This is a genomic window from Roseibium sp. (assembly GCF_048261595.1).
In the GTDB taxonomy this organism is placed as follows: Bacteria; Pseudomonadota; Alphaproteobacteria; order Rhizobiales; family Stappiaceae; genus Roseibium.
Map to the genome: position 1 here is coordinate 121,520 of NZ_JBLXFW010000002.1, position 57,671 is coordinate 179,190.

Consider the following 57,671-nt stretch of genomic DNA (forward strand, 5'->3'; position numbering starts at 1 on the left):
CCAGCACAAATAGCGCCGCGAGGCTTGCCTCCGGCGTTCCGGCAGTGTGTCTCCGCTCGATCCGAACGGGATGGCAGGCACCCGGCGCTTGCCGGGCGAATTGGGTTGGTTGGGTGAGTGGCAAGGCGTCCCGCCTGCCCGAAGGCCTGTCCCAGGCATCTCGCCGAGCGCTAAGGTTTCCATCCGCGTGCCACTGCGGACTGCGGGGAGGGCTGTCAATTCTCCCCGACCCGTCGCCTCTCTGACCGGGCTGCCCCACGTCTGTCACCCGTGGCGCCTTCGGCTTGAGCGATCCGCCGGAGCGCGCTACCGGTCCGTTATCCCGGATAGGTGCTCCTGACCTCCGGCTCCCGCCGCCCCGAACGGTCGGTCCACTCAGGGCCCCGTGACGGCGAGAACAGCACCAAGTGTAAGTCAGGTCGGAGGGGTGGGGGATAAAGGAATTCGGAGGCAATGATTTCAGAGGGTTGCAGCCGAAACAGCGGGGATAGCAGCGTTGCCGTCAACCTCACCGCTTCCTCGTCCGTCACCCCGGACGCAGGCGCAGCCGGAGATCCGGAAACCCCTACGCCGCAACCTTTCGTTTTGCGTGCCCCGCCGAATTTCCTGGTCCCGGATCAGGTCCGGGACGGCACCTAGCGTGTGGCCGGGCTGTGCTCCGCAGTATCACCGTCACCCCGGACGAAGGCCCAGCCGGAGATCCGGGGCCTACTCGTTCGCAGAGCGGTTCAGCTGAGGAATTGTCGTGCGGCAGGCCGTGTCACAACACGCCAGCGCTTCAGCAAGCGGAGCTGCGAGTGGGTCCCGGATCTTCGCGTCGCTCAGTCCGGGATGACGGCAGAGGAAGCGGCGTTGCCTTTGCCACACCCTTTGCCGTCATCACCGGATTTGATGGAGCCAGCCCCGACCTGGTCGGGGGATCCATGCCGTGACGCTTCCAGGTCTTCCGCAGGTCGCCGGGTATCGGATGGGATCCCATAGCCGCTCTATGGGATGATCCCAGCGCTCGCGTCAGCCTCGCCCGAATGAAGCGGCAAAAGCAAAAGGGCCGCCCGAGTGGGCGGCCCTGATGACTATTGTGGCGGAATTGACCAGGAAAGATCAGTCCTCGATGCGAACCGGAACGAAGCGCAGCTCGCCGGTCGGGTTGGAAAGCAGAAGCAGCGCCGAACGCCGGCCGTCCTCTTTCAGCTTTTCCACCTGCTCGATGACATCGTCCGGCGTCGCCACCGGCTCCTGCGCCACTTCCTTGATCACGTCACCAGCCTGCACCCGCTTTTCTTCAGCGGAGCTGCCCGGTGCGACCTGCTTGACGACAACGCCTGTCACGTCTTCGGAGATTCCGAATTCCTGACGGGCCGCATCATCGAGCTCGGCGAGGATCATGCCCAGCACCTCCGTATCAGACGGCGTATCGGTCGTCTGGTCGTCGCCCTTGTCCTTGTCGCCGTCTTCCGCTGCGGCTTCTTCAAGACGCCCGAGCGTGACCTTCAGAGTGACCTTCTCGCCCTTGCGCAGGACGACAACGTCGACAGCGGTGCCGATGGCGGTTTCGGCCACCATGCGCGGCAGTTCGCGCATGGTCTCGACTGGACGGCCGTCGAATTCGAGGATCACATCACCCGGCTCGATCTTGGCTTCCGCTGCCGGACCATCGTCGTTGACGCCGGCGATAAGCGCCCCCATGGCCTCGTCCATGCCGAGGCTTTCGGCAATCTCGTCGGTGACTTCCTGGATCCGCACGCCGAGCCAGCCGCGGCGGGTCTCGCCGAATTCGCGCAGCTGCGAGATGACGCGGGTCGCGGTCTTTGCCGGAATGGCGAAGCCGATGCCGATGGAACCGCCAGAGGGCGAGATGATCGCGGTGTTGATGCCGATCACGTTGCCGTCCATGTCGAACAGCGGACCGCCCGAGTTGCCCCGGTTGATGGACGCATCGGTCTGGATGAAGTTGTCATAGGGACCGGAGTTGATGTCGCGGTTGCGCGCGGACACGATCCCGACCGTAACGGTGCCGCCGAGGCCGAAGGGGTTGCCGATGGCCATGACCCAGTCGCCGACGCGGATGGCGTCGCTGTCACCAAAGCTGACGGCCTTCAGCGGCTTGTCCGGGGTGACCTTGAGGACCGCGATATCGGTCTTCTCGTCGGTGCCGATCAGTTCGGCCTTCAGCTTTGTGCCGTCGTTGAAGTTGGCGGTGATCTCGTCGGCGCCTTCGATCACGTGGTTGTTCGTGATGATGATGCCTTCGACCCCGTCAACGACGAAGCCGGAGCCGAGCGACTGCACACGGCGCGGACGATCCTCGCCCCGGTTCTGACGGTTGAAGAACTCCTCGAAGAATTCCTGGAACGGAGACCCGTCCGGAACCTGCGGCATCGGTACGGAGCGTTCGCCCTTGACCGTCTGCGAGGTGGAAATGTTGACCACCGCGTCCGCCAGCTGTTCGGCGAGATCGGCCACCGAGACGGGCCCCTGCGCATGGGATACGGACACCGGCTGCACGGCGACGAACGCCCCGACCATGGCGGCAAACGCCACGGATTTTGCACCGCTCAAGTGTTGGCGAAGAAACTGCAAAGCCATCGGGCCTTAACCTCCATCCCTGACGGATCGGTACCGGCGGCAAGAGCCTGCCGGCATCCTCGTGATACCCTAGATCACGAGATTATACGGATTTGTGGCGCTGGCGAGCACAAGAAGCTCACGTAGCGCCACTTTTGCGTTGTCTGGTTCGGGTTATCCCCGAACGAACCATACGAGCAAAACGCCCAGCGCCAGAGCGACCAGACCGGCGGTGCGCATGGTCTGGTCGGAGGTCTCAAGGGCTGCGCGCATCATTGCCTTCATGCCCCCTGGTGCGAGCGCATAGAGGGTTCCCTCCAGCGCCAGCACCAGGCCAAGGGCAACGATCAGGTCGCTCACTGCGCAGCAGGTGCCTGCAGGCGCTGACCGGAACTGCCTTCCGTGCTTTCGGACGCACCCATCGGGTCGTTGAAATACCGGAAGAAGCTGGAATCCGGCGACAGGACCAGGCTGGTATCACCCTGGCGCAGGCTGGCTTCATAGGCTTGCATCGAGCGATAGAAGGCGAAGAAGTCCGGGTCCGCGCTATAGGCTTCAGCGAAGATCTTGTTTCGCTCGGCATCGCCGACGCCTCGCATGATTTCCGCGTCACGCTTGGCTTCTGCAACCAGAACCGTCGCATCGCGATCCGCACGCGAACGAATGCGGCGGGCCTGTTCTTCACCCTGCGCGCGCAGCTCGGTCGCCTCACGCTGACGTTCGGTCTGCATCCGGGCGAAAATCGCCTGGGAGTTTGCATCCGGCAGGTCGGCGCGGCGGATCTTCACATCGATGATGTCGATGCCAAGCTCTGCAGCCGATCCGCTGACCGCGTTTCTGATGTTTGCCATCACGCCATCACGGTCGTCACGGACGAGCCGGTCAAATGAGGTCCGGCCAAGCTCGTTACGCAGCGCGGCGTCCAACAGCGTGGACAGCCTGCTGTTGGCAGCACGGATTGTCTGGAGACGCTGATAGAACAGGACCGGGTCCGAGATCTTGTAACGGGCAAACGCATCCACGACGACACGCTTCTTGTCGGCCAGGTTTGGCTCGATAGGCGGCATGTTCAGGTCAAGGATCCGCTTGTCCAGATAGATCACATTCTGGAACGGTGCCGGCATCTTGAAGTTGAGACCCGGCTCCTGGATGACCTTGTCGATACGACCGAAGGTCAGAACCAGCGCCTGCTGGGTCGGATTGACGACGAACAGGCAGGCATAGGCCACGAAAGCGGCGATCGCCAGAAGAACGATAAGGATTCCGCTACGCATTACTGGGCACCTCCGGATCGGCCTGCCTGAGAGGCACCACGGGACGTCAGCTCACCAAGCGGCAGATAGGGCAGAACCCCCTGCTGACCCGACGACTGGCTGTCGATGATGATCTTGTTGTTGGAACCGAGAACCTTTTCGAGGGTCTCAAGATAGAGACGCTCGCGGGTCACGTCCGGCGCGTTCTTGTACTGCTCGTAGACCTGCATGAAACGCTGCGACTGACCGGTTGCCTCGGCGACGGTCTGGTCGCGATACGCGCTGGCCGCTTCCGTCACCCGCGCGGCTTCACCCCGGGCTTCCGGCACGATCCGGTTTGCATAGGCCTGGGCTTCGTTCTGGATACGCTCCTGGTCGGCACGGGCCGCCTGAACGTCACGGAACGCATCGATGACCTGCTGGGGCGGGTCGACCTTCTGCATCTGGACCAGCGTGATCTCAATACCTGCCTGATAGGAATCAAGCGTTGTCTGCATCAGGTTACGGACGTTGTTCTGCGTTGCCGCACGATCTTCGGTCAGAATTGAGTCGATCCTGGAGGCCCCGACGATCTCGCGCATCGCACTTTCGGCAACAGCTTTCACCGTGCCTTCCGGGTTCTGGATGTTGAACAGGAAGTTGGAGATACCGTCACGCGTGTTCTGGATACGCCACTGAACCTTGAAGCCCACATCGACGATGTTCTCGTCGCCGGTCAGCATCAGGCTTTCCTGCGGAACGTCGCGGGACGACACGGAGTTGCCGCGGATGATCTCCTCGACACCAACTGTCAATTCGCGCTGCAGCTGAACCTGAGGCTTGTAGACTTCGCCGACCGGATAGGGCCAGTTGTAGTTGAGGCCCGTGCCGGTCTGGTCGGTGACCTTGCCAAGCACCAGCTCGACGCCGACTTCGCCTTCCTCGACCCGGTAGAGACCGGACGCCATCCACACGACGGCAACGACGCCAACCACGAGCAGGATGCCCAGAGCACCGAGACCGCCACCGCCGCCACCGGGCAGAACAGTCTTCATGCGGTCCTGGGTGCGCTTCAGCAGTTCCTCCAGATCGGGCGGCTGATTGCCTCCGCCCCGGTTGGGACCACCGCCCCACGGACCGCCGTTGTTTCCGCCACCGCCCCATGGGCCGCCGTTATTGCCGCCGCCCTTCCAGGGGCCACCGCCGCCTGACTGATTGCTCCAAGGCATCAAGAGTTCCTTCGTTACGCTTCCGGCGCTCTCATCGGGTCAATCGGCCGATTGCCCGACGCGCGCCGGAGTTAAGGTTTGCCTGTTCTGACTCACCGCAGGTTATAGGGAGGTTACCAAGGGCTTTCAACGCAAGGCCAGCCCCTTGCCTCCCGAAAAACCGCAAGAATGGCTCATGTCGCAATTGGGTCTGCACGATCAAGGTTTCAAGGGCCGAACCTGAGCAATTCCGCTGCATGCGACCCTGACGGCCATGATGAGGCGTCAGACGACGCGGATCATGTCCACATGTGGAATACCGTCTTCCAGATAGTCCTGCGAAACCCGTTCGAAACCGAAGTCCTTGTAGAAGTTCTCCAGATGGGCTTGGGCGGACAGATGGATCGGCGTACCCGGCGCGGTTTCAAGGCATTTTGCAACACCTGCCGCCATGAGGCGCCGGCCAAGCCCGGTGCCGCGATAACCCGGCGCCGTTACAACCCGTCCGATACGGGATTCCGTCGCCCCGGACGGGCCACCCACGCTTTCCGGCAAGAAGATGCGCAGGGCCCCGGCGATTGCGCCTGTCGACTTGCTCACAAGCAGATAGTGCAAGGCCTGCGGATCCTTGCCGTCGATCTCGGGAAAGGCGCAGTCCTGCTCGACGACAAAGACGTCCTGACGCAGCCTCAGAAGGTCGTGCAGCCGGCGCGTCCCAAGCTCATCGAAACCCAGCCACTCGCCGTCAAGATTCATCGCTGCTGCGGCCGCGCTCGCGTCAGTCATCTGGTCGAGGTCCGTTCGTGTCAGTGAGCAAGGAACAGCGGAAGCTTCGAATTTTCCAGCATTTCACTCGTTGTTCCGCCGAGAATGGTCTCCCGAACACGCGAATGGCCATAAGCGCCCATGACGACCAGATCTGCGTCGAGAGCCTTTGCCTCGTCCAAAATCACCTCTGACACAAGTCGGCCATCCGATTGTGCGGTTCTCGCCTCGACATTGATACCGTGTCGGGCAAGCACCAGCGCCATGTCCGCTCCCGGTTGTTCGCCGTGATCTTCGGGACCACTCACCGGATCGACAGTCAAGAGTGTCACCTTTTCCGCAGCTGTCAGGAAAGGCATGGCATCCGAAACGGCTTCTGCTGCCTCCGCCCGTGAATTCCAGGCCACCAGAACACGACGTCCAATTTCCCTGCCAGCAAAGGGCCGGGGCATGTAGAGAACAGGGCGGCCGCTATCAAACACGGCCCCGTCGATGGCCTGTTGCTCGACCGATGTCAGGTCGCCTTCGCCGGAGCGCAGGATCACGGTCAGGTCGGCGTAGATCGCATGTCGGGCAACGAGGTTGTCCTCCCGAGCAACGATCGCCTGATGAGCCCGCACATCAAAGGAAACACCTTCGGCGGAAAGCATTGCCTCGACGTCGTCGCGCGCGGCCTTCAGACCTTCGGCCCGTTCCTCGCTCTCTTCAATCCAGACGCGGGTGTAGCCCGCACCGCCATAACCGTAGAACGGCAGGCTTGGAGCCTCACCGACGAGAAGGACGGAAAGATGCGCGTCGGCGGCACGTGCCAAGCCTGAGACGGCCTTGATCGCCGCTTTGACATCTTTCGAATATTCGGCAACGGCCAAAATGGTCTTGAACGCCATGGAAACTCCCAAAGACACCCGCGCGGCTCTCGGCCGCACAACACTCAGTCTATCAATATCGCGGCCGCTGCGGCTTGTTCTACCTCAAGCCGACTTGCGCCGGTAAGTGACAAAGTCGAAGTCAGCGCTGTCGCGCTCGCCGCGCTCCCCCTTGCGTCTTTCGACTTCCTGCCAGATCTCCGGATCGATCCGAGGGAAGGACGTGTCTCCCTCCGGATCGGCTTGAACCTCCGTGATTTCCAGCCGGTCGGCCAACGCCATTCCCGCCCGGTAGATCTGCCCGCCGCCGATGATCGCGACTGCATCTTCGCCCTGCTCCTCGGCAATTTCAGCTGCGCGCTTCAGCGCCGCCTCAAGTGACCCCGCCGTCTCGGCACCTACCGCCTCAAAGCTTTCGTCCCGCGTGATGACGATATGAGGCCGCCCCGGCAGGAGCCCGGGAAGCGACTGGAAGGTCCGGCGCCCCATGACCATCGGCTTACCCTTGGTCATGGCCTTGAAGTGCTTCAGATCCGACGAGATATGCCAGGGCATGTCGTTGTCCGCGCCGATGATGCCGTTGCGCGCAACAGCTGCGATCATCATGATCTCGGTCATCGTCAGTCCTTTTCTCGCAGGTCTATCGCTCGGTTTCACTTCGGATGGAGAGCGCCCGGGTCGTTGGTTACGGGTCTACCCGATTCACAACACCCTCGGAAGCCAGGTGACGAGCTGCGGAAAGGCGAAAAGGATCCCGATCGCAAGAAGCTGCAGGAGAACGAAGGGGACGACACCCCTGTAGATGTCCGCAGAGGCAACTTCGTCGGGCGCGACACCACGCAGATAGAACAGCGCAAAACCGAAGGGCGGTGTCAGGAACGAGGTCTGCAGATTGACGCCAACTGCAACCCCTAGCCAGATCGGGTCCACCCCGAGAGCCAGAAGCACCGGAGCGGTGATCGGGATCACGATGAAGATGATCTCGAACGTGTCTAGAATGAAGCCCAGCAGGAACATGATCGCCATGACGAGGGCGACGGCCGCGAGTTGGCCGCCCGGCAGATCGGCAAGGAACCCGTGGACGAGATCTTCCCCGCCCATGAGCCGGAAGACGACTGCAAAGACCGACGCGCCGAAGAGGATGACGAACACCATGGACGTGATGGTCGCCGTGGCGGTCGCCGTCTCCTTCAGGACGGCAGGGGACAGCCTGCCACGCAAAGCTGCCAGCACCATAGCCCCGACCGCCCCGACTGACGACGCTTCCGTCGGTGTCGCGATGCCCCCGAGGATGGAACCCAGAACCGCCAGGATCAGCGCCAGCGGTGGAACCAGTGCCAGCAGCACGTCGCGGCCAAGCCGGTCTTTCTCGTGTGGGGTCACAGGGGTTGCCGGGCAAGATTTCGGGTCGGTCACGGCCTTGAAGGCGACATAGGCGGCGTAGAGCCCCGCCAGCAGCAATCCGGGAAGCATGGCCCCGGCAAAGAGATCCCCTATGGAGACGGGTGCAGGAGCAAAATTGCCCCTGGCCATCTGTACCTGGGCATTGATGCCCGACAGCATGTCGCCCATGAAGATCAGCACCGTGGACGGCGGAATGATCTGACCGAGGGTTCCGGACGCGCAGATGACCCCGCTGGCGAGCCTTGGGGAATAGCCTGCCCGCAGCATCGCCGGCAGGGAAATCAGGCCCATGGTCACCACCGTCGCACCGACGACGCCGGTGGAGGCGGCCAGCATGGCCCCGACCAGGATCACGGACAGTCCGAGCCCGCCGCGCAGGTTGCCGAACAGCTTGCCCATGGTGAGAAGCAGTTGTTCGGCAATCTTCGAGCGCTCCAGCATGACACCCATAAAGATGAACAGCGGTACGGCGACCAGAACCTCGCTGGTCATGTAGCCGAGATAGCGGCTCGGCAGGCTGCCAAGGCTGGAAGGATCGAAGACCCCGAACCCCATGCCTACGAGACCGAACAGCAGTGACACACCGGCCAATGTGAAGGCCACGGGGAAGCCCAACAGCAGGAAGCCGATGATGCCGAAGAACATCAGCCCGGACAGGATTTCGCCGATCAGAACCGGATCCATCAGCCCTCCGCCTCCCCGTAGGCGAAGTCCGCAGGCACCAGTTCGGACCGGCCTGCGAGCACCAGCACTGAGCGCAACAGGACGGCAAGCCCCTGAAGCCCGAGCAGCGCGGCAAATGCCAGGAGGAAGGCCTTCAGAATGAACAGGCCCGGAAGTCCGCCCATATTCGATGAGGCCTCGAGGATGCCCCAGGACTGACCGACGTAAGGTTGCGCATAAAGCGTGACGACGATCGCGAAGGGCAACAGGAACAAGCAGGCGCCGAACAGATCCGCCAGCGCTTTCCGCCGCTTGCTCCAATTCCGGTAAAAGACGTCGACCCGCACATGCTTGTCGCGCAGCAGTGCAAAGCCAGCAACAGACGTGAACATGGCCCCGTTCAGCCAGACATAGAGATCCTGCATCCAGACGTAGCTCAGTCCGAAGGCATAGCGCAGCACCACAACGGCAAAGCAGACCAGCACGATTGCCAGCGCGAACCATGAAAAAACGCGCCCCGCAATAGCGTTCAGTGCACAAATGAGCCGGACGATTGCGGCGATCACGGTCATTCCAGAACTACCCTTTTGCCCCCGCGCTCCCAGCGGCCCGGCGACGCGCGAGCGCTTCCTGCACATGGCACGCTTGGCCCTGCCACGGCAAGTCGCAACGTCCAATCAGACGGCTCTTCCGCAACAGATGCGCGTCATTGTGCCCCTCAACTTTGAAAATCGCTTGATCCAAAGCGCTTTGAAGCCTATGCCCTTGGCGCGAATAATTTGCCGTTGTGCGCGCAAACCCGTCTCGAACGGCAAACAGCGGGCAAAAAGGCCGGCGGGGCGACAAGGGGGAATGCAGATGGTTTCGGCACGGAATCTGGCGACGAATTTTCCGAACGATTTTCTTTTCGGAGTTGCGACGGCCGCCTACCAGATCGAGGGTGGCGCTCAGGAAGATGGTCGCGGTCCGAGCATCTGGGACGCCTTCTCGAAGATGCCGGGTCGGGTCTATCGCGGACATTCAGGCGATGTCGCCTGCGACCACTATCACCTGTGGGAAGCCGACCTCGACATGATCAAGGCGCTCGGCGCCGACGCCTACCGCTTTTCCATCGCCTGGCCGCGTATCCTTCCGCTTGGCCGGGGACAGGTGAACGACAAGGGCATCGCGTTCTATGATCGACTCATCGACGGAATGCTCGAACGCGGACTGAAGGTCTTCCCGACGCTGTATCACTGGGACCTGCCGCTTGCGCTTGCAGGCGACGGCGGCTGGACGGCCCGCTCGACCACCGACGCCTTTGCCGACTATGCCGAGATTGTCGTCAAGAACTTTGGCGACCGGATAGATGCGCTGGCAACGATCAATGAACCCTGGTGCGTCTGTCACCTGAGCCACCTCTACGGCATCCATGCCCCTGGCGAGAAGAGTTTTGACGCCTTTGCCGCCTCGGTTCACATGGTCAACCTGGCCCATGGCAAGGCGGTCGAGGCGGCACGGTCCGTGCGCGCCGACATTCCCATGGGTGTGGTGCTGAACCTGCATTCGGTCTATCCGGCCACGGACAATGCAGAGGACACCGCGGCCGCCGAACGCGCCTTCAAGTTCCACAACGGCGTCTTTCTCGATCCGGTCTTCAAGGGCTCCTATGACGGCGAGATCCTGGAAGCATTCGGCGATAAGCTGAAGATCGAGGACGGCGACCTGAAGACCATCAGCCAACCGCTCGACTGGTGGGGCCTCAACTACTACACGCCCATGCGGGTGAAGCATGATCCGGCGCCTGACGCGCAGTACCCGATGACCCTTGGCGCCCAGCCGGATGCAAAGGCCATTCGCACCGACATCGGCTGGGAAGTGCAGGAAAACGCCCTCGCCGACCTGATGAGCACCTGCTACGAGCTCTATTCGCTGCCGGCCTGCTACATCACTGAGAACGGTGCCTGCTACAACGACGAGCCGGTGGACGGCGTCGTCAACGACACGTCCCGCATTTCCTATCTCGAAAAGCACCTGTCCGTCGTCGCGAATGCTGCCTCCGGAACGATCCCGCTGAAAGGCTATTTTCTCTGGAGCCTGATGGACAATTTCGAGTGGGCCGAGGGCTACAGGATGCGCTTCGGGATCGTCCATGTCGACTATGACACCCAGGTCCGCACGCTGAAGAACAGCGCTCACTGGTACACGGACCTGATCGGCGCCCACAAGGAAATCCGGCGCGGCCGCAACAGCGAATAACGCTGGATCAGGCAGCCTTGCGCTGCCGTCCGCGAATGAGGATGAACAGCCCGGCTGCGACGATGAGACCGCAGCCGATCAGCATGGCCGCGTCGATGTCCTCGCCGAAGAACGCAATACCCATGCCGGCTCCGAACAGCAGCCGGGAATAGCGGAAGGGCGTCACGCTGGCGACCTCTCCTGTGCGCATGGCCTTCATCAGCGCCGAATAGGCGCAGACACCGGCAATGACGGCAGCGGCTATGGCCATCAGGCTGGCGGTCGAGGGCACGACGAGTTCTTCGCCTTCCCAGGCCCCGAAGACCGCGCCCGCGATCACGATGGTCAGAAAGCCGTAAAATCCGAGCAGGTTGGTGCCAAGCGATCGCGGTGCGGCGCGGCTGGCCAGGTCCCGACCGGCAAAGCCGACCATGCCGATGACCGCAAGGATCGAAAGGGGCGAAAAGGCGTCGGTGCCCGGCTGCAGGACGATCAGCACGCCGACGAGGCCGATGAAGATTGCCGTCCAGCGCCTCCAGCCGACCCTTTCTCCGAAGACCAGCGCCGCGCCCATCACCACAACGATTGGAGTTGCCTGCAAAATTGCGGTTGCCGAAGACAGCGGCGTCAGGGCCAGCGCCAGCACATAGAAAAGCCGTCCGGTGAACTCGAAGAGGAAGCGGACCAGCATCACCTTCGAAAAGACCTCTGCCACCAGCAGACGCTCGCCCCGCAAGATGGCCAGCATGGCAAAGGCAGCCGCGCCCCCTGCCCCGAACAGCATCAGGATCTCACCGACCGGCAGCTCGCCGGCCGCACCCTTGATGAACGTGTCCTCGAGCGCAAACAGGCCCATTGCCAGGACCATGAAGAGGCTGCCGAGGAGATTGGCCTTCGGACCGGAGGTGATTGCGGAATTGGGAGCCACGGGAGACAACCGTTGCTGAAGGAAGGGTCTCTAGCGATAGAGCCACAGAGACCCCAGCGCAATCGGAGACTTCAGGGTGCGACAGATAGGAACGCGAAAGTGAACCGCCCCAGACCGTCATCCCGGCCAAGCGCAGCGCGAGCCGGGACCCACTCGCAGGCCCGCTTGCCGAAATGCTCGCGGACCGATTTCTAACGTGGCCGCGCTGTGAATACCCCACACAACTCTCTGCAAATGAATAGGCCCCGGATCTTCGGCTTCGCCTGCGTCCGGGGTGACGGAAGATGACATGGCAATTCCCTCCCTCGCTTCCAGCGCCGTCCCGGCCTCGAGCCGGGATCGAAACAAGATGACAGGGAAGGCCTCGGATTAGATCCGGGGCGGCGCTGGGGCACTGACCGCCCCTCAGTTCACACCGCGATAGGCGCCGCGATATGCGGGTGCGGGTCGTAGCCGACGAGTTCGAAGTCCTCGTACTTGAAGGCGAAGAGGTCTGTAACCTGCGGGTTGAGCACCATGGCCGGCAGCGGCCGCGGCTCGCGGGTCAGCTGCTCGCGGGCCTGATCCAGGTGATTGTGATAGAGATGGGCATCGCCGAGCGTGTGCACGAAGTCACCCGGCTTGAGGCCGGTGACCTGCGCGATCATCATCGTCAGCAGCGCGTAGGACGCAATATTGAACGGCACTCCGAGGAACACATCCGCCGAGCGCTGGTAGAGCTGACAGGACAGCTTTCCGTCCGCCACGTAGAACTGGAACAGCGCATGACACGGCGGCAGGGCCATTTCGTCGACAAGCGCCGGGTTCCAGGCAGAGACGATCAACCGCCGGCTTTCGGGGCTCTTGCGGATCATCTCAAGGAGATTGGAGATCTGGTCGATATGGCGGCCGTCATCTTCAGGAGTGGGCGCCGGCCAGGACCGCCACTGGTAGCCGTAGACCGGTCCGAGATTGCCGTTCTCATCCGCCCAGTCATCCCAGATCTTGACGCCGTTCTCCTTCAGGTAACGGATGTTCGTGTCGCCAGCGAGGAACCACAGCAGCTCGTGAATGATCGAGCGCAGATGCAGCTTCTTGGTCGTCACCAGCGGGAAGCCCTCTGACAGATCGAAGCGCATCTGGTGACCGAAGACCGAGCGCGTCCCGGTTCCCGTCCGGTCACCGCGATCCGTGCCGGTTTCCAGAATGGTCCGCATGAGGTTCAGATATTGGTCCACGAGGTTCGATCCCTTGAGACGGCCTTGGCTTTCGCCTTAGGCACTTTCATTGCCCCTGTTTTCGCCCCGAATGTGGCAGATTCGCAAGACCGGCGAGACCGACAACGATCACGATCCCCGGAAGGTGCCACTTGCCCACAGGCCGGTCGGGCACAGGACGGCACTGACGGGCATTTCGATGCCGCCCCCTTTTATTTGCCGACTGATAAGCCTATATCAGGCGTGCCGGTTCTCCGGCTATGGCAATAAACGGTCAGTGAAATAAACCTATCGGACCCGGGGGCGGTACCCGGCGCCTCCACCCAAGTCCATGAGACAAAGCGTTCGCAGTTTCATGGGTTTCGGCGGGGGCGAAATAGGATCGACGAGGGCGTAAAGACTGTGCTTTTGCTCGGCATTGTACCACCGTTATCGGGCTCTCTTAATAGTTGCAAACGACAACTATGCTTCGGACATGGCTGTTGCTGCGTAACGCAGTACCGGTAGTCCACTAAAGCCCTGGCGGGTAGCACCGTCAGGCGGGGTTCGGAGGCACCTGGCAACAGAAGCCTCCACTTCATTTCCTCTGCAAACTGCATTCATTCGAAGTGGCTCAGGCATCCCTGGCGCTTTCGGCAATCCCTGCAATCACGTCAGCCATTCTGCCGGGAATTCACGCCAAATAGTTGACCAAAGACCGAATGGGGCCTTTCCTTTTGCCGCTCCAAGCGTCACATTGCTTGGCAACAAATCCTCGATTCCAAGACGCTTTGACGAAGAGAAGATGGCAGAAGACCTCCTCCGATACGATATCCTCATCCAGGACGCGCTGCGTGGCGCAGTCAAGAAGATCCTCGCAGAGGTCGGACGGACGGGCCTGCCCGGCGATCATCATTTCTACATCGCCTTCGACACCAATGCGCCGGGCGTGCGGGTATCCTCGCGCCTGAAGGAACGCTATCCGCAGGAGATGACCATCGTCCTGCAGCATCAGTTCTGGGACCTGGCCATCGGCGAACATGCCTTCGAAGTTGGGCTGTCCTTCGGCGGCGTTCCGGAAAAACTGCTCGTCCCCTACAGCGCGATCAAGGGCTTCTTCGACCCCTCCGTCCAGTTCGCACTCGAGTTTGATCCCGGCAAGACGGCCGAAGAACTTCCCGAAGAACTTCTGGAAGCGGTCGAGGAACTCGCGCGCGCCGAAAAGGCCGCCGAAGAAACTGCTGTTGCGACCGATGCTGCTGCGGAAAAGCCGGCTGAAGCTGCAAGCGCCGATGCCGATACGGACGGCGACAAGCCGGATGGAACCGACGGCGGTCAGGTGGTTTCCCTCGACGCATTCCGCAAGAAAACCTGAGCCGGACCCCTTCGCGATGACCGGCGAGATCATAAATCTCCGGCAGGCACGCAAGCGGAAGGCACGGTCCGAACGCGAGAAGAAGGCCGACGACAATCGCATCAAGTTCGGCCGGACCAAGTCTGAGAAAAAGCTGACGGCAAAGACCGGGGACTTGGAGGTCCGCCGGCTGGAGGCTCATCGCCTCGACCGGAATGCCCCCAAGGACGGCATAGACGGCGACGGGGACCAATGACATGCCGCTGGTGAAGCGGTCCATGGCCCTGCACGGGCACCGCACCAGCATCGCGCTGGAACCGGAGTTCTGGGCCGTCATCGACGAAATCGTCCGCAGGCGGAACATTTCGCTCGCAGCGCTTATTGCAGAGATAGACGACAACCGCGACCCGGACGACGCACTGTCCTCGTCGGTTCGGGTTCATGCCCTTGAGTTCGCACTCACGCGCGAATAGGCCTGCCTCCGGCGGAAGACCGACGTTCGAGCCGGGTTTTCTTTTCCAGGATCAGTTGGCAGGTATTTCAACCACCAGGCCATTGGGCAAGGTGCGGTAGCGCGGCTGAACCGGCTGCGGACGGGTCTGCCTGCGAGGACGGGTGACCTGTGCCGGTGCATCGCTCGAACCCGTCGTCAGCGGCTCTTCAACCGGGGTGCCGATTTCACGGGTGATCAGGTCCTCGACGGTCTGCGGGGCATCCAGCGGCGGCAATCCGTTGTCGGCACCACTCAAGTCGACGGCACCACCATCTACCACTCCCCTGAGATCGACTCCGCCGGACGGATCGTTCTGATTTGCCGGTGTCTCAAGGACGGACCGGATGCGGTTGGCGAAGTCGGCTGGATCCTCAGCAACGGGCGCTGCGTCAGGTTCGAGGGGCCGGGCAGCTTCTGCTGCGGCGCGTTCTCGAGCCGCCACCTCCTCTGCGGCCTTGCGTTCAGCCTCTGCACGTAGTCTGTCTTCCTCAGCCTGCTTGCGCGCAGCCTCCGCCGCCTCCGCAGCGAGGCGGTCGGCCTCCGCCTTGCGCTCGGCTTCCAGCCGGGCCGCTTCCGCAGCCTTCCTCTCCGCCTCGGCCTGCTCGGCGGCCTCCTGCGCGCGAAGGGCTGCTTCCTCTTCCTCGCGCACTGCACGTTCGGCAGCTTCCTCCGCTTCGCGCAGCGACCGGGCCTGGCTTTCCTTCTGGCGTTTCAACTCACGCAGCAGGCGGTCGCGCTCAAGAATGTCGGCCTGTAGCTTCTCGACACGCTCGACCTCCTGCTCAAAGGCGCGAAGCGTCAGATACGCCGTGAAGGGCGAGATATCGATCCGGCGTTCCGGAGCGTCCAGCGGGCCGGAAAACAGAAGACCGACCTGGGGCTCCGCCCCGGTGACCGCATTTTCTCCCGGATCGACCTTGAGCGCGAAGTCGCTCTTGAGTTCGGAGGTGTTGAAATCGACTTCCGCCGAACCGAAAATGTCCGCGTTTTCCGTATCAACTGAAACATTCCGGGCACTTGCCCGGCCGCCGACGATGGAGATCGCGCCTTCCAGACGGTCGAACGGCAGGCTCCCGGCCTCCATGTGACTGACGAAGAGTTCCTCGATCTTCTCGTCCCGCAGGTCCAGCCCCGCATCGGCCGCACGGATCACATGACCGAAGGCCATCGGGTTGATACCCCGGAGCTCGCCATCCGTCACAGTGAATGTTCCGCCTCCGGTCAGGCCGGACACCATCAGCGCGATCGAACGCCCCGCCCCTTCGAAGTCGAGAGCCATGTCCAGCGCGCCCGTTGCGATCGCGCGCCCGTTGCGGGTCCAAACGAGGGAATCCAGAATTGCATTGTCGAGATTGAGCCGGCCCGAAACCGCGCCCTCTCCGCCCGACCGTCTGAGCGCCAGCGTGCCGGAGATGCTGCCGCCGGCAAAACCACCAGTCAGGCCATCGAGACGCAGCATGACCGGGGTCAGCCGAAGTTCGGAGCGAGCCCCGGAAATCGCCTGCTCCCCATCGATGACAAGCTCATCGACCTTGAGATCCAGTGTCAGGTCCATGGCGGAAAACAGCGGAGCACCGAAGGCAGCCGTCGGCCACGCACTGGACCCGTCACCCGCGGAAAACCAGAGATCCGGTCCGAGGATGGCCTCACTCAGGTATCTAAGGTCCGCAGTGCCGATATGCAGATTGCCCTTGAAGCGCCGGTTGGTCTCTCCCGGAGCCGGGACCAGGTCTCCTTCGGCGGCACCGTCGACGCTGACCCCGCCGACCGTTCCGGAAAGATCCGAAATCGAGATCTCGCTGCCGTTGCCTGTCAGGTCAAAACGGACATCGGCATCGATCTCGCCGGCCATGACAGGCATCACCCGGCCGACGAGCAGTGCGAAGGGGGCAAGATCCGGAAGGCTGGCCGTGACCGATGCAGTGTAACGCGGGGCATTGCGCGCACCGAGGCGGAGCTGCCCCTGCGCGCCGACCAAAGCCTCACCGGCCCGGGCGGAGAGCACCATTTCCAGGCCGTCCTGCGGACGCCCTTCTGCGGTGAGCCTGAACTCCGATCCTCCGAGATCATCCACGGGCAGGATTTCAAAGCCGAGCTGACGGAGGATCTGCCCGCCATCAGGCCCGCTGAGGTCGAGTGCCGCCTCTAGGTTTGCATCCCGCCATTCATCCGTACGGCCCTTGAAATTCGCGTCGAAACGCGCGTCCACGCCGCCCGCGACGCCATCGAGTATCAGCGTGGCGTCGCTTCCCTCGCCAACCGAAGATGCCTTGAGTTCCGCCTCGAACCTGGCAGGCACAAGATAGTCGGCAGCCTGTTCCAGCCGCTTGACTGCGGGATTGTCCGGCAGAACACCGGAAAGAACCGCGACCACGCCATCCAGATCGGTGGCATTCAAGCTGCCCGACAGACTTCCCGAAGGCGCCGTGAACAGGTCCTCGACCTGGCCGGAAACATCGATCTGCGCGCCTGCGAGGTCCTCGGCAAAGAGACGGTCGATGCGCAAGCCACCGCCCGAATATTCGGCTTCCATCGCAAGGCCTTTGCCCTCGACACCGCGGATGTCAACCCGGCGGGCTCGCAGGCGAACGGAGACATCCGGCTGTCCTGCATCACTGGGCAAGCGGAACAGCCCCGCGACCTCTTCAAGTTCGTCCAGATCGAGCGTGTCTGCATCAAGGCTGAGGGAAAAGACCGAATTGCCCTGCCGGGGCTTGCGATAGGACAGGCCGCCGCTCGCCTCCGAACCGGCCAGCGTCAGGCGCAGATTATCGAGGGCAGCTCCCTCAGACACCACATTGAGCCGGCCGCTGATAGCAATCGGCTGCATGGCACTGCTTGAACTATCGCTTTGCGCAATCCAGCCCGCAAAGGACCCCGGCTGGTCCGAGTTGACCGAGAGGTTACCGCGGAAGGACGGCGCATCCGAGGCAAGCGACAGGTCGCCCTGGACGGCAACCGTCGTTCTGCCGGGAGCTCGCCCGGCCAGACGGGCGACGCGCCACCCGCCGTCTATCGTCTCCAGATCCAGGCGAACGTCCTGAACCAGCCCACCGCCGGCGACGATGGCCGGCACATCGAGTGCAATGACGCCATCCATCTTCGGACGGGAAATCGACTTCAGCGTGTTCAGGACGGAAGCGGCAACCCTATCCGGCGCCACCGGCACCTGCGGCCCGCCACCATAAAGACGGTCGAGATCCAGCTGTTTCGCCCGTGCCCGGACTTCGAAACGTCGATCGCCTTCGAAAACGACCTGCGCCTGACCGTCCATGCCAAGAAGCCGGTCTTCCGGCCCGTAGCGGAATTCGAACGAGGGGACATCGAGGCTGGTAGGGTTGGCAAGGATCTGGCCGTCAACCCGCCAGGCTCGTTCCGGGTCATCATCGGGCACAACGGCAGTGAGATTGAACCCGCCCTCGAATACGGGCGTTTCTTCCACGTGAGACAAGGAGCCGTCGACGGACAACTCGACCGGATGTGCGGACGGCAGAGCCGAGCCCTTCACCCGGATCGACCCGTCCTCGTGCCGCTTGCCCGTTGCGACACGGATCGAATAGGGCTCGCCCTCGTAGGTCAGGCTGCCGTCGACCTTGAACGGACCGGCAAGGGTTCGGGCGCTGACCTGCAGATTGCCATCATCAACCCTGTGTGTTTCGCCGGTGCGTGCATCGATCAGGGAGAGAGCGCCATCGGTCACGGTGATGTTCTCGAAGGCGATATCGTCTTCGGAAACCTCGCTGAGGACACCGCCGCCCTGCATGGCGGTCAACCAGTCGAGCCGCCCTTGCTCATCGAGGGAAAGGGTCAGGTGTGGCCGATCCAGGTTCATGTCCAGAACCCGGATCTCGCCTTTCAGAAGCGGCGGCAGCTCCACGCGCATCTTGAACTGCGACACGACAAGAAGCGGGTCTTCCTTCGCACCGACGCGCACATCGGAGAAGGTTACCGTCGGTGAGGGAAGCAACCGAATGTCGGCATCGCCGAGCACGGTGACCTTGTGGCCCAGCGCCCGCTCCGCGTAGGTCTCGAACGTGGAGCGGTAGATGGTCCAGTCGACAAAGAATGGCCCGACCAATGCCGTGACCAGCACCAGGATGATGGCGACACCGATGGTGATGTAGACCGAATTCAGGTTCATTCTCCATGCTCGCCCGAAGCGGACGTCAACTCAACCCCTGCCACGTCCCCGTTTGTCAGGGATATCCGCAAGAATCGATACACCATAATGACACGTAGCCGCGCGGCTTGCGCTCAATTCAGGCTGAATATCTTTCCCGGGTTCATGATGTTGTCCGGATCGAGGGCCTTCTTGATCGAACGCATCACGTCCACGGCCGCTCCATGCTCATAGGGCAGGTACTTCATCTTGCCCTGACCGACGCCGTGTTCGCCCGTACAGGTTCCACCCATGTCGATGGCCCGTGTGTTCAGGCGGCTGACAAATGCCTCTGCTGACGCAACCTCCTCGGAATTGTCTTCATCGACGAGAACCAGAACGTGGAAGTTTCCGTCGCCGACATGGCCGACGATGGTCGCCAGCAGGCCGTTTTCATCCAGATCCGCGCGCGTGGCGGTAACGCACTCTGCCAGTTGCGAGATCGGGACGCAGACGTCGGTCGCAACACCCTTGGCGCCGGGACGCAGCGTGAACGACGCCCAGTAGGAATCATGCCGTGCCTGCCAGAGCGTTGTGCGATCTTCAGCCTTGGTCGCCCAGCGGAACTCGCTGCCGCCATACTCCGCGGCGATGCTGCCGAACATCTCCGACTGTTCCTGAACGCCGGCCTCGCTGCCATGGAACTCCAGCAAGAGCGTCGGTTCTTCCGCAAGGTCCAGCTTTGAGTACTCGTTGCAGGCCTTGACCTGGAGCGGGTCGAGGAACTCGATGCGAGCCACCGGCAGACCGCACTGAATGGTCATGATCACCGCGTCGCAGGCCGACTGGATATCGGGGAAGGAGCAGATCCCGCCGGAAATCGCCTCCGGCTGGCCGAACAGCTTCAGGGTGATTTCCGTGATGATGCCGAGTGTTCCCTCGGAACCGACATAAAGCCGCGTCAGGTCATAGCCAGCCGAAGACTTCCGGGCACGTCCGCCGGTGTGAATGATCTCGCCAGCCGGGGTCACGACGGTGAGGCCCAGAACAACGTCCTTCATCGTGCCGTAGCGCACTGCATTGGTACCGGAGGCCCGCGTCGACGCCATGCCACCAATCGTGGCGTCCGCGCCCGGATCGATCGGGAAGAACAACCCGCTGTCGCGCAGGTAGGAGTTGAGCTGCTTGCGGGTCACACCTGCCTGAACGCGGCAGTCAAGGTCCGCCTCGCTGACCTCGATGATTTCGTTCATGCGCGACAGGTCGATCGAGACGCCACCGCCCGGTGCATTGAGATGGCCTTCAAGTGACGATCCGGCACCGAACGGGATCACCGGAACCTTGTGCGCGGCGCAGATCCGGACCACCTCGGCAACGTCTTCGCTCGACTGCGCATAGACGACTGCGTCGGGCGCCTGATTCGGCAGCCATGTCGTCGTATGGCCATGCTGCTCGCAAACCGCCTTGGACCTGGAACAGCGGTCACCGAACTTTTCGAACAAGAGTTCAACGACTTGGGCATTTTTCTCCTCGTCGCGCGCGACGGGGATCTGCTTGGCAGCGAGGGACATGAAAATTTCCTGCGGTTTTGTATCGTGAGCTCTAGTGTTCGGACTCGTAAATTTGACGGGAAGTTTCGCTCAAACCACTCACACCAGATTTATGGGCCCGAACCCCAAGGCCGGAAGTTATGAATATGTTAGGCAGTTTTGCAAAGGTCAAAGCCATTCGCACAATGGCACGAAATGACCGCGGCAAAAGGAGATGACAGATGGCGCATGACTGGCCCAACCAACCGGTCGAAAGCAGCATCATGCGGGTCCGGGAGGAATGGCTCGACTATAACGGCCACCTGAACATGGCCTATTACAACGTGCTGTTCGACATGGCCTGTGACGAGGTCTTTGACCGATGCGGCCTCGGCGCAAGCTATGTGAAGGCGCGCAACGCCTCCTATTTTACCGCCGAAGTCCATGTCTGCTATCTCCGCGAACTGGAAGCAGGGATGCCGGTCGTCTCGCGTCTTCAGATGATCGACCTCGATGAAAAGCGAATGCGCTTCTATCAGGAGCTTTGCCACGCGGAGGAAGGCTGGCTCGCGGCGACATCCGAGCAGCTTTCCGTGCATGTCGACCTTGCGGCTCGAAAGTCGGCGCCCTGGCCCATGGACATTCTGGCTGAACTGACGGCGCTTCTCACCGCCCACAAGCATCTGGACATTCCGCCGCGCGCGGGAAAAAGCATCGCAATTCACCGCAAGTCCCAATAAAAACAAATGGGTATTCCAATCAGGATCTCCTGATGGCATGATTCCCCAAGTCCAGGCAGGAAACCAACACCAGCCCAGCCTCTTGTGGTTGCCCCTTGATTGTCATTCGACTGGTTCCGGACCGGTCCTCCGAACCCCAACGATCTCGAGCGATGCGCGTCATACTCGATACAGTCCGACATCTTCCCGACATCCTGAAAAGCTGGATGACGCCAAACCTGCGTCTGTTCAGAACCAGTCGCCTGCCCCTGGTCTGGCTTCTGTCACTGGCCATTGGCGCGCTCGTCGCGGCCGCTGCCATCGTGTTTCGATCCCTCATCGGCCTGTTGCAATGGCCATGGCTCGGCGAGACCTCTGAACTGATCATCGATGCGGCGAAGGCCCAGCCCTGGTGGGTCATTCTTCTTGCGCCGGCGTTCGGTGGACTGATCGTCGGCTGGCTCTTGCAGAGCTACCAGCCGAAACAGCGCGCCGGGGGTGTTGCCGACGTGATCGAGGCGCGAGCTCTCGGCGGGCGCGGCCTGCCGCTGCGCTCAGGCCTCACGTCGGCCTTCATCACCGTCATTTCCCTTGGTTTTGGCGCCAGCGCAGGCCGTGAGGGTCCGGTGGTTCACCTCGGCGCGACGCTCGGGACCGCACTGTGCCGTGCATTTTCCCTGCCCGACAGTGCCCGGCGCATGCTGCTGGCCTGCGGTGTGGCCAGTGCCGTCTCCGCGTCGTTCAACGCACCGATCGCCGGCGTCCTCTTCGCCCATGAGGTGGTGCTCGGACATTACGCGGTCTCGGCTTTCGTTCCCATCGTATTGGCCTCGGCTGTCGGGACGGTCCTTGCACGGCTGTGGTTCGGGGATGCGGTCGCCTTTGTCATTCCCAACTATGACATCACGTCCTACTGGGAGATCCCGGCCTTCGGCCTGCTGGGGCTGACCTGCGCTGCCGTGGCGATCCTGTTCCAGTTCGCTCTCATCGGCACCGACTGGACCGCGCGCAACATCTCGATGCCACTCTGGCTACGCCCGGTCATCGGCGGCCTTGCGGTGGGCTCCATCGGCGTGTTCTTTCCCCATGTGCTCGGCGTCGGCTACGAGGCCACCGACATGGCGCTGAAGCATCAGCTGCCCATCACCATGCTGTTGAGCCTTTTGGTCGCCAAGACCGCGGCCACCGCGATCACACTAGCCTCACGCTTCGGCGGCGGCATCTTCTCGCCATCTCTATACTTGGGTGCCATGGCCGGCGGAGCCTTTGGCTTGATCGCCGCCTCCGTGTTCCCGGAGCTGGCATCCAGCCATGGCCTTTATGCAATCCTCGGCATGGGCGGCGTTGCCGCAGCGGTATTGGGCGCGCCGGTGTCGACGACCATGATCGTGTTCGAGCTGACCGGTGGCTACGGCCTGTCGATCGCCCTCCTGGTGGTCGTCTCCATCGCGACCGGCCTGACGCACGCGATCCACGGCAAGTCCTATTTCCATTGGCAGCTGGGCATGCGCGGGGTCTGCCTGCACGAAGGCAGCCACACGTTCCTGCGCGAAAACGTCAAGGTACGCGACTTCATGGACCCGCCCCCGGAAAACGAGGACGAACGGGTCTTCAATCCGGGAACGGACGGCGCCTATCTTCACACCGGCACGTCTCTCGCGAACGCTCTGAAAACGTTTGACGAAAGCGGCAGCAACAGCCTGCCCGTCGTGGAAAGCGGCGACGCCTCGCGGATCGTCGGCACGGCGCGGCATGTGCGGGCGCTGAGGTATTTCAACACCGCCCTGATCCAGGAGAGCGAAGAGGCCCACCGATAGGGCGCAGCCTCTTCCTCGAAGACCAGGAAGCTGAAATCCGCCTAGATCGCCGTCGTCGCCTCCTCAAGCCAGCTCAGCGACCGATCATCCAGAAGCGGCGCCAGTTCCGCAAGAACCCTTGCGTGATAGGCGTTCAGCCATGCGGTTTCTTCAGGCGACAGCAGCGAAGTATCGACCAGTCGGAGGTCGAACGGTGCCAATGTCAGCGTCTCGAACCAGAGCATCGGACGTTCACCGCCGTCGATTGCCTCGGCCTCGCGAACAAGTTCCAGGTTCTCAAGACGAATGCCGTATTCCCCGGCCGGATAGTATCCCGGCTCGTTCGACAGGATCATGCCCGGCTTGAGCGGCACGACGCCGGTCTTGGCAATTCGCTGCGGCCCCTCGTGGACCGACAGGTAGGAGCCGACGCCATGGCCCGTGCCATGATCGAAGTCGAGCCCGGCCTTCCACAGGTCGATGCGGGCAAGCGTATCGAGCTGCGCACCAGTCGTCCCCTGAGGAAAGCGCGCATTAGAAATGGCGATATGCCCCTTCAGCACCAGGGTGAAATGCCGCTTCATCTCGGCAGACTGTTCGCCGACCGCCAGCGTCCGTGTGATGTCTGTGGTGCCGTCTTCATATTGGGCGCCACTGTCGATCAGAAATGGGCGGCCGAGCGGGATTGGCAGGTTGCTTTTACGGCTGACCCTGTAATGGCAGATGGCACCGTTTGAACCTGCTCCAGAAATCGTGTCGAAGGAAATGTCCTTCAGCACACCGGTGTCGCGTCGGAATTGCTCCAGCTTTTCCGCAGCGCCAATCTCGTCCAGTTCTCCGCTCGGCGCGATGTCATCGAACCAGCACAGGAACCGGACGTAAGCTGCCCCGTCGCGCAGGTGGGCAGCGCGTGCACCGTCAATCTCGACGCTGTTCTTGATCGCCTTGGGCAGCAGAACCGGGTCCTGGGCCTCGATGATCGAACCACCGGCCGAGGTCACGGCATCCGCGATGCCCTGACCGGCCAGGGCCGGGTCGAGCATGACCTTGCCACCGTTCCTGCCAAGGTTCTTCAGCATTGCCTTGAAGCCATCGGGTTCTGCGATCTCGGCAAGGTCATGCAAGGCGTCCCGAACTGCGTTGGACAGCTTGCGCCCGTCGATGAACAGGTGCGGTTTCCCCGTTGAAGGGACGACGGCAAAGGAGAGCGGCAGCGGCGTATGCGAAACGTCCGAGCCGCGAATGTTGAACAGCCACGCAATCGAATCAGGCTGTGTCAATACGCAGGCGTCAGCACCCTTCCCAGTAACGGAGTTCTGAATTTCGCCGATCTTCTCCGCAGAGGGTTTTCCGGCCAGCGCATCGGAATGGATAGAAACGGCGCCAATCGGAGCGGCCGGACGGCCTTCCCAGACTGCGTCAACGGGGTTGGCATCAAGCGAGACGAGTTCCGCCCCCGCCTTCTCGCAAACCGTCCGCAGGCGCCGCACCTCGCTCACCGTGTGCAGCATGGCGTCGTACCCGAGCCGCTGGCCGGGTTTCAGGCGCTCGGCAAGCCAGTCGGTCACCGGCTCGTTGATCAGGTGCCGCGCCGGGAAGGTCGCCATATCGACCTGCTCGCGCACTTGGATGGTGTAGCGGCCATCGACGAAAATCGCGGCTTCATCGCCGAGAACCGCAGCCATTCCCGCAGATCCGGAAAATCCCGTCAGCCACTCCAGGCGACAGTCGCTGGCCGGAACATATTCACCCTGGTGGGCATCGGCGCGCGGGATGAGGAAACCGTCAAGCGACAGGCGCTTGAGTTCGGCCCGCAGCAACGCGGCATGCGGCGCGCCCCGGGAAGGATCATTGTGATCGTCAAAGGTCTGGAACATGAGCTGAAGCTAGGTTCAAGCGCGATCACGATCAAGCGGGAAAACACGACTCGCGTCCGTCCTGCACCGCGATGATTCTTAAAAGTTTTGCAACGCACCATTCGTTTCGCACATGCGAAAAATGCAGAGCTGTCATGCAAACTCCGCCCTACTCGCATGGCTCCCCTGCGCCCATATTGACCATGACAGATAAAGAGGCAGCAGCCCGAAACGAGGACGCGCCCTTCCACTTGAACCACGGAGTTTACCCATGGCTATCGCAACGACCACTATCGGCGGTTCCAGCCGCTCTTCCAACGGCTTCGTACGTCGCGCATTCGACCGCATGGTCGAGGCTCGTGAAAAGCAGGCTCGCAAGTACGTGAACGGCTACCTTCTCTCCCTCGACGACGCGACCCTGACCGCACACGGTTACAAGCGCAGCGAACTGGAGCGTGAAGGTACTGCAGGAATGGTCTTCTAAGACCGCTCAGCCGAAAAGACAAAAGAAGCGCGATGGCCACAGGCCACCGCGCTCTTTTTTTGTCCGAATTTCCCGGAAAAGGCCGTCAGGCCTTCGCGCTACCACGCACCAGCGTCAGCGTCAGCCACCCTTCCTTCTCGCGCTTGCGCGCAAGGTGGAAGCCCTGGCAGCCATAGGCGAAAAGAATGCGGGGGCCATCCTCCACCCGCAGCCCCGACAGCACCAGCGTTGCCGAAGGCGTCATCTTGGCTGCAATCGACTTGGCCATCTTCATCAGCGGGCGCGCGAGGATATTGGCAATGATTAGGTCGAACGGGCCGAATTCGCCGAAGCGTCGGTCATCCATTCCGTTGGCGGTAAAGGTGCTGACCAGCGGCCCGACCTCGTTCAGCCGGGCGTTTTCTTCCGCCGTAAGGGTCGCGACCGGATCGATGTCTGTGGCCAGAACGTGCTGCTTCGTCAGCTTGGCGACAGCAATGCCGAGCACGCCGGTGCCGGTGCCGAGATCGAGAACGCGCAGGTATTCTCGCATCGAGAACAACCGGTCGATTTCCTCTAGGCATCCGGCTGTTGTGCCGTGATGTCCGGTACCGAAGGCAAGAGCCGCCTCTATCTCGAGACCGATGGTTCCCGCCGGAACCTTTGCCCGGTCATGCCCGCCATGGACAAAGAAACGCCCGGCGCGAACCGGCTTGAGGCCTTCCAGGCTCTTTTCGACCCAGTTGATATCAGGCAGGACTTCCGCCTCTAGCGGAGCGGCAAATGCGTCCGAGCCGACGCGATCGCGAACAGCAGCAGACGCCTCGTCCGGCTCCATTTCGAACAGCAGGATTTCGGCCGCCCAGGTCTTTCCGTCCGGACTTGCCTCATAGATGGTCACCGGGTTGCCATCATCCTCGAAGGCGCGCTCCAGCACATCGGCAATACGCTTGGCTTCCAGTTCTTCAGCGGTGATCCGGACCCTGACGGTTTTCATCTCTTCCTCGGCATTCGGTCTTGAGTTCGCCGGGGTATATCCGGGCTTTGGGGAAACAGCCAGAAGAAAGGGCTGCTTCCGCGCAAACGGCCGTATGCGCGCAAGCACCTAGCAGGTCAGGCGGACCCTTCTTTACCCGTTGCGTCGGCATCCGGCTTCGGGTCTTTCGCCGGCGGACCGAAGCTCAGAACCAGATCGCCCTTCTTCGGCGTCTTGCCCTTCACTGCAGGGCCAGCCAACAGCCGGCCACCGTCCGTCAGGATCAGGACCGTCTCGGCCTCATCGGCACGATCCCGCGCCCAGTCGTCCGCGTTGTAATCCTCGCTCAGTCGCGTTGCCCTGAATTTCCACCCCTCGGCAAGCTTGTCGTTCAAGGCGGTATAGCCACCGAGTGCGCCCAGGAAGGACCGGCCACCGAGTGTCACGGCGAAATCCTTCTCGCCCTGCTCGGTGCCTTCCTTGCCGATCTGGAGAACGTTCGCCCTGCCGATTTCGGGACCGTAGTTGGTGCAGACCAGCGTGTTGTAGGCATCGTTGTCGGACGCTGCCAGCAGATAGGTATAGGAATTGAGCGGCAAAGAGTGTTCGGCAACCTCCGACAGGACCTCGCCGTAGAGCGTGTCAATGCCGGCGGTGCGCGCACGCCCGAGCCGTCGCCAGTTCCGGTCCGCTATCAGAACAGGGATCTCGAGCTTCTTGAGCCGTTCCGCCAGAGCCACAGTGAACGGCGTTGCACCAACGATGAGAAGCCCCCGTCCGGAACCGGAACTAATCCCGAATAGCCGCGCCAACGGACCAATGGAAAACCCGTGGGCGACGACAGTCACGACCACGACCGCGAAAGCGAGGGCTGTCAGCCGGCTGCCGTCTTCCACACCCCGGGACACGAGGAGGCTGGCGAATAGCCCCGAAACGGCGACGGCGACGATGCCGCGCGGCGCGATCCAGCCGACGAACAAGCGCTCCTTCCGCGGGATCCCGCAGCCTATCGTCGCGATGAGCACCGACACGGGACGGACAACGAACAGAAGCACGGCCAGAAACGCCAGCACCCGCAAGTCAAGGTCTGCGACCAGCGTCGCCAGATCAAGCGAAGCCGTCATGAGGATGAAGACACCCGACACGAGAAGGATGGTCATCAGCTCCTTGAAACGCTTCACTTCCGTGAGGCTCGCGATATTGGAGTTACCGAGCGCGACACCAAGGACGGTCACTGTCAGCAGGCCGCTTTCTTCAAGGATCATGTTCGACACGGCATAAGCTGCCAGCACGGCGACGAGGATGATCGGAACTTTCAGGTATTCCGGAACATGTCCGCTGATGAAGAGCCGGATCAGACCCCGGCCGAGCAGCCAGCCACCGCCCAAACCGAGTGCGAGCGCGATCAGAACCCTGAAGGCGACACCTTCAATCTGATGCGCACCGCTTGTAACCAGAAACAGCTCGTAGATCAGAACCGCAACCAGCGCCCCGAGCGGATCTGCAAGGATCGCCTCCCACCGCAGAAGCGACGCCGGCCTTTGCGCGAGCGATGCCTGTCGCAACAAGGGAATGATGACTGTCGGGCCGGTCACGATCAGGATGCCGGCGAAGATCAGTGCCGGCCAGAAGGACAGTCCGGCGATGTAATAGGCGTTGAGGGCACCGAGAACGAAAGCAACGGTCCCGCCGATGACGACAAGACGGCGCACGGCTTTGGATGTGCCGGAAATCTCGTGGAAGTTCAGCGTCAGGCCACCTTCGAAAAGGATGATCGCAACCGCAAGGCCGACCAAGGGCTGCATCAGGTCTCCGAACAGATCACCCGGCTGCAGCACACCGGTCACCGGACCGGCAATCAGGCCGAAAACCAGCAGGAGAACAATGGCCGGCAGCTGAAAGCGCCAGGCGATCCACTGCGCACCAATTCCGATCAAACCGATCAGAGCGATCCCGGTAACAAGGCTGTCCATGCATGCGTCCCTTTGGCGAGTCGGCACATCGCCGCCCTCGATCTTCGCCGCAAACATAGAAAAGAACATGCCGGTTAGAAAGCCTTGGCAGCGCGATGGAACCAAAGCTAACCAGAAAGCGTCAGGCGTGCCGTCAGTCCACCGCCGGGTGTTTCGAGGAGTTGAAGGTCACCGCCGTGGGCCTTTGCGATTGCCTGGGCTGTCGCCAGACCAAGTCCGAGATGACCACTGTCCGCCATGTTCCTACCCAGGTTCCGGGCGGTGTCTGCCCTCTCGAAGGGGGCCAACAAGCGTTCGCGGTCGCCCGGCGCTATTCCCGGTCCGTGATCGGTTACGTCGATGATCACCTTGCCCTCAGCCGCCGACGTTCGCAGCGACACATGGGCGGAGTAGCGCAACGCGTTGTCGATCAGGTTCGTGAGCGCCCTGGTCAGTTCGCCTGCCCGTCCGATCAGCACGAGCCCACCGGAACAGTTGACCTCCAGTGACCGGTTCATGTCCGCATACTGGTCGGAAATTGTCTGCAAAAGACTTGGCAGGTCGAGACGGCGGTCGGCCTCCCCCGTTCGCCCGTCGCGCAGGAAATTCAACGCCCCTTCCAGCTGGGAGTTCATCAGACTGAGATCTGCCAGATTGCGGTGCTTGAGATCCTCGTCCGGCATCAGGTCAATTCGAAGCCGCAAGCGGGTCAAAGGCGTTCTCAGATCGTGGCCGATCGCCGTCAGCATCTGAGTCCGGCGTTCCAGAAGTTCGACGATCCGACGTTGCATCCGGTTGAACGCGCGCGCTGCCTGCCGAACTTCCTCCGGTCCTTCCTCGGCAACCGGGATTGCGTCCGCGGTCTCCTGTCCGAAGTCGGCAACGGCCTGGGCAAGGCGGGTCAACGGGCGCACCAGAACCCGCGTTCCCCAGATCAGAAGAAGCACGCTGCTGACGGCCAGGGTGCACAGGCCCAGGAAGAGAGGATTGCCCAACACCGGGGGAGGCGGCATTTCGCTGAAGACAAGCCGGTACCGGGACCCGTCCGCCAGGGCAAAGGACAGGTGCTTGTCACCCGGCGGCGAAGACCCGGCCTCGAAATCAGCCGCCGACGTCATCGACATTCCCTCGCCAAGGTCGACCGCCTCCCGAGGCCAGAATGGTGGCGGGAAGGACCGCCCGGGATCCCGTCGCGAAGTGGAGGGCCCTGCGGCTTCGGGTTCCATTCGAAGCTGGGGCATTTCAAGGTTCAGTTCCGCAAGGAGCGCGGGCCGCAGGCCTGGCTCGACCCGGTTGAGCCGCGACGCAGCAGCAACGCCCTGCAACCCGCGTGCAACGACATCCGGACGAGCGGTATCTTCTTCCCGCATGAAGTGAAATGCGCCAACAACGAGCAGCAACACGCTGACCATGGCAACGAGCAGGATCAGGACCACCTGCGCCACGGCACGGCGCGGCCAAAGGGCCGCTATGAACGGCACGCCACGATGCTTCAACGCGGATCGACCCTTGCGACGAACTCGTAGCCACCCGAACGCACGGTCCGGATGAACTGGAAGGGGGCTCCCCCGGCTTCCAGCTTGGCACGGACGCGGCTGACGAGGATGTCGATGTTGCGCCCGGTCCCGGACTGCCCGTTGACCTGCGCCAGGTCGCAGAGCTGGTCGCGATTGAGCACCCGCCCAGGCCGCTCGCTCAAGACCTGCATCAGGTCGAACTCGGCCGGCGTGAGCTGCACCACCGCACCGTCCGGATTGACCAGATGGCGGAGCATGCAGTCCATCGTCCAGCCCTCAAAGTGAAGCTTTCGCCCGGCCACCGACGGAACTGCCGAACCAAGCTCCATGCGCCGGAAGATGGCACGGATGCGAGCGATGAGCTCTCGCGGGTTGAAGGGTTTCGGAAGGTAGTCATCCGCACCGACCTCAAGACCGACGACACGGTCAAAGTCATCCGCCTTTGCGGACACGATGATGATCGGGACCGGTCCGGAGGCCCGCAGGCGGCGGCAGATGCTGAGCCCGTCCTCGCCCGGAAGCATCAGATCCAGGATCACCAGATCGATGCGCCCGTTGACAACGGCGCGGTCCGTTTCGCTGCCGCTGCGCGCACGGCTGACTCTCCATCCGTTGCCGCTCAGATGGGTTTCGATGAGGTTGCCAATTTCAGGATCGTCTTCAACGACGAGGATGTGTTCGCTGCGTTGCATGAGGTCAATATGCCGAAAAGCAGACCCGGCGCATCACGAAAATTGTAATGATTTGTGTCTGAATATTTCTGCCCGATAACTTGGAAAAGATAAGAAAAAACCAAGAAAAAAATCATTAATTTTTTATTAACTCGCCAGTAATCACTGTAATTTTGCTGAAAAATTGTAGGAAGGACCAATCCATGATTTCCATAGGCTCACCACCATCACCACAACAGATGATGCAGACGCAATTGTCCTCGCAGGTCGAGGCGGGCAACATAACGGAAGCCGATTCCGATGCGATGCTTGCCGCTCTCGAGGCCATTCACGACGACATGGCGCCCGAGGGCGGCCCCTCGTCAACGCCTCCCAGCAAGGACGAGATGCAGGACAAGCTCGAAGGTCTTCTGAGCGAGCAGGTCGATGCCGGAACACTGACCCAGGAGCAGGCCGACGAACTTGCCGCCATGTTCGCAAGTGGCGAGATGGGGCCTCCTCCACCTCCAGAAGGCGGTGGACCTATGGGACCACCTCCGTCGGAAGCCTCCGGAACGAGCTCGGACAGCAGCGAGGACCTCTTGGCAAGGCTTCTGGAAGAATTGTCCGCGGCGCAGTCCTCCGGCTATTCCAACAACGGATCGACGACCTCCAGCGCCAGTTCCATGCTGGTCGACTATCTGGCCTGATCAGCCGGAGTCCGGCGCACCCCACAAAAGGCCGGATAAAGGCCGGCTGCCAGAAAGGCAGCCGGTTTTGCGTTCCCATTCCTCTCGACCTCGAACTGGACTACCCTATCTCCCGTTTCAGGATCCATCGCCGGATGCGAGGAGAGCGCCATGAGCACCACCTGCCCTGCATTGTCCAATTCCCCATCATGGCCGCTGCGCCTGATCGCTTCGCTTTGCCTGATATTCATCCTGGTTGCAGCGCCGGGACCAGCCTCGGCGACTGGTCCGAACGATCTGGACAGGCTGTTTGAAGATCTGAAAAACGCCCAAGAGGAGACCGCTGCACGCGCCATTGAGGACACTATCTGGCGCGCCTGGCTGGATCAGGCCCCTGATTCCGAAACACGCCAGTTGATCGACAAGGCGATGAGCCGGCGCGAGCAATATGACTTCGAAGGCGCGAGGCTTCTGCTCAACGAGGCCATCGAACGCTCTCCGGACTACTCGGAAGGCTGGAACCAGCGCGCATTCATCCTGTTCCTGCAGGGAGAACTGGACAGCGCGCTTGAAGACGTGGACCGGGCACTCGAACTGGAACCACGCCACTTCGGCGCCCTGTCAGGCAAGGCGCTGATCCTGATGCAACAGGGACGGGTCGAGCTCGGCCAAAAGGCATTGCGCGAGGCTGTTGCGCTTCATCCGTTCCTGAAAGAACGGCATATGCTGATCGAGCCGAAGGGCACGGATCTTTAGGGAACTCAGTGCCGTTCGACGAAACTGTCGAGAACCTTCTTCACACCGGCCTTTTCGAAGTCGATGGTCAGCTTGTTGCCCTCGATCGACTTGATCGCGCCATAGCCGAATTTCATGTGAAAGACGCGTTCGCCAAGAGCAAATGCAGATGGCGTATCGCTGACGGACTTGGCGACCAGTTCGCCCTCGATGGTCAGCGGCCCCTGACGTTTTGAGCGCGCGGAGCGGAAATCGCCGCGCTCCAGAATGGCGTCCTGAGCAGCCTTGGCCTTCTGCGCCCTTTGCCAGCCCGGCGTCGAATAGGTGTTCTGGAACGGGTCGCGGTTGTCGAAGCGCGATGCGCCCATGCCGGAGCGGCCGTAACCACCGCCACCGTAGCCACCGTAGTTCGTGGAGCTTTCAACGATCTCGACGTGATCTTCGGGCAGTTCGTCCAGAAAGCGGGAGGGAATGGAGGACTGCCACTGGCCGTGAATTCGCCGGTTCGAGGCGAAGAAGATCTTGGCCCGCTTCTTGGCCCGGGTGACACCCACATAGGCCAGCCGCCGCTCTTCCTCCAGTCCAGCCCGTGGACTCTCATCCAAAGCCCTCTGGTTCGGAAACAGCCCCTCTTCCCACCCTGGTAGAAAGACCGTATCGTATTCAGTCCCTTTAGCCGTGTGCATAGTCATTATGGAAACGGCATCATAGCTGCTGTTACCATCGCGATCCAAAATAAGTGAAATATGTTCGAGGAAACCGTCCATTGACTCGAACTCTTCCATCGACCGGATGAGTTCCTTCAGGTTGTCCAGGCGCCCCGGCGCCTCCGCCGACCGGTCCTGCCGCCACATTTCCATATAGCCACTCTCGTCAAGAATGATCTCTGCCAATTCGGTATGAGAAGTATTTTCGTGGTCGTTCCGCCAACGCTCGAAATTAGCCAGAAGCTCTTTCAATGAAGTTCGCGCTTTCGCCTGCAATTCCTCTGTTTGGCTGAGCCGCAATGCCGCCTGCATCAAAGGAACTCCCTCAGCTCGCGCAAGATCATTCATGAGTCGAATTGACGTATCACCGATTCCACGCTTGGGCGTATTAACGATACGCTCAAAGGCCAGATCATCTCTTGGTTGAACGACGCAGCGAAAATAGGACATGGCATCGCGGATTTCCATGCGCTCGTAGAAGCGCGGGCCGCCGATGACCCTGTAATTGAGCCCCATGGTGACGAAGCGGTCTTCAAACGCCCGTAGCTGAGACGACGCACGCACCAGAATGGCGATGTTGTTCAGCTTGTGTCCGTGATGCTGAAGGGACTCGATTTCCTCACCTATAGAGCGTGCTTCCTCTTCCGAATCCCAGCAATTCGCAACTGTAACTTTTGCTTCGTCCGGATCGTCCAAATCCGTGAAGAGCGTTTTTCCAAGTCGCCCCTCGTTATGAGAGATCAGGTGCGACGCCGCCGCCAGGATGTGGCTGGTCGAACGGTAGTTGCGCTCCAGCCGGATGACCACGGCGCCCTTGAAATCGTGCTCGAAGCGCAGGATGTTGTCCACTTCCGCCCCGCGCCAGCCATAGATCGACTGGTCGTCGTCGCCAACGCAGCAGACATTCCGATTGCCCTGCGCCAAAAGCCTCAGCCACAGGTACTGCGCGATATTGGTGTCCTGATACTCGTCCACCAGCATGTAGCGGAACCGCCGCTGGTAATCCTTCAGGACATCCGGATTGGTCTTGAACAGGGTGATGACATGCAGCAGCAGGTCGCCGAAATCACAGGCATTCTGGATCGACAACCGCTCCTGATAAAGTTCATAAAGTTCACGCCCCCGACCATCAGCAAAGCCTCTCGCCTCCCCCTCTGGAACATCCTTCGGCGTCAGCGCCCGGTTTTTCCAGCTGTCTAGCAGGGACGCAAAATCCCGCGGAGGCCACCTCTTATAGTCGACACCCTCTGCCTGGATGATCTTCTTGATCAGTCGCAATTGATCATCGCTATCAAGAATAGAAAACTTTGGCGTTAACCCGACCAGTTCCGCATGGCGGCGCAGGATCTTCACGCAGATGGAGTGAAACGTGCCGAGCCAGGCCATGCCCTCCACGTTGCCGCCGATGAAACCGGCGATGCGGTCCTTCATCTCGCGCGCGGCCTTGTTGGTGAAGGTCACGGCGAGGATCTGGGACGGATAGGCCGAACCGGTCGCGAGGATATGCGCGATGCGGGTCGTGAGAACCCGCGTCTTGCCGGTACCTGCGCCTGCGAGCACAAGAACCGGCCCCTCGATGGTCTCCACCGCGAGCCGCTGTTCCGGGTTCAGGCCTTCCAGGTAGTCCGGCGCGTGGGACCGGCGTGCCGCCATGGCACGGGCCGCGATCCCTCCGCCCTGAGGCGCCGGTGCAGGCTCTGGGCCTTGAAAGCGCGAGGGCCGGTCGCCCGGGAACCCGTCGTCGTCGAAGCCTTCCACGAAGGTGTCGCCAATGTCGTCGTGATACCCGTCCGGGTCAGTCATATGCGTTTGCGCCGATTCTACCGAGATACCTGAAAGAACAATATAGCAACAAAAACGGCAAGGACGAGGCGCAATGCCGGGAAATCGTGGGGACAAGGTGGGAAGCGCCCGTCTCGGAACCTCTCCAGCGTCATGTCATGGCTCGACCATGGCATCCATGCCGTTCCCTCGCCTCTGACATCCGCCTTGCGTGTGGCACCGTCACGGCATGGATTGCAGGATCAAGTCCTGCAATGACGGAGGTGGATGGAAACAATCGGTCTCTGGAAATGAGTGGGCCCCGGATCTCGCGTTGCTCGCCCGGGGTGACGACAGTGGGAATACGCGGCGCCCATTGCTCATCAGGATCGACCTATACCCCAGACGTCATCCCGGGCGCAGGCGAAGCCGGAGACCCGGGACCCACTCGCTAATCCGATGCGCACATCGCCAACCGGTCACTCAGACAACAGCCTCGCAAAGGAGGTATCGGCAGCCGGAAACTGGCCCCGAAAAAGATTGCAATTGCCCATCAATGCACTCAATAATTGCATTATGTCATACTACGTTTATCTGCTCACCAACCGGAAGCACGGAACCCTCTACGTCGGCGTAACAAACGATCTGCATCGCCGCGTGCACGAACACCGGTCAGGAACGGCATCAAATTTTACAAAGAAGCACCAGCTCCACAGATTGGTCTTTGCATCGGAGTTCGAGCGGATCGATGAGGCAATTGCCATGGAAAAGCGCCTCAAACGCTGGCATCGGGCCTGGAAGATCCAGCTCGTCGAGGAAGAGAACCCTGACTGGAACGAACTCCTCACCGAAAGGTAGTCCTCACCTTGCCGGGTGATATCGCTCGCCGCGGGCGAGGATGGCGCCGTTGTAGGAGGCGACGCCCATTTCGAGACTACTGGCGATGTTCTTCGCACGGGCAAGGAAATGCTCGGCGCCTTCTGGCGTGCATTCATCGCGAACCGTTGCCTCGAACAACGCCAGCCACCGGTCGAAGTGGGTCGCGTCGACGGGCAGCACCATGTGCTTGGGCATGGGCGTGCCGTTGTAGGCGCCGGTCGCCAGCGCCACGGACGACCAGAAACGGTACATCTGCTCCAGATGCGGCTGCCAATCGGTGATCCTTTCCGCGAAGACCGGACCGATGAGATCATCCGCCCGCACGCGGTCGTAGAACCTGTCGACGACACGCTTGATCTGGGCCTCGTCGATGGCCGTCTCTTCCGCGATCCGGGCGCTCATGCGGGCGCGGCGTTCGGCTGGTGTCAGATCGTCGTCATCATGCATCGCGAGCCCCGGAGGTCTGTTTCGACTTCCACGAAAAGTGGATCTTGGCACTCGTCTTTACAACAGATCGCTGCGCTTTCCCCTGCGCCAGCTGGCCGCAGGGACATTCAGGCGGCAATCACGCTCCGACGAGCTCGAACCAGCCGTCTTCGGAAATCACCTCGACATTGAGCTCTTCGGCCTTCTTGAGCTTGGAGCCCGCGCCGGGGCCGGCCACGACGAGATCGGTTTTCTTGGAGACCGATCCCGCCACCTTGGCTCCGAAGCGCTCCGCCATGGCTTTCGCCTCGTCGCGGGTCATGCGCTCCAGCGAGCCTGTGAAGACAACGGTCTTGCCGGCGACCGGGCTGTCTCCGGCATCGATCTTTTCCGCGTCCTTCGGCGTCACTTCGGCAAGAAGGGCTGCCAGCTGCTCGCGATTGTGATCCTCGGCGAAGAATTCCGTCACCGCTTCGGCGACGATGGAACCAATACCGTCGATATCATTCAGCTCGGCCCACTCAGGTGATCCGTGGTCACCCGCGCCGATCATTGCGTCGTAGAACGCGCCCCAGGATCCATAGGCACGGGCAAGCAGCTTGGCATTGCCTTCGCCGACATGGCGGATGCCAAGGGCAAAGATGAAGCGGTTGAGATCGATCGAGCGCCGGTCGTTGATCGCCTCGAAGAGATTGCGCGCCGAAACGGCGCCCCAACCCTCGCGGTTGCGCAGCTTGGTCAGCGTCTGCCGGTCGCGGGCCTCCAACGTGAAGATATCGGCGGGCGTCTTGACGAGATCAGCCGCGTAGAAGGCATCCACCTGCTTGTCGCCGAAGCCTTCGATGTCGAAGGCGTTGCGCGACACGAAATGCTTCAGCTTCTCCGTCGCCTGCGCCGGGCAGATAAGCGCGCCGGTACAGCGGCGCACCGCATCGACGCGGCCCTTGGCGTTTTCCTCGCGCACCGCATGGGAGCCACAGGCCGGACAGGTGGTCGGAAACTCGAAGGGAACCGCGCCGTCCGGACGCTTGTCCAGATCGACGTCGACGATCTGGGGTATCACGTCGCCAGCACGCTGGATCTTGACCGTATCGCCGATGCGCAGATCCTTGCCCTGACGGATCGGTTCGCCGTCCTGGCCAATGCCCTTGATATAGTCCTCGTTATGGAGGGTCGCATTGGAGACGACCACGCCGCCGACGGTCACGGGCTCCAGCTTGGCAACCGGGGTCAGTGCGCCTGTGCGGCCCACCTGGATCTCGATGTCATTGAGGATGGTGAAGGCCTGCTCGGCCGGGAACTTGTGTGCAATGGCCCAGCGGGGCGAGCGGGAGACAAAACCAAGGCGGGTCTGGAGGTCCAGCCGGTCGACCTTGTAGACGACGCCGTCGATGTCATAGCCGAGCGTAGCCCGCTCCTCCTCGATGCCGTGATAGACGGCAATGAGTTCGTCGACGCTCTCGCAGCGCTGCATCCGCTCGTTGATGACAAAGCCCCAGCTCTCGAAGGCATGGACCATGCCCATCTGGGTGTCCGCAGGCATCTCGCTCAGCTCCCCCCAGGCATAGGCAAAGAACTTCAGCGGGCGGGACGCGGTGATCTCCGGATTGAGCTGGCGCAGTGACCCTGCCGCGGCATTGCGCGGATTGGCGAAGGTCTTGCCGCCATTGGCTTCCATCCGGGCATTCAGGGCCTGAAAATCCGCGTGAGCCATGTAGACTTCACCGCGCACCTCGACGACGTCCGGGACATCGCCTTTCAGTTCCTGCGGGATATCCGAGATGGTGCGGGCATTGGCCGTCACGTTCTCGCCGACAGAGCCATCGCCGCGTGTTGCCGCACTGACCAGCTTGCCACCCTCGTAGCGCAGGGATAGCGAAAGACCGTCGATCTTGGGCTCGGCCGTGACGGCGAGCGCTCCCATCAAGGGATCGAATTTCAGGAACCGCCGCACCCGGCCAACGAAATCGCGCACGTCGCCGTCGTCGAAAGCGTTGTCGAGCGACAGCATGGGCACCTTGTGAGTGATCTTGCCGAAGCCTTCCGACGGCTCGATACCGACCCGGCGCGACGGGCTGTCGGAGCGAACAAGTTCCGGGAACCGCGCCTCGATGGCATCGTTGCGGCGCCGCAGGGCATCATAGTCCGCGTCGGAAATAACCGGCGCATCCTCGCCATGATAGCGCTTGTCGTGTTCCGCAATCTCAACGGCCAACCTTTCCAGTTCGGCCTGGGCCTCTTCGATGGTCAGTTGCTCGACAGAGATCTGGGCGGAGGGAGCTTCGGTCATGGTCTCATCACGGCATCAGGGATTCGGGCTCGGCAGCGGGCCAGCCAACGAAGAAGACCGATTAGCGGAACCAAAGTCCAGTCACAAGAGTTAGTCCAGTGAAGAGCCGAAGCGGTGCACGCTTTCCGGCAAGACGTGAAGGAGACATAAATGGCTTATCATTCGGACACCAACAAGACGGTCACGACCGGTTTTGGCGCTGGATGGTTCATCGCCGGTGCTCTCGTCGTGGCACTGATCGCTGGTGCAGTTCTTTATTCCCAGGGCTATTTTACCCAGGACGATGAAATCAGCATCGAACTGAACTTGCCGAACATGGATACCAAGAAGATCACGACCCCGATCCCGGGCAACACCGACGGCTAACCCCGGCAGTCGACTGACCTCCCAAGATCTTCCCAGAGATCCTCCCGGAGCGCGGTGGCAGCGAAAGTTGCTGCCGCGTTCTCTCGTTCAGCCTGCCGTGGCTTCGGTGATCAGTTTGCTCGCCGCTGCGCGCGCTTCGTCGGTGATCGTGCTGCCGGCGAGCATTCGGGCAATCTCCTCGCGGCGATGGTCTTCATCGATCCGGCGAACCCGTGTCGCAACGCGCTGCTTGCTCGCCTCTTCCTTGGCAATCAGGAAATGTCCGGCAGCACGCGCTGCCACCTGCGGCGCGTGCGTTACTGTCAGGACCTGAACCGTCGAGGCCAGCCGCGCAAGACGCACGCCGATCGCCTCCGCGACGGCTCCGCCGACACCGGTATCGATTTCGTCGAATACGAGCGTCGGCGCCGAGCCCTTGTCAGCCAGCGATACCTTGAGGGCCAGCAGGAAACGGGACAACTCGCCACCCGATGCGACTTTCATCATGGGACCCGGCCGTGTGCCAGGGTTGGTCTGCACGTGGAATTCCATCTGGTCGATACCGGACCTGCCACGAGCATCCGGATCGCTCTGGATCTCGACGATGAACCGCGCCCGCTCCAGCTTCAATGCCGGAAGCTCGGCGCCGACAGCCTTCTCCAACGCCCTGGCAGACTTCTCTCGTTTTGCCGACAGCTTTGCAGCCTTGGCGTCATAGATCTCGCGCGCTTTCACGGCAGCAGCCTCAAGCGCGGCCAGCTTGTCTTCACCGGCATCCAGATCGGCAAGATCCTCGCTCATGCGCGCGGCCAGAGCAGGAAGTTCCTCCACCGGAACGGAGAACTTTCGCCCCGCCGCTCTCAAGGCGAAGAGGCGCTCCTCGACACTTTCCAGTTCGCGCGGGTCGAAGTCTGTCTCCCGCAATGCGGACTCAAGACCACCCCGGGCATCCTCAAGGTGATCAAGAGCCGCCGCCAGTGCTGAAACGGGCGCATTCAGGAGATGTGGGACCTGATCGGCCTTGCGCTCCATGCGGCGCAAGAGGCTCGACAGTTCCGGGATGGGCGAAGCGTTGCCATTGAGTGTTTCAAAGGCCTCGTTAAGGTCGCCCGCAATCTTTTCCACCTGCATCATGGTGGCGCGGCGCTCGGCCAGCTGTTCTTCCTCACCGGCCTGCGGCTTCAGCTGCGTCAGTTCCTCGACGGCAGCTTTCAGGTAATCAGCTTCCTTGCGCGCAGCATCGATGCGCGCCGCATGGTCCCGCACGGCCTTTTCTGCGGAGCGATAGGCGGAATAGGTCTCACCCACCGCTTCGACCTCGCCCTGCAGTCCGGCAAAGCTGTCAACGAGATCCCTATGACTTTCCGGATCGACCAACGCCCGATCGTCATGCTGGCCATGGATCTCGACGAGCAGGTTCCCGGCCTGACGCATGAGGCCGACGCTGACCGGCTGGTCATTGATAAAAGCGCGCGTGCGCCCGTCTGCGGTCTGGATACGCCGGAGGATGACATCGCCATCATCGGCAACGTCGTTCTCTCGCAGAAGCTGCCGGACCGCATGATCGCCGGACACGTCGAAGACGGCAGTCACCTGTCCCTGATCCTCGCCGTGGCGGACCAGATCCGCATCGCCCCGGCCACCAATCGCAAGGGAAAGGGAATCCAGCAATATGGATTTGCCCGCACCGGTTTCCCCGGTGAGGACGGACATTCCGGCAGAGAAATCGAGATCGAGACGGTCAATCAGGACAATGTCGCGAATTGCGAGCGTCACGAGCATGGCCGGTTTTCTCCGAATCTAGACGAGGCAGAGATGGAAGTTGCCGGCATGGTATGTTTGGTCAGGGCCAGATACAAGCAGCAAAACGAAACGTGAACAAAACATTCCGGTCAGACGGTCGGTGCTAGAGCACGTTTATCTTGTTGAATGCCTTGCTGATCCAGCTTCCGCTGTCCTCGGAAGGTTCATACCCGCCCTTGTTCAGAAGCGAATAGGCATCCTTGTACCACTGCGTGTCCGGGAAGTTGTGACCCAGAACGGCAGCAGCGGTCTGCGCCTCGTTCACAACGCCGAGCGCGTAGTAGCCCTCGGTCAGGCGGAACAGTGCCTCTTCCACATGGCGCGTGGTCTGGTAATTCAGGACAACAACCTTGAAGCGGTTGATCGCTGCGATGTAATTGCGCTTGTTCAGATAGTAGCGCCCAACCTGCATTTCCTTACCGGCCAGCTGGTCGCTGGCGGCACGAAGCTTGGTTTCCGCATCCGGTGCGTACTCGGAATCCGGATAGCGCTGCAGCAGTTCGTTGAACGCCGCCGCCGCCTTTTCCGTGGTCGCCTGGTCACGGGTGATGTCCGGCATCTGGCGGTAGTAGCTCTGACCAATGATGTAGAGCGCGTAGGCTGCATCGTCATTGCCGGGATAAAGCGTCAGGAACCGCTTCGCCGCAGTGATCGCCTCGGTGTACTTGCCACGAGAGAAGTTAAGATAGGCCATGTTGACCAGGGACTTCTTCGCGTATTCGGAATAGGGATAGAGCTTGTCGAGTTCCTCGAACTTCTTGCTCGCAGGCGCCAGTTTTCCCTGGGCACGCAAGGCAAGGCCTTCGTTGTAGAGAACTTCCGGTGGGGTCTCGTTCAGCGCCAGGTCATCCAGATCGTCCTTCGACGAACAGGCTGCCAAAGCGAGCGGAATCGCCAGAGCCGCAATCTTGAGAGCTGCTGTTACGCGCGCTCCCGCGTGTCCCGTCCGGCGTACATCCATTGACTTCACCCAACCACTCCTTGTCCCGGAACCTGGCCCATTGGCCGTGCTTCGGGTTCACTCGGCATCTTTATCATCAGGTCTTTAGCGGAAATCGCCTACCGCCGTCACGCCCAACGATAGCCATGTCTCGTTTTTTTTGAGCTTTTTTGTGGCAAGGAGATGTTTTGGCGGGCCACAACGCAGTGATCAGGAAACGTCCGGACCATATGCGGCAACGGCGAGACCGACGGTTTCTGCGTGGCCAGCCTCGCGGAAGGCCGGTGCCTCGACGATCTCATAGGCGTCCTTGTCCTCGAACAACTTGACGAGGATCGAGTGGTTCATCTTGTGACCACCCTTGTAGGAACGATAAAGGCCAAGGATCGGAAGACCTGCGAGAGACAGGTCACCCACCGCATCCAGTGCCTTGTGACGGGCGAATTCGTCTGGCCAGCGGGTTCCTTCCGGATTGAGAACCTTGTCATCGGAAATGGCGACGGAATTCTCCAGGGAAGACCCGAGCGCAAAGCCCATCTTCCAGAGCTGCTCGACGTCTTTCACATTACCGAAGGTCCGGGCACGCGAGAGTTCGGTGCGAAACACGTCCGGGTTCATGTCGGAGGCAAAGCGCTGACGGCCGATCAGCGGTGTGTCGAACTCGATGGTGATGTCGAAATGAGAGCCGTCATAGGGGCGCAGCTCACACCATGCACCGCCGTTGTCGACCCGGACCGCCTTCTTGATCTTGAGGTAGCGACGGCCGCGATCCAGCCGCTTCAGCCCAACCTGATCGATTGCATCGACGAAATAGGAACTGGAGCCGTCCATGATCGGCATTTCCGGGCCATCGATCTCTACGATCAGGTTGTCGACACCCATGCCGCTCAGCGCCGCCATAAGATGCTCGACGGTCGACATGCCGTTCTCGCCGGGATTGCCAAGGACCGTCTGGAGCGAAGTCTGGGTGACATGCTTCCAGTTGGCCGGCATTTCCGCGGCCCCGTCTACGTCTGTGCGCTGGAAGACGATACCGGTGCCTGCATCGGCAGGAACAAGTGTGATGGAAGCGGGCTTGCCGGAGTGAACACCAATACCTGTCAGGGTAATCTGATCTGCGAGAGTTGTCTGGCGATCGATATGGTGTGTCATGTCACTGCCCGGTTCGTGGTCTGCGCATCGTCAACTTTGCGTATAGGGACTTTGATCCATTACAAATCGTTAACGATCACGAGTTGGCCAGAACATACCCACAACCCGCAGGATCCTGAAATAAAGCTTTATTACGCTTTGTAACGCTGGTCACATTGGCAACCGACTGAATCCAAAAAATAAAATGCCCAAACGGAAACGACCCGACACATAAAGTGCCGGGCCGCGCCGATTAGGGAAAAAGGTCGCGTCGCGTCAGTTGGACTGACGCCGCAGGAACGCAGGGATCTCCAGCTGGTCATCGTCCATGGCAACCGGAGCTTTCGGGGCTGCACGACCCGTCGTATCAAGCTGGCCGGCGGCACCATGTGAGGCCGAACGCTGGACCGGACGCGGAGCGGCCGGGCGAGCTGCCTGAACCGGTGCATTTACCGGTGCCGGAGCCTCGTGGTGCAATTCGTCATGCTCGTCTTCTTTGCGGCCAAGGCCATTGGCAAGACGGCGCAGAAGGCCCATCGGGCGTCGCTCGTCGTCATGGTCGCCGAAGTCCATCTCGCCTGCATGAGCGGCCGGAGCAGTGGTCGGTGCCTGTGCGACCGGAGCTGTCGGCTCAGGCTGCTTCGACATGATTTCACGCTGTGCGATCGGCGGAAAATCTTCGACACGCGGCATGCGAGGCGCCGGGTTATGCTGCTCGGCAACCGGCGGAATATACGGCTTGCTGACCGGAGCTTCCTCAATGGACTGGAGCGGGGTTTCCTCTTCCAGGTTCACCATCGGCCCCTTGTCGGCCAGCATGTCATTGGAGGGGCGGAACGGCTTGATTTCGACTTCCGGATCGCTTGCAGCGGCGACCGGGGCCGGAACGGCGAGTTCACGCTCAAGGCTGGCGACGGCCTTGGCAGCCACGTCAGCCGCACTCGGCTTTGCAGCAACCGGAGCCGGTGCCGGGGCAGCGGTCTCGACCGGCCGGGTCGTGATGACCGGCTTGGCTTCAGACTTTCCCTGGAGAAGCGCCTCGACCTCGCGGTCGATACCGGTTGCGACGACGGAGACGCGGATGACGCCGTCGAGGCTCTCGTCAAAGGTCGCGCCGAGAATGATGTTGGCGTCTGCGTCCACTTCTTCACGGATTCGCGTAGCGGCTTCGTCCACTTCGAACAGCGTCAGGTCGTTGCCGCCGGTGATGGAGATCAACAGGCCCTTCGCGCCCTTCATGGACGATTCGTCGAGCAGCGGGTTGGCAATGGCAGCTTCCGCAGCCTGCTGTGCACGCTTCTCGCCGGATGCTTCGCCGGTACCCATCATGGCCTTGCCCATGCCGCGCATGACGGAACGCACGTCGGCGAAGTCGAGGTTGATGAGGCCTTCCTTGACCATCAGGTCAGTGATGCAGGCAACGCCGGAGTACAGGACCTGGTCGGCCATCGCGAATGCGTCGGCAAACGTGGTCTGCGCGTTGGCAATCCGGAACAGGTTCTGGTTCGGGATGACGATCAGCGTATCGACGTTGCGCTGAAGCTCCTCGATACCGGAATCGGCGATCCGCATGCGGCGTGCGCCTTCAAACTGGAACGGCTTGGTGACAACACCGACCGTCAGGATACCCTGTTCACGAGCCGCGCGGGCGATGACCGGCGCTGCACCCGTACCGGTGCCGCCGCCCATACCGGCGGTGATGAACACCATGTGCGAACCCGACAGGTGATCGTTGATTTCGTCGATCACTTCCTCGGCAGCCGCAGAACCGACTTCCGGCTGGGAGCCAGCGCCCAGACCTTCGGTCACCGCAACGCCCATCTGGATGAGACGTTCGGAGTGGTTCATGGCAAGCGCCTGGGCATCCGTGTTGGCAACGACGAAGTCGCAGCCCTGGAGACCGGCAGTGATCATGTTGTTGACGGCATTTCCGCCTGCGCCGCCGACACCGAAGACCGTGATTCTCGGCTTCAGTTCCTGGATGTCAGGCATCTTCAGGTTGATGGTCATGTTATCCTCGCGACCCTCTTGGGCTTCCATTCTGGATGAGCCCTCTGCTTCCCTAATCTCTTCAGCCGTTTCCGGCTCTTCCTGTCCTGCGCTCATTTCGTCAGAAACTTTCCCTGATCCACTGGCCGACACGTGCCAGATAACCAGATTGCCCCGCCCAGCCGGATCTGCGGTTCCTGTGCTCGAACTGCTCGATTTGTGCGACTTGCGGGTAGATCAGGAGGCCAACGGCTGCTGCAAAAGCCGGGCCCTTCGCGGCCTCCGGGAGGCCGGCAACACCTAGAGGCCGGCCAAGACGAACGTTACGCCCCAGGACCCGGCGCGCAACTTCACTCAAGCCCGTAAGCTGGCTGGCTCCGCCGGTCAGCACGATCTGCTTGCCGACCCGGCCTGCAAAGCCGGAAGCGGTAAGCCGATCTCTTACGAGTTCGAGGATTTCTTCAACCCGCGGGCGAATGACGCGTGTCAGCGCCGAACGGGGGATTTGATTCGGCAGATCGCTGTCTGCTTCCAGCGGCGGCACCGTGAGCATGTCCCGGTCATCCGAAGAGCTGGCAAGAGGCGATCCGTGCAGGGTTTTCAGGCGCTCCGCGTCCTGAAGACGGGTCGCGAAAGCCCTGGCGATATCGGTAGTGACATGATGACCGCCGACAGCGATCCCGTCGAGATGCACCATGCGGCCTTCGACGAAGACAGAAAGCGTCGTGGTACCGCCACCCATGTCGATGCAGGCAACACCCAGCTCGGTTTCATCGTCGACCAGTGTCGAAAGTCCGCTGGCGAATGGCGTTGCAACCATTGTCTCGACATGAAGGTGGCCGCGGTTGATGCAAAGCTCGAGATTGCGCACCGGCGCGACTTCCGTGGTCACGACCTGCATGTCGACACCGAGCTTCTGCCCCATCATGCCGCGCGGGTCGCGCATGCCGCGATTGCCGTCGAGCGAATAGGAGATCGGCAGCGCATGGGTCACAGCCCGGCCTTCGGTGACCGAATGGCTGGAGCCTGCCGACAGGACACGCTGGATATCGGCTTCGGAAACGGACTCGCCTGCGAGCGGGACAGTTGCCGAGAAGATTTCACTTTGCAAACGGCCGCAGCTGACATTGGCGATCAGGGATTCGACCGTCACACCGGCCATGCGCTCCGCAGAGTCGACGGCCAGCCGGATCGCCTGTTCGGCTGCATCCATGTCGACCACGACGCCGGACTTGATGCCCCGGGAGCGCTGATAGCCATAGCCCAGCACTTCGACCGAATGAGACCGGCCGGCCAGAACGCTGCTCTCCTCGCGCGGGGTGAGCTTGGCGATCAGGCAGCAGATCTTTGTCGAGCCAACATCCAGGACCGACATGACAACGGCACGTCGCCCCGGAAGGGGGCGCATACGCGGAAGATAAAGGGAAGATCCGGACCGGCTCATGTGTCTCGCTCCAGATTCACGATCTGCTCTCCCGAGCGCCCGCCAGCCTTTCGCCGGGCGACGGCTTCATCGGAAAGCCTGACCACGACACGGTCGGCAAGGCGCATATCCACCGCGACGATATCCCTTGCCAACAAGCCGTTCTTCTCATCCATCAAGACGACGTCGGCAAGCGCCTGGTCGACACCATTCTCGGGCAGGCGAACCGTAATGCCGTTTTCAAGCATCAGATCCCAGCGACGGTCGGCAACCAGCTCTGCCGCCCGGACGCGCGAGCGAAGCGCCGGCACTTTCTCGAGTGCCGCAATGATTTCACCAGCCCGGCGCTGCGCACCATGGTTCATGACCATCAGCAGGTTCGCGTAACGGCCATCGACATCGTCGGTGATAACCTCGCCTTCCCTGTTGATGATCGAGACGACGGAGCCGCGCTGCCAAAGCGCGAAGGGTTCCTTTTCGTCGATCCGGACCTGCAAGGTTCCCGGATAGAGCTTCATGACCGAAGCTTGCTTGACCCAGGCGATCGAGGACAGGCGTTCACGTGCGGCTTCCGCGTCGAACAGGGCAAGCGAAGAACCTTCCTGGATCTCGAGCGCTTCGATGATCTGGAATTCGTTGGTTTCGCGCTGACCCGAGAGCTTCACGGTTTCAATACCGAGGCCTCCGGCGGACAGCAGCGCGTCGGAGACTTCACGGCCATATCCGCCAAGCACGATACCGTAGGCGATTGTGGCCGAAAGAAAGGCGAGAGCCGCAGCGGAACCGGTCCAGTGCGGAAGATCGGCAAGGCGACCTGCCGCCCGCCAAACCGGCTGGCGATGCAAACGCGATACCCCACGGCCCCGCGGAGCCAGTTCGGCTTCCATCGGCGACAGGTAGTCTCGTTCGAATTTTCGCCTTAGCGACAGCAACTTGCGTCCTCTACCATCCAACTGACCAGGTCCTGGAAGCTCATCCCCTCATGACCTGCGAGTTCAGGAACCAGAGAGGTTGGCGTCATGCCCGGCTGCGTGTTCACTTCGAGGCAAATCAGCTCTCCGGTCCCGTCTTCCTGTTCGTTGAATCGGAAGTCCGCCCGCGAAACACCGCGGCACCCGAGCGCGTGATGCGCCTCCAATGCCAGTGTCTGTATTTTTTGGTAAACAATCGGTGAAAGTTTTGCAGGAAGAATGTGTTTAGACCCACCTTCCGCATATTTCGCATCATAGTCGTAGAAGCCGCCACCGGTCGGAACGATCTCCGTTACACCGGTAGCCTTGTCTCCGATCACGGCACAGGTCAGCTCCCGTCCCGGGATGTACTTCTCGCACATCAAAACGTCGGGATACGGCCATTCCGAGGAGGTCAGCTGCTGTGGTGGATAGGCCTGATCTTCGCGCACGATCAGGACTCCGAAACTCGATCCTTCGTTGATCGGCTTGATCACGTAAGGCGGCTTCATCGGGTGTTCCCGGCCCACTTCGTTTCGATTCACAATTAAGTGTTGAGTAACCATCACACCGGCCGCCGCCATGACCGCTTTCGCCTTGACCTTGTTCATCGCAAGGGCGGACGCCATGACGCCGGAGTGGGTGTAGGGGATCTCGAGGACCTCAAGAATGCCCTGGATACAGCCGTCCTCGCCGAAGGGACCGTGAAGCGCATTGAAGACAACGTCCGGGCGCAATTCGCTAAGGACCGCGGCTATGTTCCGGTCCACATCGATCCGGCTGACCTGGTAACCGGCCTTTTCCAATGCGTCGGCACTGGCCGTTCCGGAAGAAAGGCTGACCGGACGCTCGTTAACCCACCCGCCCATGAGGACGGCGACGTGCTTGCTGGTCATGGCTGGTCTCCTATGCTCCAAGGAACGGTTCGACAGGACCTTCGTCGCCGAACCGGCCGAGCCGTTTGATTTCCCATTCGAGGCGAACACCCGAGGTCTCGAAGACCCGCTTGCGCACCGTCTCACCCAGAAGCTCAAGGTCGTGACCCGACGCGGTTCCGGTGTTGATCATGAAATTGCAATGCATTTCGGACATCTGCGCGCCACCGACGGTCAGCCCCCGGCAGCCGGCCGCATCGACCTCTTTCCAGGCCGAAGACCCTTCCGGGTTCTTGAAGGTGGACCCGCCGGTCTTTTCGCGAATCGGCTGGGCACGTTCCCGGTGCTCCACGACAGCGGCCATCTCGGCACGGATCTCCTCTTCGCTCATCGGAATGCCCTCGAAGACCGCACTGGTGAAGATGAGGTCCTTTGAGGCACCGGAATGGCGATAGGCGTAATCCATGTCGGCGTTGGTCAGAACATGGCGCTGACCCTTTCGATCAATCGCCGTCAATTCGACCATGCGCTGGCAGGTTTCAGTACCGTGCGCACCAGCATTCATGCGCAGCGCGCCGCCGATACCGCCGGGAATCCCGGTGTAAAAGGCAAATCCACCCAGCCCCGCTTTTGCCGCCACCTCCGCAAGGCGCTTGTCCGGCACCGCGGCACCAGCCTTCAGCCGGTTCCCGCCGATCTCTTCGATTCCGCCGAAGCCCTTGGCGCTGAGACGAATGACGACGCCCTCCAGACCTCCGTCGCGGATCAGAAGGTTGGAGCCGAGCCCTACGGGCAGGACGGGAACGTCTTCCGGCAGCTTGGTCAGAAAAGCGGCAAGATCATCTTCATCCGCCGGCTGGAACAGAAGCTGCGCCGGCCCGCCAACCCGAAACCAGGTCACCGCAGACAGCGGCTGGTTCGGAGTCAGTTTTCCGCGGATCCCCCTCGCAAGGTCAGGATACAGCTCGAGCAGATCGGGAAAGCTCACGCGCCCTCCCCCTGCAGCCGCTTCAACCCATCGGGCAGCGCATAGGCCCACTGGGTGATGTTGCCCGCACCAAGACAAATGACATAGTCGCCCGGCTCAGCAATCTCGTGAACGAGCTCGGCCAGCTTGTCCGGTCCTTCGATCTGGTGGACCGAACGATGGCCCCGGTTTTTCAGACCGGCAACGAGGTCACTGTGCCGTGCACCTTCGATCGGCTGCTCACCGGCTTCATAAACCGGAGCGACGATCACCGTGTCCGCATCGTTGAAGCAGTTTGAGAAATCATCGAACAGGCTGTGAAGACGGCTGTAGCGGTGAGGCTGGACCACTGCGATCACCTTGCCCTTGGAGGACTCGCGAGCGGCATGAAGCACCGCGCGAATCTCGACCGGATGGTGACCGTAGTCATCAAAGACTTCGATGCCGCCCGCGCTGCCCGTGTGGGTGAAGCGTCGTTTGACGCCGCCGAATTCGGCAAGGCCCTTGCGGATATCATCCGCGCCGACGCCGAGCTGGGAGGCCACCGCCACCGCCGCCGTTGCGTTTGAGACGTTGTGAAGACCCGGCATCGGCAGAATGAGGTTCTTCATTTCCGTCGTCTCGCCGCTGCGGCGATCGCGGATGACAACGGTAAAGGTCGAGCGCCCGCCGTCCATGGACACGTCGGAATAACGCACGTCAGCCTGGGGGTTGGTGCCGTAGGTGACGATCCGGCGATCCGCGATCTGACCGATCAATGTCTGCACCTCCGGGTGGTCGAGGCACATCGCCGCGAACCCGTAGAAGGGGACATTTTCCACGAACTGACGGAACGCGGCCCGCACACCGGCGAAGTCGCCATAGTGGTCAAGATGCTCTGGGTCGATATTGGTGACCACCGCGACATCGGCAGGAAGCTTGACGAAGGTACCGTCGCTCTCGTCGGCCTCGACAACCATCCAGTCGCCGTCGCCCATGCGTGCGTTGGTGCCATAGGCGTTGATGATGCCGCCATTGATCACCGTGGGATCAAGCCGCCCCGCATCCAGCAAGGCAGCGATCATCGAGGTCGTCGTCGTCTTGCCATGGGTACCGCCGACCGCGATCGCCTGCTTGAACCGCATCAGTTCGGCCAGCATCTCCGCGCGGCGCACGACCGGCATGAACCGCTCACGCGCTGCGACCAGTTCCGGATTGTCCTTCTTGATCGCGGACGAGACGACAAGCACTTCGGCATTGCCGAGGTTCTCGGCGGCATGACCAACCATCACCTTGATACCGTTGTCGCGCAGGCGCTTCACATTGGCGTTCTCCGCCATGTCCGAGCCTTGAACCGTATAGCCGAGTGTCTTCAGCACTTCGGCGATGCCGCTCATGCCGATGCCCCCGATCCCGACGAAATGTACCGGGCCGATGTCCTGCGGCATTTTCATGCGCCGTCTCCTTTAGCAACGAATGTTCCGGCGGCGACCTGTTCGACAAGGTCCGCCAACCGGGCAACGGCGTCGGGCTTGCCCGCGCCGAGTGCGGCAGCTGCCGCCTGTTTCAGTGTTTCAGGCGCCGTCATCAGACGCGCCAGCTCATCCGCCAGCCGCTGCGGGCTCAGGTCCTGCTGGCGAATGGGCCATGCACCACCAACTGCGGCCAGCCCCTCTGCATTGACCATCTGGTCCTGATCGAGGGCATGCGGCAGCGGCACCAAGATGGAGGGACGGCCAATCACGGTCAGCTCGCTGACCGAGGACGCGCCGGACCGGCAGATCACAAGATGGCTGTCCGCAATGCGCCTGGGCATGTCGGTGAAGAACGAATGCAGCTCGGCGTCAACCTTGAGGTCGGCATAGGCCTGGCCCACGCGCGCAAGATCCTCCGGGCGGCATTGCTGGACTAGGCGAAGCTTCGAGCGCAGGGCTTCCGGCAGAAGCGCCAGCGCTTCCGGCATGACATCGGAAAAGAACCGCGCGCCTTGAGAACCGCCAAAGACAAGCAGGCCGAACCGGCTCTCTTCGCTCAGATCCGGATAAGGCGCTCCGGAGACTTCGGCAACAGCGTCCCGGACCGGATTGCCGGTCTCCACGCATTTCCCGGCGAGCGCCTTCTCCAACCCCTTCAGCGGAACGCTGGTGGCAATGGCTGTCACTCCCTTGGCCAACATCTTGTTCGCGCGGCCCATAACGCCATTGGCCTCATGCAGGATTGACGGAGTGCCGGTCAGCCGCGCTGCGAACAGCGGCGGAAAGGTCGGATAACCCCCGAAACCAACGACAACGTCCGGAACCAGCTGTTTCACCAGGCCGCGTGCCTGCAACGTGCCACGTAGCAGGCTCAATGCTGTCTTCGCCAGTGCAACCGGGTTCTTCCCGCGCAAGGTTTCCGAGGCGATGATGTGGGTTCGGCGGGCCGGAAAGGCCGAACCGTATTTATCGGCCCGTTCATCGGTCGCAAGCTCAACGACGTGGCCCCGCCGCTGCAGTTCGCTCGCAAGCGCCTGCGCAGGAAACAGATGGCCGCCGGTGCCCCCGGCTGTCAGCAAAATCGTCTTCGGCATAGTCTTCTTGAACGTACTTACATCAGGCTCGACGGCGACAGACGGCTGATCGTCACGATATCGCCGCGCGTCGGCCGCGGCCGCTTGCGGGTCAATGCCAGGATCGCACCGGCCACCATCGCCGAGGACAAAAGGGACGAACCGCCGTAGGAAATGAACGGCAAGGTCATGCCCTTCGGCGGCATGAGATTGAGGTTCACGGACAGATTGATCGTCGCCTGCAGACCGAACAGCACGACGAGTCCTGCTGTCGCCAGCCGGCCAAACGCATCCTGATCCTTGCTGGCATGGCTCAGGCCACGGATCACGATGAAGGCGAAGACGGCGACCATGAACAGGCAGACGATGATGCCGAATTCCTCGGCCACCACTGCGAAAATGAAGTCTGTATGGCTGTCCGGCAGGATACGCTTGACGGTTCCCTCTCCCGGCCCCCGGCCGAACCACCCCCCGGCGAGGAAGGATTCCATCGCCGTGTCGATTTGGTAAGTGTCGCCGGAACTCGGATCCAGGAAGCGGTTCACACGTGCGGTCACATGCGGAAGGAAGAAATAGGCGGCGACCAGACCACCTGCCCCGGCAATGCCAAGCCCGGCAATCGCGAACCAGGGCAGGCCATTCAGGAAGAACAGACCCGCCCAGACCATGCCGAGCAGCATTGTCTGGCCAAAGTCGGGCTGCGCAACCAGAAGCGCGGCGCACATCACGAAGAGTAGGACCGCAAAGAGAACTCCGGGCACCTCGCGCCGGCGACCGGACTCGGACAGCAGAAAGGCAATAAGGATCACGAATGCAGGCTTCAAGAATTCCGAAGGCTGCAGCGAGAAGCCAGCGATATAGATCCAGCGCCGCGACCCCTTGGCCTCCATACCGAGAAAGAGTGTCGCCACCAGCATCACCAATGAACCGACGAAGACCAGCAACGCGACGCGCCGAACCAGTCGCGGAGACATGAGGGAGCCGGCAAGCATGACCGCGAGCGCGGGCAAGAGGAACATCGCCTGACGCTTGACGAAGTAGAAGGTTTCCACGCCGAGGCGTTCTGCGACCGGGGGGCTGGCGGCAAACGACAACACCACGCCGCCGACCATCAGGAGAATGAAGGCGGCAAGGAGGTAGTGGTCGACTGTCCAGAGCCACTCGGCAAAACGGCTTCGATCGGCGCGGCTGACCATCAGGCGACCTCCCGGCTTTTCCGGACCATGTCGAGTGCGTTGACGGCTGCCGCAAAGGCTTCACCGCGCAGCTCGAAGTTCGGGAACTGGTCGAAGGATGCACAGGCCGGCGACAGAAGCACCGCCATTTCCGCCGCCCCGTCCTCTGAAGCATCTGCGGCGGCCGCGGCAACGGCCTTGTCGAGCGTGCCGCAGTGAACGTGGTCGACCTTGCCGTCAAGCGTGCGTGCAAACTCTTCAGCGGCCTCGCCGATCAGGTAGGTCTTCACGATCTTGCCAAAGTACTCGTCCAGGGACGCAATACCGCCAGCCTTCGGCTTGCCTCCGGCGATCCAGTAGATCCGGTCAAAGCTCGCCAATGCACGGGCGGCCGCGTCTGCATTGGTCGCCTTGGAGTCGTTCACAAACAGAACACGCCCCGAGCGGGCGACCAGTTCCATCCGGTGATGAAGGCCCGGGAACGTTTTCAAGGCCCCGGCAATTGCATCCGCTTCAAAGCCGAGCGCCCTGAGAGCAGCAAAGGCCGCAGCAGCATTCTGTCCGTTGTGAGCGCCACGCAGGGCATCGATGCCCGCAAGGTTCGCGACCCGCACCTGGGTTCCGTCGAACGCCTCGTACAAGGCTCCGTTCCGCGCATAGACGCCATCGGGTAATTCGAGGCTGCCGGAAATACGACGAACAGGCATGCGCGCCAGATCCTGCCGGTCGGCAATTTCCGAAGACATCCGGTCGTCTACGCCAACGACAGCAATTTTCGCTCCCGCCACCAGCCGCTCCTTGATCGCGGCATAGTTCTCCATGGTTCCATGCCGGTCGAGATGGTCCGGCGACAGGTTCATGTGAATGCCAATGGCCGGATCGAGGGTCGGCGCCAGGTCGATCTGGTAAGAGGAACACTCGACGACAAAGTGGCGGCCGGGGGCCGGCGGGTCCAGATCCAGAACCGGCCGTCCGATGTTCCCGCCCATCTGTGTGTCGGCACCAAGCTCCTTCAGCAGGTGCGCGATAAGCGCCGTCGTGGTCGACTTTCCATTGGTGCCGGTGATCGCGATCAGTGGGGCGTCCGGGCAGATGGCCCGGCGCTCACGGCAGAACAGCTCGACGTCGCCGATCACCTCGATCCCGGCATCGCGTGCGAGATCCACCGTCCAGTGGGGTTTCGGATGTGTCAACGGGACGCCCGGTGCCAGAACCAGCGCGCAGAACACACTCCAATCGGCGTTACGAAGGTCTTCCGCCGTAAAACCTTCCGCACGCGCGGCCTCGACCTTGGCCGGCGCATCGTCCCAAACCGTGACGTCAGCGCCCCCGGCGGCAAGCGCCCGAGCGGTCACCATCCCCGAGCCACCAAGCCCGAAGAGCGCCACATGCCTGCCTTTGAAGGTTGTCACCGGGATCATCAGCGCCTTACCTCAGCTTCAGGGTCGCAAGGCCGACGAGCGCGAGCACCACGGCGATGATCCAGAAGCGGATCACGACCTGGGACTCCGTCCATCCCTTGTATTCGAAATGATGGTGGATCGGCGCCATCCGGAAGACCCGTTTGCCCGTCAGCTTGAAGGAGACGACCTGAACGATCACCGAGACCGCCTCAAGCACAAACAGACCGCCGATGATCGCAAGGACGATCTCGTGCTTGGTGGCGACAGCAATTGCCCCGATCATGCCGCCGAGGGCCAGCGAACCGGTATCGCCCATGAAGATCGCTGCTGGCGGTGCGTTGAACCAGAGAAAGCCCAGCCCGGCTCCGATCACCGCACCCGCAATGACGGCAAGCTCGCCCGTTCCCGGCACGTGGTGGATCTGCAGGTAATTGGCGAAGACCGCGTTGCCCGACAGATAGGCGATCAGCGCAAAGGAAGCGCAGGCGATCATCACCGGAACAATGGCAAGACCATCGAGACCGTCTGTCAGGTTGACCGCATTGCCTGCCCCAACCATCACGAAGGCTGCGAAGGGAATGAAGAACAAGCCGAGATTAAGCGTCAGGTCCTTGAGAAACGGAAAGGCGATTGACGTCGAGAACGGCTGATTGTCGAGAGCTGTCACGGCATAGGCCGCCGCACCGGCAATCAGGAACTCGATGGCAAGGCGCGCCCGTCCGCCGAAGCCCTTGTGCGAGGATTTGGTCACCTTGAGGTAGTCGTCGTAGAACCCGATCAGCCCGAAGCCAACCGTGACCCCGATGACGATCCAGACATACGGATTTGAAAGGTCCGACCACAACAGGGCCGCCACGAGAACACCCGACAGGATCATCAGGCCGCCCATGGTGGGCGTTCCCTTCTTGGTCAGAAGGTGTCCTTCCGGGCCGTCTTCACGGATCGGCTGCCCCTTGCCCTGGCGCACGCGCAGGCTGGAAATGATCTTCGGCCCGAACAGAAAGACAAAGAAAAGCGCGGTCATGATCGCGCCGCCCGTGCGGAAAGTGATGTATCTGAAAACGTTCAGAGCAGAGATCTGGTCGGCAAACTCGCCGAGAAAATAAAACATTCAGCCGTCCTCAAGCCGCCTCGGTTTCTTCCGATGGCGGATATTCCTTCTTCAAGGCTTCCACAAGCGGCCCCATGCGGGTGCCCAGGGAGCCCTTGATCATGATGATGTCGCCATTGCGGACGTCGGAAAGCAGCAGTTCCTCAAGGCCTGCTGCATCCTCCGAATACGCGCCCCGCATCCCTTTTGGAAGCAGTTCCCAAAGGCAATGCATATGCGGGCCAGCACAGAACACAAGGTCGATTTCCGCCTGTTTCAGCGGCTCGAGAAGACCTGCATGGAGGTCGTCGGCGTCCGCACCGAGTTCTCGCATGTCGCCCAGCACCGCAACGCGGCGGCCCGGACGCTTCACCGGCGTCTCCCCCAGCACCGAGATTGCCGCACGCATCGAGGCAGGATTGGCGTTGTAGCTCTCGTCGACCAGGTTGACATGCCCACCCGGGATTTCGAGGCGCGTTACCTGACCGCGTCCCTTCGGTGCATGCATGTCGGACAGGGCAATGCCGGCCATTGCCAGATCGGCACCGAGTTCGACAACCGCAGTCAGCACCGCGAGGCTGTTCTTGACGTGGTGCCTCCCCGGCGCTCCGATCTTGTATGTGATTTCCTGGCCCAGGATCTTCGCCTGAACACTCGAACCGCCCGCCTGCTGCGAGAACTTTTCGAGGACAGAGTTCGCACGCGGATCTTCGCCGAAAGTGACGACGCGCGGAACACCGGCGGTCGTCGCGAGGAAGGACAACAGGTCAAACTGGGCGTTGTCACGGTTCAAAATGGCAACGCCACCTGGCTCGATACCTGCAAAGATCTCGGCTTTGGCCTGGGCAATCTTCTCGACGGAACCGAAGAACTCCAGGTGCACCGCCTGAACCGTGGTGATGATTGCGACGTGCGGACGGACCATCTTCACCAGCGGCGTGATCTCGCCGGCATGGTTCATGCCGATCTCGAAGACGCCATACTCGGTGTCGGCAGGCATGCGCGCCAGCGTCAGCGGTACCCCCCAGTGATTATTGAACGAAGCAACCGAAGCATGGACCTTGCCGGAGCGCTCCAGACTGAGCCTTAGAGCTTCCTTAGTACCCGTCTTGCCCACAGAGCCGGTAACCGCAACGATACGGGCGTTGGTGCGTTCGCGCGCCGCGACACCCAGTTGCCGCAAGGCCTCAAGCGGATCCTCGACAACGACGTATCGGCCATCGTCCGGCAAGTCGGCAACTCGATCTGCTGCAACCAGCGCGAAGGCAGCGCCTGCTTCCATCGCCGCACCTACGAAATCGTGACCATCGAAACGATCACCCTTGATGGCGACAAATGCCTCGTCTTGCTGGATGGTCCTGCTGTCGATGGAAATACCGGTCACCTCGGCACCGGGCTGGCCCTGGGCTTTCCCGCCCGTGGCTGCCAGAAAATCCTCGAGGGTCCAAAGCGGCGCAGTCATTCAGTTGCCTCCCATGGCAATGGCTGCCGCCACCGCCTCGTGATCTGAAAAGGGAAGAACCGTGTCGCCGACAATCTGGCCCGTTTCATGACCTTTGCCCGCAACGCAAAGGACGTCGCCGGTTTCAAGACGGGAAATGGCAGTACGGATGGCCTCCGCACGATCCCCGATCTCGATCGCCCCGGGCGCGCCTTCCAGAACCGCCTTGCGGATCAGGGCCGGGTCCTCGCTGCGGGGATTGTCGTCGGTGACGATGACCTCGTCTGCCCTGGCCGCAGCGGCCTTGCCCATCAACGGGCGCTTGCCGACGTCCCGGTCTCCCCCTGCACCGATGACGACGGACAGTTTTCCGGACGTGAACGGACGCAGCGCGGCAAGGGCGTTTTCCAGAGCGTCCGGCTTATGGGCGTAATCGATCACGACCAGCGCGCCGGTCTTCGTCCGTCCGGCAAATTCCAGACGGCCGGGAGCTCCCTTCAGGTTTTCCAGCGCTCTGAGAACCTGGCCGGTCTCGTGTCCGACGGAAATGGCGAGACCGGCGGCGATCAGGGCATTCGATACCTGGAAACGCCCGACGAGCGGCAAGGTCAGGGAGTACTGGCCGCGAGGCGTCTGCAGGGTCAACACCTGGCCGAAGCCCGATTGACGCAACCCGGACAACTGCAGGTCCTTGCCTGTTTCCCCGACCGTGAACAGCGGCAAGCCGCGTTCATGGGCGACGGCCATCACGCGGTCGGCATATTTCTCACCCGGGTCGACGACCACGGTTCCGCCCATTGGCAAAAGGTTCCGGAACAGCCGAAGCTTCGCCTCGAGATAGTCCTCGACAGTCGCATGGTAGTCCATGTGATCACGGCCGAGGTTGGTGAAGCCGGCCGCCGAGATCCGAACACCATCGAGCCTGTGCTGATCGAGACCGTGGCTGGAGGCTTCGAGCGCCGCATGGGTTACCCCGGCCTCGGCAAGCCGGTTCAGCTCCATGTGGAGCGCGACCGGGTCCGGCGTCGTCAGCCCACCATAGCTCTGGCCATCCGCCGTGACCGTGCCGAGAGTTCCAAGGCTGGCCGAAGCATGTCCTGCAGACTGGAAGATCTGACGCACGAAATGGGCGACCGAGGTCTTGCCGCTGGTACCTGTGACCGCGACCGTGATCTTCGGCTGCCTTGCATAGAAACGTGCTGCCATGAGGGCCAGTGCCCGCCTTGGCTCCCTGCTGGAGACAATGGCAATGGACGACGGCAACTGACCTCGTAGTTCGTCGGCAACCTCATCGGCGCAAAGAACGGCAACAGCCCCGGCTTCAACGGCCTTGGCGGCAAAGCGCGTTCCGTCGACATGCGCGCCCTTGAGAGCGGCAAACAGGAACCCAGGTTCCACCTTGCGGCTATCTGCCGTCAGGCCAGAGATGGAGAGGCGTGGAAACCCTGCCGCGTCCGCTCCTTCCGAAGCTGTCAGGTCCGCGGCAAGTTGTTCAAGCTGCATGTCATACGTCGATCCGGTTAGTGCGTCGTCTCTAGGCTTCGAGAGGACCGGATTTCGGCTGCGACCCCGCCAGTCCCCTTAGCCCTTAATAGGATATTTCGATCGGTTGTTCCCCCTCCCCGAAGCGGGGCATGACACCAAGCATCGGAGCGGCCCTGCGAATGATCGCGCCTACGGTCGGCGCGGCATTGAGGC

The 57,671-nt window shown here is 61.6% G+C and carries 48 protein-coding genes and 1 other RNA gene (1 of these 49 cut by a window edge); 12 read left to right on the plus strand and 37 right to left on the minus strand.

The features are described 5' to 3' along the window. Positions 1–1,101 precede the first annotated feature (1,101 nt). The 9 genes from ACN0SY_RS07925 to ACN0SY_RS07965 all read right to left on the minus strand — a co-directional run bounded on the left by ACN0SY_RS07925 (position 1,102) and on the right by ACN0SY_RS07965 (position 9,275). Entirely contained in the window at positions 1,102–2,586 is a 1,485-nt protein-coding gene (locus ACN0SY_RS07925) for a DegQ family serine endoprotease (RefSeq protein ID WP_417686115.1), read from the minus strand. 153 nt (positions 2,587–2,739) lie between these two features. Beyond that, positions 2,740–2,925 (minus strand): DUF2065 domain-containing protein, encoded by a 186-nt coding sequence (locus ACN0SY_RS07930; protein ID WP_417686116.1) that lies wholly within the window; start codon positions 2,923–2,925, stop codon positions 2,740–2,742. After that, entirely contained in the window at positions 2,922–3,839 is a 918-nt protein-coding gene (gene hflC / locus ACN0SY_RS07935) for a protease modulator HflC (RefSeq protein ID WP_417686118.1), read from the minus strand. The genes ACN0SY_RS07930 and hflC overlap by 4 nt, the downstream gene beginning before the upstream one ends. Beyond that, positions 3,839–5,026, minus strand: coding sequence for an FtsH protease activity modulator HflK (hflK, locus tag ACN0SY_RS07940; RefSeq protein ID WP_417686120.1), 1,188 nt, complete (start codon positions 5,024–5,026; stop codon positions 3,839–3,841). Before hflK ends, hflC begins: the two co-directional genes overlap by 1 nt. A gap of 264 nt (positions 5,027–5,290) precedes the next feature. Then, positions 5,291–5,791, minus strand: coding sequence for a GNAT family N-acetyltransferase (locus ACN0SY_RS07945; protein WP_417686122.1), 501 nt, complete (start codon positions 5,789–5,791; stop codon positions 5,291–5,293). Between the two features lie 20 nt (positions 5,792–5,811). Beyond that, entirely contained in the window at positions 5,812–6,657 is an 846-nt protein-coding gene (locus tag ACN0SY_RS07950; RefSeq protein ID WP_417686124.1) for a universal stress protein, read from the minus strand. Between the two features lie 84 nt (positions 6,658–6,741). Next, complete coding sequence (locus ACN0SY_RS07955; RefSeq protein ID WP_417686126.1) at positions 6,742–7,254, minus strand: dihydrofolate reductase; 513 nt, start codon at positions 7,252–7,254, stop codon at positions 6,742–6,744. Positions 7,255–7,338: 84 nt separating this feature from the next. Then, positions 7,339–8,724, minus strand: coding sequence for a TRAP transporter large permease (locus ACN0SY_RS07960; RefSeq protein ID WP_417686128.1), 1,386 nt, complete (start codon positions 8,722–8,724; stop codon positions 7,339–7,341). Further along, complete coding sequence (locus ACN0SY_RS07965) at positions 8,724–9,275, minus strand: TRAP transporter small permease subunit (RefSeq protein WP_417686130.1); 552 nt, start codon at positions 9,273–9,275, stop codon at positions 8,724–8,726. Before ACN0SY_RS07965 ends, ACN0SY_RS07960 begins: the two co-directional genes overlap by 1 nt. Before the next feature lie 286 nt (positions 9,276–9,561). On the opposite strand from ACN0SY_RS07965, the gene ACN0SY_RS07970 reads away from it, so the two are divergent. Next, positions 9,562–10,941 carry a GH1 family beta-glucosidase gene (locus ACN0SY_RS07970; protein ID WP_417686131.1) on the plus strand — a complete coding sequence of 460 codons (1,380 nt, stop codon included), beginning with the start codon at positions 9,562–9,564 and terminating at the stop codon, positions 10,939–10,941. Between the two features lie 7 nt (positions 10,942–10,948). Here the strand turns inward: ACN0SY_RS07970 and ACN0SY_RS07975 are convergent, their stop codons facing one another. Together ACN0SY_RS07975 and ACN0SY_RS07980 are read right to left on the minus strand one after the other, a co-directional pair. Next, on the minus strand, positions 10,949–11,848 hold the full coding sequence (locus ACN0SY_RS07975; protein ID WP_417686132.1) for a DMT family transporter: 900 nt from the start codon (positions 11,846–11,848) through the stop codon (positions 10,949–10,951). Between the two features lie 410 nt (positions 11,849–12,258). After that, positions 12,259–13,065, minus strand: coding sequence for a thymidylate synthase (locus tag ACN0SY_RS07980; RefSeq protein WP_417686134.1), 807 nt, complete (start codon positions 13,063–13,065; stop codon positions 12,259–12,261). A 185-nt stretch (positions 13,066–13,250) separates the two neighbouring features. On the opposite strand from ACN0SY_RS07980, the gene ssrA reads away from it, so the two are divergent. The 4 genes from ssrA (at position 13,251) to ACN0SY_RS08000 (ending at position 14,850) form a co-directional block, all read left to right on the plus strand. Then, positions 13,251–13,621, plus strand: a transfer-messenger RNA (tmRNA) gene (gene ssrA, locus ACN0SY_RS07985). A gap of 207 nt (positions 13,622–13,828) precedes the next feature. Next, positions 13,829–14,398: an SspB family protein gene (locus ACN0SY_RS07990; protein ID WP_417686136.1), complete on the plus strand. Its 570-nt coding sequence runs from the start codon at positions 13,829–13,831 to the stop codon at positions 14,396–14,398. A 16-nt stretch (positions 14,399–14,414) separates the two neighbouring features. Further along, entirely contained in the window at positions 14,415–14,633 is a 219-nt protein-coding gene (locus ACN0SY_RS07995; protein ID WP_417686137.1) for a DUF4169 family protein, read from the plus strand. Between the two features lies 1 nt (position 14,634). Beyond that, entirely contained in the window at positions 14,635–14,850 is a 216-nt protein-coding gene (locus ACN0SY_RS08000; protein ID WP_417686139.1) for a ribbon-helix-helix domain-containing protein, read from the plus strand. 51 nt (positions 14,851–14,901) lie between these two features. Here ACN0SY_RS08000 and ACN0SY_RS08005 read toward each other — a convergent pair whose 3' ends face one another. After that, positions 14,902–19,011, minus strand: a complete 4,110-nt coding sequence (locus ACN0SY_RS08005) for an AsmA family protein (RefSeq protein ID WP_417686141.1) — start codon at positions 19,009–19,011, stop codon at positions 14,902–14,904. 113 nt (positions 19,012–19,124) lie between these two features. Beyond that, on the minus strand, positions 19,125–20,540 hold the full coding sequence (locus ACN0SY_RS08010) for an FAD-binding oxidoreductase (RefSeq protein WP_417686143.1): 1,416 nt from the start codon (positions 20,538–20,540) through the stop codon (positions 19,125–19,127). 200 nt (positions 20,541–20,740) lie between these two features. Between ACN0SY_RS08010 and ACN0SY_RS08015 the strand changes: the two genes are divergently transcribed. Together ACN0SY_RS08015 and ACN0SY_RS08020 are read left to right on the plus strand one after the other, a co-directional pair. Beyond that, positions 20,741–21,238, plus strand: a complete 498-nt coding sequence (locus ACN0SY_RS08015; protein WP_417686144.1) for a thioesterase family protein — start codon at positions 20,741–20,743, stop codon at positions 21,236–21,238. Between the two features lie 152 nt (positions 21,239–21,390). Continuing rightward, positions 21,391–23,034, plus strand: coding sequence for a chloride channel protein (locus tag ACN0SY_RS08020; protein WP_417686145.1), 1,644 nt, complete (start codon positions 21,391–21,393; stop codon positions 23,032–23,034). Positions 23,035–23,075: 41 nt separating this feature from the next. On the opposite strand, the gene ACN0SY_RS08025 is transcribed toward ACN0SY_RS08020, so the two are convergent. Then, entirely contained in the window at positions 23,076–24,890 is a 1,815-nt protein-coding gene (locus ACN0SY_RS08025; RefSeq protein ID WP_417686147.1) for an aminopeptidase P family protein, read from the minus strand. Between the two features lie 250 nt (positions 24,891–25,140). Between ACN0SY_RS08025 and ACN0SY_RS08030 the strand changes: the two genes are divergently transcribed. Beyond that, positions 25,141–25,353 (plus strand): hypothetical protein, encoded by a 213-nt coding sequence (locus ACN0SY_RS08030; protein WP_417686149.1) that lies wholly within the window; start codon positions 25,141–25,143, stop codon positions 25,351–25,353. Positions 25,354–25,438: 85 nt separating this feature from the next. Here the strand turns inward: ACN0SY_RS08030 and ACN0SY_RS08035 are convergent, their stop codons facing one another. The 4 genes from ACN0SY_RS08035 to ACN0SY_RS08050 all read right to left on the minus strand — a co-directional run bounded on the left by ACN0SY_RS08035 (position 25,439) and on the right by ACN0SY_RS08050 (position 30,469). Then, entirely contained in the window at positions 25,439–26,329 is an 891-nt protein-coding gene (locus tag ACN0SY_RS08035; RefSeq protein ID WP_417686151.1) for a 50S ribosomal protein L11 methyltransferase, read from the minus strand. Between the two features lie 116 nt (positions 26,330–26,445). After that, a complete protein-coding gene (locus ACN0SY_RS08040; RefSeq protein ID WP_417686153.1) occupies positions 26,446–28,281 on the minus strand; it encodes a cation:proton antiporter in 1,836 nt (611 codons plus the stop codon). A gap of 107 nt (positions 28,282–28,388) precedes the next feature. Beyond that, positions 28,389–29,741, minus strand: coding sequence for an ATP-binding protein (locus ACN0SY_RS08045; RefSeq protein ID WP_417686155.1), 1,353 nt, complete (start codon positions 29,739–29,741; stop codon positions 28,389–28,391). Between the two features lie 11 nt (positions 29,742–29,752). Further along, the gene (locus tag ACN0SY_RS08050) at positions 29,753–30,469 is read right to left on the minus strand and encodes a response regulator (RefSeq protein ID WP_417686157.1); all 717 of its coding nucleotides are present in this window, start codon (positions 30,467–30,469) and stop codon (positions 29,753–29,755) included. Between the two features lie 182 nt (positions 30,470–30,651). Between ACN0SY_RS08050 and ACN0SY_RS08055 the strand changes: the two genes are divergently transcribed. Together ACN0SY_RS08055 and ACN0SY_RS08060 are read left to right on the plus strand one after the other, a co-directional pair. After that, entirely contained in the window at positions 30,652–31,137 is a 486-nt protein-coding gene (locus ACN0SY_RS08055; protein WP_417686159.1) for a hypothetical protein, read from the plus strand. A 150-nt stretch (positions 31,138–31,287) separates the two neighbouring features. Further along, a complete protein-coding gene (locus tag ACN0SY_RS08060; protein WP_417686161.1) occupies positions 31,288–31,872 on the plus strand; it encodes a tetratricopeptide repeat protein in 585 nt (194 codons plus the stop codon). 5 nt (positions 31,873–31,877) lie between these two features. Here the strand turns inward: ACN0SY_RS08060 and ACN0SY_RS08065 are convergent, their stop codons facing one another. Continuing rightward, a complete protein-coding gene (locus ACN0SY_RS08065; RefSeq protein WP_417686163.1) occupies positions 31,878–34,361 on the minus strand; it encodes an ATP-dependent helicase in 2,484 nt (827 codons plus the stop codon). A 534-nt stretch (positions 34,362–34,895) separates the two neighbouring features. Here ACN0SY_RS08065 and ACN0SY_RS08070 point away from each other — a divergent pair. Beyond that, on the plus strand, positions 34,896–35,177 hold the full coding sequence (locus ACN0SY_RS08070; protein ID WP_417686165.1) for a GIY-YIG nuclease family protein: 282 nt from the start codon (positions 34,896–34,898) through the stop codon (positions 35,175–35,177). Between the two features lie 3 nt (positions 35,178–35,180). Here the strand turns inward: ACN0SY_RS08070 and ACN0SY_RS08075 are convergent, their stop codons facing one another. Next, positions 35,181–35,645: a group III truncated hemoglobin gene (locus ACN0SY_RS08075; RefSeq protein ID WP_417686167.1), complete on the minus strand. Its 465-nt coding sequence runs from the start codon at positions 35,643–35,645 to the stop codon at positions 35,181–35,183. Positions 35,646–35,763: 118 nt separating this feature from the next. Next, on the minus strand, positions 35,764–37,914 hold the full coding sequence (ligA, locus tag ACN0SY_RS08080; RefSeq protein WP_417686169.1) for an NAD-dependent DNA ligase LigA: 2,151 nt from the start codon (positions 37,912–37,914) through the stop codon (positions 35,764–35,766). A gap of 150 nt (positions 37,915–38,064) precedes the next feature. Between ligA and ACN0SY_RS08085 the strand changes: the two genes are divergently transcribed. Next, positions 38,065–38,280, plus strand: coding sequence for a hypothetical protein (locus tag ACN0SY_RS08085; protein ID WP_417686171.1), 216 nt, complete (start codon positions 38,065–38,067; stop codon positions 38,278–38,280). An 87-nt stretch (positions 38,281–38,367) separates the two neighbouring features. On the opposite strand, the gene recN is transcribed toward ACN0SY_RS08085, so the two are convergent. From recN to ACN0SY_RS08165, 16 genes are all read right to left on the minus strand, one after another. After that, positions 38,368–40,041: a DNA repair protein RecN gene (gene recN, locus ACN0SY_RS08090; RefSeq protein WP_417686172.1), complete on the minus strand. Its 1,674-nt coding sequence runs from the start codon at positions 40,039–40,041 to the stop codon at positions 38,368–38,370. Positions 40,042–40,165: 124 nt separating this feature from the next. Beyond that, positions 40,166–41,023 carry an outer membrane protein assembly factor BamD gene (locus ACN0SY_RS08095; protein ID WP_417686174.1) on the minus strand — a complete coding sequence of 286 codons (858 nt, stop codon included), beginning with the start codon at positions 41,021–41,023 and terminating at the stop codon, positions 40,166–40,168. A gap of 189 nt (positions 41,024–41,212) precedes the next feature. After that, positions 41,213–42,154, minus strand: a complete 942-nt coding sequence (gene lpxC, locus ACN0SY_RS08100) for a UDP-3-O-acyl-N-acetylglucosamine deacetylase (RefSeq protein ID WP_417686176.1) — start codon at positions 42,152–42,154, stop codon at positions 41,213–41,215. 255 nt (positions 42,155–42,409) lie between these two features. Beyond that, entirely contained in the window at positions 42,410–44,143 is a 1,734-nt protein-coding gene (ftsZ, locus tag ACN0SY_RS08105) for a cell division protein FtsZ (protein WP_417686178.1), read from the minus strand. Between the two features lie 100 nt (positions 44,144–44,243). Beyond that, complete coding sequence (gene ftsA / locus ACN0SY_RS08110) at positions 44,244–45,566, minus strand: cell division protein FtsA (RefSeq protein WP_417686180.1); 1,323 nt, start codon at positions 45,564–45,566, stop codon at positions 44,244–44,246. Then, positions 45,563–46,498, minus strand: coding sequence for a cell division protein FtsQ/DivIB (locus ACN0SY_RS08115; protein ID WP_417686182.1), 936 nt, complete (start codon positions 46,496–46,498; stop codon positions 45,563–45,565). Before ACN0SY_RS08115 ends, ftsA begins: the two co-directional genes overlap by 4 nt. Further along, complete coding sequence (locus ACN0SY_RS08120) at positions 46,465–47,391, minus strand: D-alanine--D-alanine ligase (protein WP_417686184.1); 927 nt, start codon at positions 47,389–47,391, stop codon at positions 46,465–46,467. Before ACN0SY_RS08120 ends, ACN0SY_RS08115 begins: the two co-directional genes overlap by 34 nt. Before the next feature lie 10 nt (positions 47,392–47,401). After that, positions 47,402–48,358 (minus strand): UDP-N-acetylmuramate dehydrogenase, encoded by a 957-nt coding sequence (gene murB, locus ACN0SY_RS08125; protein ID WP_417686186.1) that lies wholly within the window; start codon positions 48,356–48,358, stop codon positions 47,402–47,404. Continuing rightward, positions 48,355–49,770 carry a UDP-N-acetylmuramate--L-alanine ligase gene (gene murC, locus ACN0SY_RS08130; protein ID WP_417686188.1) on the minus strand — a complete coding sequence of 472 codons (1,416 nt, stop codon included), beginning with the start codon at positions 49,768–49,770 and terminating at the stop codon, positions 48,355–48,357. The genes murB and murC overlap by 4 nt, the downstream gene beginning before the upstream one ends. Beyond that, a complete protein-coding gene (gene murG / locus ACN0SY_RS08135; RefSeq protein ID WP_417686189.1) occupies positions 49,767–50,885 on the minus strand; it encodes an undecaprenyldiphospho-muramoylpentapeptide beta-N-acetylglucosaminyltransferase in 1,119 nt (372 codons plus the stop codon). Before murG ends, murC begins: the two co-directional genes overlap by 4 nt. Positions 50,886–50,902: 17 nt before the next feature. Next, positions 50,903–52,060 carry a putative lipid II flippase FtsW gene (gene ftsW / locus ACN0SY_RS08140; protein WP_417686191.1) on the minus strand — a complete coding sequence of 386 codons (1,158 nt, stop codon included), beginning with the start codon at positions 52,058–52,060 and terminating at the stop codon, positions 50,903–50,905. Further along, positions 52,060–53,460, minus strand: coding sequence for a UDP-N-acetylmuramoyl-L-alanine--D-glutamate ligase (gene murD / locus ACN0SY_RS08145; RefSeq protein ID WP_417686193.1), 1,401 nt, complete (start codon positions 53,458–53,460; stop codon positions 52,060–52,062). Before murD ends, ftsW begins: the two co-directional genes overlap by 1 nt. Before the next feature lie 7 nt (positions 53,461–53,467). Continuing rightward, positions 53,468–54,553 carry a phospho-N-acetylmuramoyl-pentapeptide-transferase gene (gene mraY / locus ACN0SY_RS08150; RefSeq protein WP_417686194.1) on the minus strand — a complete coding sequence of 362 codons (1,086 nt, stop codon included), beginning with the start codon at positions 54,551–54,553 and terminating at the stop codon, positions 53,468–53,470. 10 nt (positions 54,554–54,563) lie between these two features. Continuing rightward, on the minus strand, positions 54,564–55,994 hold the full coding sequence (locus ACN0SY_RS08155) for a UDP-N-acetylmuramoylalanyl-D-glutamyl-2,6-diaminopimelate--D-alanyl-D-alanine ligase (protein WP_417686196.1): 1,431 nt from the start codon (positions 55,992–55,994) through the stop codon (positions 54,564–54,566). Then, positions 55,995–57,476 carry a UDP-N-acetylmuramoyl-L-alanyl-D-glutamate--2,6-diaminopimelate ligase gene (locus tag ACN0SY_RS08160; protein WP_417686198.1) on the minus strand — a complete coding sequence of 494 codons (1,482 nt, stop codon included), beginning with the start codon at positions 57,474–57,476 and terminating at the stop codon, positions 55,995–55,997. It lies immediately after the preceding gene. An 85-nt stretch (positions 57,477–57,561) separates the two neighbouring features. Beyond that, positions 57,562–57,671 carry the end of a peptidoglycan D,D-transpeptidase FtsI family protein gene (locus ACN0SY_RS08165; protein ID WP_417686199.1) on the minus strand. Its footprint extends 1,603 nt past the window's final position, so 110 of the gene's 1,713 nt are visible here — the last part of the coding sequence; its start codon lies beyond the right edge, outside the window; its stop codon occupies positions 57,562–57,564.

Excerpts from the sequence above, each read along its gene's own strand:
- ACN0SY_RS07925 (WP_417686115.1), bottom strand. The coding sequence starts at position 2,586 with ATGGCTTTGCAGTTTCTTCGCCAACACTTGAGCGGTGCAAAATCCGTG.
- hflC (WP_417686118.1), bottom strand. The coding sequence starts at position 3,839 with ATGCGTAGCGGAATCCTTATCGTTCTTCTGGCGATCGCCGCTTTCGTG.
- hflK (WP_417686120.1), bottom strand. The coding sequence starts at position 5,026 with ATGCCTTGGAGCAATCAGTCAGGCGGCGGTGGCCCCTGGAAGGGCGGC.
- ACN0SY_RS07945 (WP_417686122.1), bottom strand. The coding sequence starts at position 5,791 with ATGACTGACGCGAGCGCGGCCGCAGCAGCGATGAATCTTGACGGCGAG.
- ACN0SY_RS07950 (WP_417686124.1), bottom strand. The coding sequence starts at position 6,657 with ATGGCGTTCAAGACCATTTTGGCCGTTGCCGAATATTCGAAAGATGTC.
- ACN0SY_RS07955 (WP_417686126.1), bottom strand. The coding sequence starts at position 7,254 with ATGACCGAGATCATGATGATCGCAGCTGTTGCGCGCAACGGCATCATC.
- ACN0SY_RS07960 (WP_417686128.1), bottom strand. The coding sequence starts at position 8,724 with ATGGATCCGGTTCTGATCGGCGAAATCCTGTCCGGGCTGATGTTCTTC.
- ACN0SY_RS07965 (WP_417686130.1), bottom strand. The coding sequence starts at position 9,275 with ATGACCGTGATCGCCGCAATCGTCCGGCTCATTTGTGCACTGAACGCT.
- ACN0SY_RS07970 (WP_417686131.1), top strand. The coding sequence starts at position 9,562 with ATGGTTTCGGCACGGAATCTGGCGACGAATTTTCCGAACGATTTTCTT.
- ACN0SY_RS07990 (WP_417686136.1), top strand. The coding sequence starts at position 13,829 with ATGGCAGAAGACCTCCTCCGATACGATATCCTCATCCAGGACGCGCTG.
- ACN0SY_RS07995 (WP_417686137.1), top strand. The coding sequence starts at position 14,415 with ATGACCGGCGAGATCATAAATCTCCGGCAGGCACGCAAGCGGAAGGCA.
- ACN0SY_RS08000 (WP_417686139.1), top strand. The coding sequence starts at position 14,635 with ATGCCGCTGGTGAAGCGGTCCATGGCCCTGCACGGGCACCGCACCAGC.
- ACN0SY_RS08005 (WP_417686141.1), bottom strand. The coding sequence starts at position 19,011 with ATGAACCTGAATTCGGTCTACATCACCATCGGTGTCGCCATCATCCTG.
- ACN0SY_RS08010 (WP_417686143.1), bottom strand. The coding sequence starts at position 20,540 with ATGTCCCTCGCTGCCAAGCAGATCCCCGTCGCGCGCGACGAGGAGAAA.
- ACN0SY_RS08015 (WP_417686144.1), top strand. The coding sequence starts at position 20,741 with ATGGCGCATGACTGGCCCAACCAACCGGTCGAAAGCAGCATCATGCGG.
- ACN0SY_RS08020 (WP_417686145.1), top strand. The coding sequence starts at position 21,391 with ATGCGCGTCATACTCGATACAGTCCGACATCTTCCCGACATCCTGAAA.
- ACN0SY_RS08025 (WP_417686147.1), bottom strand. The coding sequence starts at position 24,890 with ATGTTCCAGACCTTTGACGATCACAATGATCCTTCCCGGGGCGCGCCG.
- ACN0SY_RS08030 (WP_417686149.1), top strand. The coding sequence starts at position 25,141 with ATGGCTATCGCAACGACCACTATCGGCGGTTCCAGCCGCTCTTCCAAC.
- ACN0SY_RS08035 (WP_417686151.1), bottom strand. The coding sequence starts at position 26,329 with ATGAAAACCGTCAGGGTCCGGATCACCGCTGAAGAACTGGAAGCCAAG.
- ACN0SY_RS08040 (WP_417686153.1), bottom strand. The coding sequence starts at position 28,281 with ATGGACAGCCTTGTTACCGGGATCGCTCTGATCGGTTTGATCGGAATT.
- ACN0SY_RS08050 (WP_417686157.1), bottom strand. The coding sequence starts at position 30,469 with ATGCAACGCAGCGAACACATCCTCGTCGTTGAAGACGATCCTGAAATT.
- ACN0SY_RS08055 (WP_417686159.1), top strand. The coding sequence starts at position 30,652 with ATGATTTCCATAGGCTCACCACCATCACCACAACAGATGATGCAGACG.
- ACN0SY_RS08060 (WP_417686161.1), top strand. The coding sequence starts at position 31,288 with ATGAGCACCACCTGCCCTGCATTGTCCAATTCCCCATCATGGCCGCTG.
- ACN0SY_RS08065 (WP_417686163.1), bottom strand. The coding sequence starts at position 34,361 with ATGACTGACCCGGACGGGTATCACGACGACATTGGCGACACCTTCGTG.
- ACN0SY_RS08070 (WP_417686165.1), top strand. The coding sequence starts at position 34,896 with ATGTCATACTACGTTTATCTGCTCACCAACCGGAAGCACGGAACCCTC.
- ACN0SY_RS08075 (WP_417686167.1), bottom strand. The coding sequence starts at position 35,645 with ATGCATGATGACGACGATCTGACACCAGCCGAACGCCGCGCCCGCATG.
- ligA (WP_417686169.1), bottom strand. The coding sequence starts at position 37,914 with ATGACCGAAGCTCCCTCCGCCCAGATCTCTGTCGAGCAACTGACCATC.
- ACN0SY_RS08085 (WP_417686171.1), top strand. The coding sequence starts at position 38,065 with ATGGCTTATCATTCGGACACCAACAAGACGGTCACGACCGGTTTTGGC.
- recN (WP_417686172.1), bottom strand. The coding sequence starts at position 40,041 with ATGCTCGTGACGCTCGCAATTCGCGACATTGTCCTGATTGACCGTCTC.
- ACN0SY_RS08095 (WP_417686174.1), bottom strand. The coding sequence starts at position 41,023 with ATGGATGTACGCCGGACGGGACACGCGGGAGCGCGCGTAACAGCAGCT.
- lpxC (WP_417686176.1), bottom strand. The coding sequence starts at position 42,154 with ATGACACACCATATCGATCGCCAGACAACTCTCGCAGATCAGATTACC.
- ftsZ (WP_417686178.1), bottom strand. The coding sequence starts at position 44,143 with ATGACCATCAACCTGAAGATGCCTGACATCCAGGAACTGAAGCCGAGA.
- ftsA (WP_417686180.1), bottom strand. The coding sequence starts at position 45,566 with ATGAGCCGGTCCGGATCTTCCCTTTATCTTCCGCGTATGCGCCCCCTT.
- ACN0SY_RS08120 (WP_417686184.1), bottom strand. The coding sequence starts at position 47,391 with ATGACCAGCAAGCACGTCGCCGTCCTCATGGGCGGGTGGGTTAACGAG.
- murC (WP_417686188.1), bottom strand. The coding sequence starts at position 49,770 with ATGAAAATGCCGCAGGACATCGGCCCGGTACATTTCGTCGGGATCGGG.
- murG (WP_417686189.1), bottom strand. The coding sequence starts at position 50,885 with ATGCCGAAGACGATTTTGCTGACAGCCGGGGGCACCGGCGGCCATCTG.
- ftsW (WP_417686191.1), bottom strand. The coding sequence starts at position 52,060 with ATGGTCAGCCGCGCCGATCGAAGCCGTTTTGCCGAGTGGCTCTGGACA.
- murD (WP_417686193.1), bottom strand. The coding sequence starts at position 53,460 with ATGATCCCGGTGACAACCTTCAAAGGCAGGCATGTGGCGCTCTTCGGG.
- mraY (WP_417686194.1), bottom strand. The coding sequence starts at position 54,553 with ATGTTTTATTTTCTCGGCGAGTTTGCCGACCAGATCTCTGCTCTGAAC.
- ACN0SY_RS08155 (WP_417686196.1), bottom strand. The coding sequence starts at position 55,994 with ATGACTGCGCCGCTTTGGACCCTCGAGGATTTTCTGGCAGCCACGGGC.
- ACN0SY_RS08160 (WP_417686198.1), bottom strand. The coding sequence starts at position 57,476 with ATGCAGCTTGAACAACTTGCCGCGGACCTGACAGCTTCGGAAGGAGCG.